The organism is Streptacidiphilus sp. MAP5-3 (genome assembly GCF_041262505.1).
GTDB lineage: Bacteria > Actinomycetota > Actinomycetes > Streptomycetales > Streptomycetaceae > Streptacidiphilus.
Window position 1 is genome coordinate 1 of the sequence record NZ_JBGCCL010000038.1, and the last position, 56970, is coordinate 56970.

50 protein-coding genes and 1 pseudogene (1 of these 51 only partly in view) are annotated in these 56970 nt (G+C 69.4%); 22 read left to right on the forward strand and 29 right to left on the reverse strand.

From position 1 onward, the window contains the following. Positions 1 to 186: 186 nt before the first annotated feature. Both ABH928_RS33255 and ABH928_RS33260 read left to right on the forward strand, forming a co-directional pair. Positions 187 to 1032 carry an SDR family oxidoreductase gene (locus ABH928_RS33255; RefSeq protein ID WP_370072423.1) on the forward strand — a complete coding sequence of 282 codons (846 nt, stop codon included), beginning with the start codon at positions 187 to 189 and terminating at the stop codon, positions 1030 to 1032. A 454-nt stretch (positions 1033 to 1486) separates the two neighbouring features. Then, positions 1487 to 1990: a hypothetical protein gene (locus tag ABH928_RS33260; RefSeq protein ID WP_370072424.1), complete on the forward strand. Its 504-nt coding sequence runs from the start codon at positions 1487 to 1489 to the stop codon at positions 1988 to 1990. Between the two features lie 199 nt (positions 1991 to 2189). Here ABH928_RS33260 and ABH928_RS33265 read toward each other — a convergent pair. Then, a pseudogene (locus ABH928_RS33265) lies at positions 2190 to 2470 on the reverse strand (transposase); the annotation flags it as partial. Positions 2471 to 2542: 72 nt separating this feature from the next. On the opposite strand from ABH928_RS33265, the gene ABH928_RS33270 reads away from it, so the two are divergent. Further along, positions 2543 to 2758 (forward strand): type IV toxin-antitoxin system AbiEi family antitoxin domain-containing protein, encoded by a 216-nt coding sequence (locus tag ABH928_RS33270; protein WP_370072478.1) that lies wholly within the window; start codon positions 2543 to 2545, stop codon positions 2756 to 2758. 202 nt (positions 2759 to 2960) lie between these two features. Here the strand turns inward: ABH928_RS33270 and ABH928_RS33275 are convergent, their stop codons facing one another. The 3 genes from ABH928_RS33275 to murG form a co-directional block, all read right to left on the reverse strand. Then, positions 2961 to 5105, reverse strand: coding sequence for an NPCBM/NEW2 domain-containing protein (locus ABH928_RS33275; RefSeq protein WP_370072425.1), 2145 nt, complete (start codon positions 5103 to 5105; stop codon positions 2961 to 2963). Positions 5106 to 5358: 253 nt separating this feature from the next. Further along, positions 5359 to 6408, reverse strand: a complete 1050-nt coding sequence (locus tag ABH928_RS33280; RefSeq protein ID WP_370072426.1) for a GDP-mannose 4,6-dehydratase — start codon at positions 6406 to 6408, stop codon at positions 5359 to 5361. Next, positions 6405 to 7580 (reverse strand): undecaprenyldiphospho-muramoylpentapeptide beta-N-acetylglucosaminyltransferase, encoded by a 1176-nt coding sequence (gene murG, locus ABH928_RS33285; RefSeq protein ID WP_370072427.1) that lies wholly within the window; start codon positions 7578 to 7580, stop codon positions 6405 to 6407. Before murG ends, ABH928_RS33280 begins: the two co-directional genes overlap by 4 nt. Positions 7581 to 7708: 128 nt before the next feature. Between murG and ABH928_RS33290 the strand changes: the two genes are divergently transcribed. Further along, entirely contained in the window at positions 7709 to 8389 is a 681-nt protein-coding gene (locus ABH928_RS33290) for a response regulator transcription factor (RefSeq protein ID WP_370072479.1), read from the forward strand. Beyond that, the gene (locus tag ABH928_RS33295; RefSeq protein WP_370072428.1) at positions 8386 to 9828 is read left to right on the forward strand and encodes an ATP-binding protein; all 1443 of its coding nucleotides are present in this window, start codon (positions 8386 to 8388) and stop codon (positions 9826 to 9828) included. The genes ABH928_RS33290 and ABH928_RS33295 overlap by 4 nt, the downstream gene beginning before the upstream one ends. Before the next feature lie 35 nt (positions 9829 to 9863). Here ABH928_RS33295 and ABH928_RS33300 read toward each other — a convergent pair whose 3' ends face one another. After that, positions 9864 to 10262, reverse strand: a complete 399-nt coding sequence (locus ABH928_RS33300) for a hypothetical protein (RefSeq protein WP_370072429.1) — start codon at positions 10260 to 10262, stop codon at positions 9864 to 9866. Positions 10263 to 10595: 333 nt separating this feature from the next. On the opposite strand from ABH928_RS33300, the gene ABH928_RS33305 reads away from it, so the two are divergent. Further along, entirely contained in the window at positions 10596 to 11867 is a 1272-nt protein-coding gene (locus ABH928_RS33305) for a helix-turn-helix domain-containing protein (protein WP_370072431.1), read from the forward strand. On the opposite strand, the gene cutA is transcribed toward ABH928_RS33305, so the two are convergent. The 3 genes from cutA to ABH928_RS33320 form a co-directional block, all read right to left on the reverse strand. Then, positions 11864 to 12187 carry a divalent-cation tolerance protein CutA gene (gene cutA / locus ABH928_RS33310; RefSeq protein WP_370072433.1) on the reverse strand — a complete coding sequence of 108 codons (324 nt, stop codon included), beginning with the start codon at positions 12185 to 12187 and terminating at the stop codon, positions 11864 to 11866. The genes ABH928_RS33305 and cutA overlap by 4 nt on opposite strands. A 208-nt stretch (positions 12188 to 12395) precedes the next feature. Beyond that, positions 12396 to 12560 (reverse strand): hypothetical protein, encoded by a 165-nt coding sequence (locus ABH928_RS33315; RefSeq protein WP_370072434.1) that lies wholly within the window; start codon positions 12558 to 12560, stop codon positions 12396 to 12398. A gap of 4 nt (positions 12561 to 12564) precedes the next feature. After that, the gene (locus tag ABH928_RS33320; RefSeq protein ID WP_370072435.1) at positions 12565 to 12789 is read right to left on the reverse strand and encodes a hypothetical protein; all 225 of its coding nucleotides are present in this window, start codon (positions 12787 to 12789) and stop codon (positions 12565 to 12567) included. Between the two features lie 278 nt (positions 12790 to 13067). Here ABH928_RS33320 and ABH928_RS33325 point away from each other — a divergent pair, with 278 nt between their 5' ends. From ABH928_RS33325 to ABH928_RS33335, 3 genes are all read left to right on the forward strand, one after another. Further along, positions 13068 to 13250 carry a hypothetical protein gene (locus ABH928_RS33325; RefSeq protein ID WP_370072436.1) on the forward strand — a complete coding sequence of 61 codons (183 nt, stop codon included), beginning with the start codon at positions 13068 to 13070 and terminating at the stop codon, positions 13248 to 13250. A 775-nt stretch (positions 13251 to 14025) separates the two neighbouring features. Beyond that, positions 14026 to 15168: a hypothetical protein gene (locus ABH928_RS33330; RefSeq protein ID WP_370072437.1), complete on the forward strand. Its 1143-nt coding sequence runs from the start codon at positions 14026 to 14028 to the stop codon at positions 15166 to 15168. A 515-nt stretch (positions 15169 to 15683) separates the two neighbouring features. Continuing rightward, a complete protein-coding gene (locus ABH928_RS33335; protein ID WP_370072438.1) occupies positions 15684 to 18647 on the forward strand; it encodes a PDZ domain-containing protein in 2964 nt (987 codons plus the stop codon). A gap of 131 nt (positions 18648 to 18778) precedes the next feature. On the opposite strand, the gene ABH928_RS33340 is transcribed toward ABH928_RS33335, so the two are convergent. Then, positions 18779 to 19795 carry a rod shape-determining protein gene (locus ABH928_RS33340; RefSeq protein ID WP_370072439.1) on the reverse strand — a complete coding sequence of 339 codons (1017 nt, stop codon included), beginning with the start codon at positions 19793 to 19795 and terminating at the stop codon, positions 18779 to 18781. Between the two features lie 789 nt (positions 19796 to 20584). On the opposite strand from ABH928_RS33340, the gene ABH928_RS33345 reads away from it, so the two are divergent. Then, entirely contained in the window at positions 20585 to 21667 is a 1083-nt protein-coding gene (locus tag ABH928_RS33345; RefSeq protein WP_370072440.1) for a phosphodiester glycosidase family protein, read from the forward strand. A gap of 30 nt (positions 21668 to 21697) precedes the next feature. On the opposite strand, the gene ABH928_RS33350 is transcribed toward ABH928_RS33345, so the two are convergent. After that, positions 21698 to 21937: a hypothetical protein gene (locus ABH928_RS33350; protein ID WP_370072441.1), complete on the reverse strand. Its 240-nt coding sequence runs from the start codon at positions 21935 to 21937 to the stop codon at positions 21698 to 21700. Positions 21938 to 22091: 154 nt separating this feature from the next. On the opposite strand from ABH928_RS33350, the gene ABH928_RS33355 reads away from it, so the two are divergent. Beyond that, a complete protein-coding gene (locus ABH928_RS33355) occupies positions 22092 to 22238 on the forward strand; it encodes a hypothetical protein (protein ID WP_370072442.1) in 147 nt (48 codons plus the stop codon). A gap of 57 nt (positions 22239 to 22295) precedes the next feature. Here ABH928_RS33355 and ABH928_RS33360 read toward each other — a convergent pair whose 3' ends face one another. Next, positions 22296 to 22439, reverse strand: coding sequence for a hypothetical protein (locus ABH928_RS33360; protein WP_370072443.1), 144 nt, complete (start codon positions 22437 to 22439; stop codon positions 22296 to 22298). 151 nt (positions 22440 to 22590) lie between these two features. Here ABH928_RS33360 and ABH928_RS33365 point away from each other — a divergent pair, with 151 nt between their 5' ends. Continuing rightward, positions 22591 to 22905, forward strand: a complete 315-nt coding sequence (locus ABH928_RS33365) for an antibiotic biosynthesis monooxygenase (RefSeq protein WP_370072444.1) — start codon at positions 22591 to 22593, stop codon at positions 22903 to 22905. A 208-nt stretch (positions 22906 to 23113) separates the two neighbouring features. On the opposite strand, the gene ABH928_RS33370 is transcribed toward ABH928_RS33365, so the two are convergent. Further along, on the reverse strand, positions 23114 to 23815 hold the full coding sequence (locus ABH928_RS33370; protein WP_370072446.1) for a YbhB/YbcL family Raf kinase inhibitor-like protein: 702 nt from the start codon (positions 23813 to 23815) through the stop codon (positions 23114 to 23116). Positions 23816 to 24006: 191 nt separating this feature from the next. After that, entirely contained in the window at positions 24007 to 24927 is a 921-nt protein-coding gene (locus tag ABH928_RS33375; protein ID WP_370072447.1) for a LysR family transcriptional regulator, read from the reverse strand. A 209-nt stretch (positions 24928 to 25136) separates the two neighbouring features. Here ABH928_RS33375 and ABH928_RS33380 point away from each other — a divergent pair, with 209 nt between their 5' ends. Both ABH928_RS33380 and ABH928_RS33385 read left to right on the forward strand, forming a co-directional pair. Beyond that, on the forward strand, positions 25137 to 25721 hold the full coding sequence (locus ABH928_RS33380) for a hypothetical protein (RefSeq protein WP_370072448.1): 585 nt from the start codon (positions 25137 to 25139) through the stop codon (positions 25719 to 25721). Then, positions 25718 to 26380 (forward strand): alpha/beta family hydrolase, encoded by a 663-nt coding sequence (locus tag ABH928_RS33385; RefSeq protein WP_370072449.1) that lies wholly within the window; start codon positions 25718 to 25720, stop codon positions 26378 to 26380. Before ABH928_RS33380 ends, ABH928_RS33385 begins: the two co-directional genes overlap by 4 nt. Positions 26381 to 26542: 162 nt before the next feature. Here ABH928_RS33385 and ABH928_RS33390 read toward each other — a convergent pair whose 3' ends face one another. After that, on the reverse strand, positions 26543 to 27208 hold the full coding sequence (locus ABH928_RS33390; RefSeq protein WP_370072450.1) for a nuclear transport factor 2 family protein: 666 nt from the start codon (positions 27206 to 27208) through the stop codon (positions 26543 to 26545). Positions 27209 to 27416: 208 nt separating this feature from the next. On the opposite strand from ABH928_RS33390, the gene ABH928_RS33395 reads away from it, so the two are divergent. Continuing rightward, entirely contained in the window at positions 27417 to 28049 is a 633-nt protein-coding gene (locus ABH928_RS33395; RefSeq protein WP_370072451.1) for a TetR/AcrR family transcriptional regulator, read from the forward strand. Positions 28050 to 28174: 125 nt separating this feature from the next. Here the strand turns inward: ABH928_RS33395 and ABH928_RS33400 are convergent, their stop codons facing one another. The 9 genes from ABH928_RS33400 to ABH928_RS33440 form a co-directional block, all read right to left on the reverse strand. Further along, positions 28175 to 28912: a class I SAM-dependent methyltransferase gene (locus tag ABH928_RS33400; RefSeq protein ID WP_370072452.1), complete on the reverse strand. Its 738-nt coding sequence runs from the start codon at positions 28910 to 28912 to the stop codon at positions 28175 to 28177. A gap of 508 nt (positions 28913 to 29420) precedes the next feature. Further along, complete coding sequence (locus ABH928_RS33405) at positions 29421 to 29708, reverse strand: hypothetical protein (RefSeq protein ID WP_370072453.1); 288 nt, start codon at positions 29706 to 29708, stop codon at positions 29421 to 29423. Then, a complete protein-coding gene (locus ABH928_RS33410; RefSeq protein WP_370072454.1) occupies positions 29705 to 30523 on the reverse strand; it encodes a phytanoyl-CoA dioxygenase family protein in 819 nt (272 codons plus the stop codon). Before ABH928_RS33410 ends, ABH928_RS33405 begins: the two co-directional genes overlap by 4 nt. Before the next feature lie 231 nt (positions 30524 to 30754). Continuing rightward, entirely contained in the window at positions 30755 to 31897 is a 1143-nt protein-coding gene (locus ABH928_RS33415) for an HTTM domain-containing protein (RefSeq protein ID WP_370072455.1), read from the reverse strand. Beyond that, complete coding sequence (locus ABH928_RS33420) at positions 31887 to 32645, reverse strand: DUF5819 family protein (protein ID WP_370072457.1); 759 nt, start codon at positions 32643 to 32645, stop codon at positions 31887 to 31889. The genes ABH928_RS33415 and ABH928_RS33420 overlap by 11 nt, the downstream gene beginning before the upstream one ends. Before the next feature lie 143 nt (positions 32646 to 32788). Beyond that, entirely contained in the window at positions 32789 to 33943 is a 1155-nt protein-coding gene (locus ABH928_RS33425; RefSeq protein ID WP_370072458.1) for an ice-binding family protein, read from the reverse strand. A 294-nt stretch (positions 33944 to 34237) separates the two neighbouring features. Continuing rightward, positions 34238 to 36343: an MFS transporter gene (locus ABH928_RS33430; RefSeq protein WP_370072459.1), complete on the reverse strand. Its 2106-nt coding sequence runs from the start codon at positions 36341 to 36343 to the stop codon at positions 34238 to 34240. Continuing rightward, on the reverse strand, positions 36344 to 40900 hold the full coding sequence (locus ABH928_RS33435) for an aminotransferase class I/II-fold pyridoxal phosphate-dependent enzyme (protein ID WP_370072460.1): 4557 nt from the start codon (positions 40898 to 40900) through the stop codon (positions 36344 to 36346). 462 nt (positions 40901 to 41362) lie between these two features. Further along, entirely contained in the window at positions 41363 to 41767 is a 405-nt protein-coding gene (locus tag ABH928_RS33440; RefSeq protein ID WP_370072461.1) for a MarR family winged helix-turn-helix transcriptional regulator, read from the reverse strand. Between the two features lie 80 nt (positions 41768 to 41847). On the opposite strand from ABH928_RS33440, the gene ABH928_RS33445 reads away from it, so the two are divergent. Both ABH928_RS33445 and ABH928_RS33450 read left to right on the forward strand, forming a co-directional pair. Then, on the forward strand, positions 41848 to 43047 hold the full coding sequence (locus ABH928_RS33445; protein ID WP_370072462.1) for an amidohydrolase family protein: 1200 nt from the start codon (positions 41848 to 41850) through the stop codon (positions 43045 to 43047). Positions 43048 to 43082: 35 nt separating this feature from the next. Continuing rightward, on the forward strand, positions 43083 to 44090 hold the full coding sequence (locus ABH928_RS33450; RefSeq protein WP_370072463.1) for an amidohydrolase family protein: 1008 nt from the start codon (positions 43083 to 43085) through the stop codon (positions 44088 to 44090). Positions 44091 to 44190: 100 nt separating this feature from the next. Here ABH928_RS33450 and ABH928_RS33455 read toward each other — a convergent pair whose 3' ends face one another. The 3 genes from ABH928_RS33455 to ABH928_RS33465 form a co-directional block, all read right to left on the reverse strand. Continuing rightward, on the reverse strand, positions 44191 to 44799 hold the full coding sequence (locus tag ABH928_RS33455; protein ID WP_370072480.1) for a hypothetical protein: 609 nt from the start codon (positions 44797 to 44799) through the stop codon (positions 44191 to 44193). A gap of 159 nt (positions 44800 to 44958) precedes the next feature. Then, a complete protein-coding gene (locus ABH928_RS33460; protein ID WP_370072464.1) occupies positions 44959 to 46185 on the reverse strand; it encodes an ROK family protein in 1227 nt (408 codons plus the stop codon). 209 nt (positions 46186 to 46394) lie between these two features. Further along, positions 46395 to 46685 carry a carbohydrate-binding protein gene (locus ABH928_RS33465; RefSeq protein ID WP_370072465.1) on the reverse strand — a complete coding sequence of 97 codons (291 nt, stop codon included), beginning with the start codon at positions 46683 to 46685 and terminating at the stop codon, positions 46395 to 46397. 218 nt (positions 46686 to 46903) lie between these two features. Here ABH928_RS33465 and ABH928_RS33470 point away from each other — a divergent pair, with 218 nt between their 5' ends. From ABH928_RS33470 to ABH928_RS33480, 3 genes are all read left to right on the forward strand, one after another. Then, positions 46904 to 47047: a hypothetical protein gene (locus ABH928_RS33470; RefSeq protein ID WP_370072466.1), complete on the forward strand. Its 144-nt coding sequence runs from the start codon at positions 46904 to 46906 to the stop codon at positions 47045 to 47047. 930 nt (positions 47048 to 47977) lie between these two features. Further along, positions 47978 to 48880 (forward strand): NADP-dependent oxidoreductase, encoded by a 903-nt coding sequence (locus ABH928_RS33475; RefSeq protein ID WP_370072467.1) that lies wholly within the window; start codon positions 47978 to 47980, stop codon positions 48878 to 48880. Positions 48881 to 49075: 195 nt separating this feature from the next. After that, the gene (locus ABH928_RS33480; RefSeq protein WP_370072468.1) at positions 49076 to 51985 is read left to right on the forward strand and encodes a SpoIIE family protein phosphatase; all 2910 of its coding nucleotides are present in this window, start codon (positions 49076 to 49078) and stop codon (positions 51983 to 51985) included. Between the two features lie 197 nt (positions 51986 to 52182). On the opposite strand, the gene ABH928_RS33485 is transcribed toward ABH928_RS33480, so the two are convergent. Further along, positions 52183 to 52578, reverse strand: coding sequence for a nuclear transport factor 2 family protein (locus tag ABH928_RS33485; protein WP_370072469.1), 396 nt, complete (start codon positions 52576 to 52578; stop codon positions 52183 to 52185). 403 nt (positions 52579 to 52981) lie between these two features. Between ABH928_RS33485 and alc the strand changes: the two genes are divergently transcribed. Together alc and ABH928_RS33495 are read left to right on the forward strand one after the other, a co-directional pair. Next, on the forward strand, positions 52982 to 54106 hold the full coding sequence (gene alc / locus ABH928_RS33490) for an allantoicase (RefSeq protein WP_370072470.1): 1125 nt from the start codon (positions 52982 to 52984) through the stop codon (positions 54104 to 54106). A gap of 220 nt (positions 54107 to 54326) precedes the next feature. Continuing rightward, positions 54327 to 55259 carry a LysR substrate-binding domain-containing protein gene (locus ABH928_RS33495; protein WP_370072471.1) on the forward strand — a complete coding sequence of 311 codons (933 nt, stop codon included), beginning with the start codon at positions 54327 to 54329 and terminating at the stop codon, positions 55257 to 55259. Positions 55260 to 55363: 104 nt separating this feature from the next. On the opposite strand, the gene ABH928_RS33500 is transcribed toward ABH928_RS33495, so the two are convergent. Beyond that, on the reverse strand, positions 55364 to 56506 hold the full coding sequence (locus ABH928_RS33500; RefSeq protein ID WP_370072473.1) for a hypothetical protein: 1143 nt from the start codon (positions 56504 to 56506) through the stop codon (positions 55364 to 55366). A 135-nt stretch (positions 56507 to 56641) separates the two neighbouring features. Further along, positions 56642 to 56970, reverse strand: the end of a protein-coding gene (locus ABH928_RS33505; protein ID WP_370072475.1) for a hypothetical protein. It continues 1333 nt past the right edge of the window; 329 of the gene's 1662 nt are visible here — the last part of the coding sequence; the start codon falls outside the window, past its right edge — the gene reads right to left on this strand; the stop codon is at positions 56642 to 56644.

A 56970-nucleotide genomic window follows, 5' to 3' on the forward strand; every position in this document is an offset into this window, starting at 1 on the left:
CGCGCGCGCGCCACCCCGCCCCCCCCCCCCCCCCCCCCGCCTCTGTGGTTTTGTTTTTAGTCCCCCCCCCGCCCGCCCCCCCCCCCCCCCCCCCCCGACGGAGGCGTGGCGGACAACGCCCGCGTTGACACCGCACATCAACACCACACCGGGCGCCGAGCCCGGTGCTTGAAAGGAAACCCCCTCATGAGCAAGGTCATTTTCATCACCGGCGCCGGGCGCGGTCTGGGCACGGACATCGCCCTCCAGGCACTGAAGGCGGGCCACCAGGTCGTCGCCACCGGCCGCCGCCCCGAGGAGGTCGAGAAGACCCTCGGCGGACCGCAGGACAACCTGCTGGTCGCCAAGCTGGACATCACCAGCCTGGACGACGCCCAGGGAGCCGCGCAGGCAGCCGTCGACCGCTTCGGCCGCATCGACGTCCTGGTCAACAACGCCGGGAACTTCTTCGCCGGCTACTTCGAGGAGATCACGCCCGAGCAGATGCGCCAGCAGTTCGAGACGAACCTCTTCGGCCCGATGAACGTCACCCGCGCGATCCTGCCGATCCTGCGCAAGCAGCGCGCCGGCCACATCATCACCCTCTCCTCCTCCGCCGGACTGATCGGCCAGGAGTTCTGCGTCGCCTACGCCGCCTCCAAGTTCGGCGTCGAGGGCTGGATGGAGTCCCTGCGCTACGACGTCGAGCCCTACGGCATCCGCACCACGGTCGTGGAACCCGGCTTCTTCCGCACCGAACTCCTGGTGGACGCCTCCACGACCTGGCCCGAGCCGACCATCGACGACTACGCCGAGCGCACCACCGCCACGATCACGGCCTGGAAGAGCATGAACGGCCGGCAGACCGGCGACCCCGTCAAGCTCGCCCAGGCCCTGCTGACCATCGCCAACCAGGACCAGCCCCCGCTGCGCTTCGTCGCCGGCGCCGACGCCATCGAAGGCGCCGAGGCCAAGTCCAGGGAACTCCTCGCCCAGGCGCAGGCATCCCGCGAACTTGGCGGCAACCTCGGCTACGACGACGAAACCGCCTGAGCACCCGTCACGGAACGGATGCGTCCTCGGCCGGGCCCTTCCCGGATCAGCGGATCCTGGGCAGGGCCTTGTCGGGGTGCGCGGCGGCGGCACATCGCACGGCGATGCCGGCACGGATGCCGAAGACGAGGGCGAGGTGGCGAATCGAACAGAGTGCTGTCGCATCTCGTGAACATCGCACACCGCCCCGTCTCACCGGGACTGACTCCTATCGCCTCGCCACCGGCCGAGCCCGGGCCGAGCAGCAACGCACCGCCAGCTGACGACCACACACCCGGCCCTTCCTCCACAGGTGCCGAATCCGCCGGCCGCAGGAACGGGTCAAGGTGGAGCGCCCGCCGGCGAAGCCGGTGGACGAACGACCCTGACCCGCGACGAGGACCGGCCACCATCACAGCACCGAGGAAGGGCCCCGGCCCGGCTCCGATCACCCTCGATCAGGCATTCTGGGCAGATGGATCTTTGCCCCTCGTGTGGTGAATCGCTTGCCGACCGTCCGTTGAACCAGATGCTGCCCGAAGACCGGGCCGGTGGCCTCGGCGGACGCGAGGTTCACCGTTGCCCGGGCTGCCGTCGACTCGCCTGGCGCCACGAGGGGGCGGAAGGGGCCTGGGTCGATGGCGGATCGGATCCGAGCCTGGACTATCTGTTCGATCTTGCTGACTGGAAACCGGAACTGTCCGAGCCCTGGGTGTTCACTCCCGTCGACAGGCGCACTGCGCTGGAGGTCGAGCTACGAGCAGAAGCCCCCAGTGGCCACCCGCTCTTCGACCAGCCCATCACCGCGATCGCGTACTGCCAGGGCTGCGACGACGTCGTGTTCACCGTGAAGGTCGAGAACGGCTGGTTCGCCCTCGTCCACCTGACCTGGCAGGGACGACGAGAGCCGCTGCCCTGGCCCAGGGTCCAGCGCATTACAACTCCGCTGGCGCAAGCCCTCCAGGCGCACACACACTGACAGAGGATCAAGCACTGGCGACCCACTGGTGGGGCCAATTCTCCCGGTCACACATCGCCGCGAAGCCCCCCGCCTGGGGCCAAAGGTCTCGGTCCCTTGGGGCCAAGAGAATCGTTCGAAGCCAGCCGACAGAACTCGCGGGTGGGTCCTCCGGGAACTCTGTGAGGGCATCTTGTGTGAGTAGTTTGCCCTTGATGCCCTAGTACGTACCTCGCCAGGTTGGTGTGGTCTCGTCCGTTATACGCTTGGCGAGGTTGAGGATCGAGGCGATGTGGATCATGGCTTCGGAGCTGGCCGGGAGGATCTCGTAGTCGCGGGCGAGGCGCCGTCTCAGCATGACCCAACCGAGACTCCGTTCGACTACCGACCTCCTTTTCACCACGTGAAATCTCGAGATGTCGGACTTGCGGTGGACGACTTCGACGTCGATGCCCAGGGTGGCTCCGTGCTCGACGACGGCGTTTTGAAGCCGGTGTCGACCACCTGGCCGGGCTCGCCGCGGCCCGCAAGGTCATCGACGGCCTCACTCCACCCGACCGGCAACCAGCTCCCTTGGCCACGGACACCGTCTACCAGCGCATCGTGACCGCCTTCAACGGGCACCCCGACCGGGTCTTCCGGGTCCGCGAGCTACACGAACGCCTCGGGCTGCCCACCGACGAGCCCACGATCAACGTCACCCGCTCCCGCCTGGGACGACTCGTCCGCCAGGGACTCCTCGACCAACCCGGACGCGGCCGCTACCAAAACGGACTTAACGTCCTCTGAAAATGGCACACCAGGCGATCTGCCTGCGACTACCCTGCTGCGACAGGGCAGCGGCGCAGGACTCTGACCGCCACGCGGAACACAGCGCCGCGCGGCGCGACTACAAGTCCTGACGATTGCTCCGGCACGACGTGGGCTCCGGGTGTCACTTCCGCCCGGAGCCCACAGCCGCAGTCGCGCAGAGAAGAGTGATCTCGTGATTCTAGGAGGCGCAGGTGATTTGAGCGTTGGCCCAGTCGGAGTGGTCGTAGTTGATGTTGTCGCCGACGTGGTTGACGACGAGTCGCAGGAACTGCGCGCCTGAGAGATCGGCGGTCAGCGTCTTGCCGGGTTCGCCTCCGGTCATCACTCCGCTGTCCGCGACCTGCTTGCCGTCGGCCCAGATCTGGAAGTCGACGGATCCGCTGTTGCCGACTTCGCTGTCGATGCCGACGGTGGTCGATACCGATGAGCACTTCTGGCCGATGTAGTACTCCAGCAGACTGTCGGCGTGGGTCCCGATCCCGGTGGGGTAGACGACGCCCCCGATCGTGAGGGGGTTGCCGCCGACGCTCTCGTTCTCGTGCAGCGTGCCCCAGCCGATGGTCTCCTGGAGCCAGGGGACGCCGGCGAGTTGGGTGGTTCCGGTCGGTGGCGGGGGCGGGATGACGACGTCGACCGTCTCGGTGGACGACCCGGTTGCATGGTGTTCGGTCATGGTGAGGCTGTATGAGCCTTGCGTCGCCGTTGCCGGCGCTGAGACCGTCCATGCGGTCTCGAACGTCGCGTTCGTGCCGAGAGTGGGTGTGCTGCTCGCCGAGTCCGCTGTGACCGACCAGCCGGCCGGTGCGGACAGCGACGCCCGGATGTCCCGGGCGGGAGCGCGACCGGTGTTGGTGACGGTGGTCTGGACCGTGCTGGCCCCTCCTGCGGTGACGACGGGGGTGGCTCCGGGGTAGGGCAGGGGGAGCTGGACTGCGGCGTTCACCGACGGCGGGTAGAGGTTCCACTGCGGGTTGGTCCTGACGCGGTACAGGGCGGTGCCATGCGCCGGGACCACCGCGGTGATCGTGTCGGCCGTCTCGGTCGTCCGATGCGTCCACAGATCGGTGAGAGTGTAGGCAGGGCCGGAGGCCATGCCTATCGCGGAGGCCGAGGTGGAAATGGACTGCTGTTCGTCACTGGTGTTGAAGAGAGCGACGATGCCGTCCCCGGTGGCTTCCTTCTTGGTGAAGACCTGTGAGGTGCTCGTGTCCGCGATGCGCTTGGCGTCGATGCCGTCCTGGTCGACGGCGATCACGTCGGTGTTCTTGAGGTATCCCAGGTCGGTCTGGTCGAGATGGGTCAGGTCGGTGCCGAGGATCAGCGGTGAGGCAGCCATCGCCCACAGGCTCAGCTGAGTCTGGCGTTCGTTGGGCGTGAGGCCGTCGTTGCTGCCGTTGCCGACCTCTGCGGAGTCGTAGTCGTTGAACGCACCGGGGCCGCCGTAGGGCTGCCAGTCCGCGACCTCGTCGAACCGGCTGGCCACGCTGTTCCAGGAGGTGAGCGGGTAACTGCTGCCGTTCGTGCCGCAGTAGCACTCGATGTCGCCGCCGGTCCGCCAGCCGTTGGCGTACTCCGCCCAGGTCGAGGCGTCGGAGACGGACAGGCTGTTGGAGAGCTCGAGGTGGATGGGACGCCCGGTCTGCCGCAGCGCCTTGGACCAGGCGGCGACATCCGGGACGTCCCAGGAACCGACGCCGTCGATCTTGAGGTAGTCCACGCCCCACGAGGCCATCTCGTCGGCCCATGAGTCGATGAACGCCTGGGCGCCGGGCTTGCTGTAGTCGATGCCGACCATGCCGCCGCAGTTGTAGTTGCTCTCCGAGGTGTTGGGCTCTGCGATGTCGTCGGCGTGGTAGGGGGTGCCTTCGATCGGGGTGTTCTCGGCGACGGCCTGTTTGGATATCCCGGGTGTGACGTACAGGCCGAACTTCAGGCCGTCCGTGTGGATATGGTCGGCGACAGCCTTGATCCCGTTCTCCGAGCCGGACGGCGGGAACTTGCTCGGATCGGTCACCCACCGGCCGTACTGGTCGACGTCCGGCCCCTGGCTGCCGGGGCACTGGTAGTAGAAGTCGTCGAGATTGACGTACTGGTAGCCCACCTTGGCGAGCCCGCTGGCCTTCATCGCGTCGGCGGCGGCGTCAAGCGCTGCCGCGGTCGGATGGCTCCGCAGAAAGCTCCAACTGCTCCACCCCATGGCGGGCTTGAGCCCGACGCCGTTGTCCTCGGCCTGCGCCGCGGTCGGGGCGGAGACGATCACCCCGGTGAAGAGTGTCAGTCCGGCTGTCAGCGCAGCCGCCATGGCGCGTATCGGTCTTCTCATCGTGCTCCTCCAGGGTCTGCCACCCTTGTAGAAACCGATCAAAGTTCAACAGCTCTGCGCAAGTTCAAACATCAATAGATGGGAGCCTAGGCACTGCTGTCCCTCCGGTCAACGACTCGTGCAGTCGCCTCGGAGCGGGTCCGGATGCACGGGTAGATCTGACGGGTCGGCAACTCCCGTATGCTTCCGGCGATTCGGTGTTCGCTCTGGTCCGGACTGAGCGTCATCTCCTCCGCGTGGAGCCGGGACTCCGTCAGACCGCGTAGCGTCGCGGGTCGAACAGGTGCAGATTGCCCGCGACCCAGGCAGAAGTCCGGGCCAGGCCCTCGGCGAGGGTCACCTCCGGCCGCCAGCCGGACCAGTCGTGGGCGCGGGAGTTGTCCGACAGCAGCCGGTGGACCTCGCTGCCGCTCGGGCGGAGGCGGGCCGGGTCGACGGTGATCTCGACGTCCGTACGGCCAGAGGCCTCGATCAGTGACCGGGCGAGGTCGCCGATGGAGATCTCCTGTCCGGTTCCCAGGTTGACGACCTCGCCCACGGCGCGGTCGCAGTCCGCCAGCGCCAGGAAGCCGGCAGCGGTGTCCGTGGCGTAGGTGAAGTCGCGGGTCGGAGTCAGCGAACCCATCCTCAGTTCCTTCGCTCCCGCGTGCAGTTGGGCCAGGATCGAGGGGATCACTGCGCGGGCGGACTGGCGTGGACCGTAGGTGTTGAAGGGCCTCACCACGGTCACCGGCAGCTCGAAGGCGTGGTGGAAGCTCAGCGCCATCATGTCCGCCGCGATCTTCGACGCCGAGTACGGCGACTGCGGCTGGAGCGGGTGGTCCTCACGGATCGGGGCGGTGCGCGCGGTGCCGTAGACCTCACTCGTGGAGGTGTGCAGCAGGCGCCGCACGCCGTGCCGGCGGCAGGCCTCCAACACGTGCTCGGTACCGACGACGTTGGTCTGCACGTAGGCGCCGGGCGAGTCGTAGCTGTAGGGGATGCCGATCAGCGCGGCGAGGTGGAAGACCGTGTCGCATCCCTCGACCGCGTCGCTGACCCGGCCTGCATCGCGCACGTCGCCCGCCAGCATCTCGACGCGGTCGTGGTCGAGGTACCCGGCCAGGTGGCCACGGTCGGCATACGGCTTGTAGTGGACGAACGCCCGCACCCGCGCGCCGCGGGCGACGAGCAGGTCGACCAGGGTCGAGCCGATGAAGCCCTCCGCTCCTGTCACCAGCACGGTCCGCCCGGCCCACCGGCCGCTCGGGCCCGTGCTCGTGCTCGTGTCGATCGTCTTGTCCGACAGGTCGGTGATGCTCATGCTGCGTGCTCCAGGGAGTGGGGGTACGGGGTCGGGCCGGGGATGCGGTCGGCGAGCCGCCGGACGTACTCGGCGAGCAGGTCGGCGGCGTCGGCATGGGTGCCGGGGTCCGCGGAGCCGCTCATCGCGGCGAGGCGGGTCGGGTCGGCGAGTAGCGGGTCGAGCAGCACCGCCAGCGCCTCCGCGGTGGTGTCGCCGTCGCGCAGGATGTGCGCCGCGCCCGCGTCGGCGAGCACCTTGGCGTTGTGGAACTGGTGGTCGCCGGGCGCGTGGGGGTAGGGGACCAGGATCGCCGGGACACCGGTCGTCGCCAGCTCGGCGACCGTCGCCGATCCGGCGCGGCAGACCACGACGTCCGCCACGGCGTAGGCGAGGTCCATCCGGTCCAGGTAGGGAACCGCCTGTGCGACGGCCGCGCCGCCCTCGCGCAGCAGGGCCGCGCGGGCCTGGTCCAGCTGCTGCGGCCCCGTCTTGACGAGCAGTCGGACGTCGGGCCGGTGACGCCAGCGCCGGGCGAGGTCCAGTGCGGCCTCGGTCAGTCGCTGCGCCCCCAGGCTTCCGCCGTTGAACAGCACCAGGCGTACGCCCGCCGGGACGCCCAGCTGCTGACGCGCCGAACCGCGCAGCGCCTGCCGGTCCATGCGGGCCAGCGGGCCGGACAGCGGCATGCCGACGGTGACCGCCCGCTCGCGACTCGCTCCGGGCAGATGGGCCCGGCTCTCCTCGAAGGCGAGCGCGACATGCGGCGTCAGCCGCGCTGCGAAGACGTTCGCTCGTCCTGGCACCGCGTTCGACTCGTGCACCAGGCTCGGCAGTCCGGCCAGTCGCGCGGCCAGCACCGCCGGAGCGGAGGCGTACCCGCCCATCCCGACCACTACCTGGGCGCCCTGGCGCTCGATCGCCCGTCGCGCCTGTCGGGCCGAGCGCAGCAGGTCGGCCGGCAGCAGGTACCGGCGGGCGCCGAGCGAACGGTCGAAGGGGATCATGTCCACGGTGTGCAGGCGGTAGCCGGCCTGCGGGATCAGCCGCGTCTCCAGGCCGCGCTCGGTCCCCACGAACGAGACCACCGCCGTGGGGTCGGCTCTCCTGAGCGCCTCCGCCAGGGCGAGCCCTGGGTAGATGTGTCCGCCGGTTCCTCCGGCGCCGATGACCACCGATACGGGAGTGTGCATGGCTCCACCGTGGTGACCTGGGCTAAGAGGGTTCTAAGAGCTTCGGTGCGGGCCCGTTCTACAGTGGTTTGCCCGATCTGCTTTGCCATGATGGTCTGCCCGAGGCCCAGGTGTGGAAGGAGAGCCGACTGGTGACACGGATCCTGGTGGTCGACGACGACCCCGAGGTACGCGCTGCTGTCGCGGACGGCCTCGCCGTCGAGGGGTACGACGTGCTCCTGGCGGTCGACGGCCACGACGCTCTCGCCAAGATCGCCGCCGATGAGCCGGCAGCGATCGTGCTCGACCTGATGATGCCCGTCCTGGACGGCCTCGCCGTCTGCCGCCGACTGCGCGCGATCGGCGACCGCACGCCCGTCCTCGTGCTCACCGCCCGTGACAGCGTCAGCGACCGCGTCGACGGACTGGACGCCGGCGCGGACGACTACCTCGTCAAGCCCTTCGCCCTCGACGAGCTGACGGCCCGCGTCCGCGCCCTGCTGCGCCGCACCGCGCCCGAGCTGCCGGACGAGGACCTGCACTACGCCGACCTGACGCTCGACCCGGCCGCCCGCACCGGACGCCGCGGCGACCGGCTGCTGGAGTTCAGCCGGACCGAGGCGGCGCTGCTGGAGCTCCTGCTGCAGCACCCCGAGCAGACGCTCACCCGGGAGACCCTGCTGGAGCGGGTCTGGGGCCGCGACTTCGGTCCGGACTCCAACTCCCTGGCCGTCTACATCGGTTACCTGCGGCGCAAGCTGGAGGCCGACGGCGAGCCGCGACTGGTGCAGACCGTGCACGGGCTCGGCTACCGCCTGGCCGCACAGTGAGCCAGCGTTCCGGGCGGACCCGGCTCACGGCCGTCCTCCGGCCGCCGAGGCTGCCCGCCCTCACCCTGCGCGCCCGGCTCGCCTGCACCGCCGCCCTCGCCGTCGCGGCCGTCGCCGTCGGCCTGACCTGGGCCGCCTTCATCCTCATCCGCTACGAGCTCACCCACCAACTGGAGTTGGACCTCACCCAGGCCGCCACCGTCGCCGTCCAGCAGCACAGCGGCGAGCCGCCCGGCGTGCTGTCAGGGCAGTGCCGCTACCTGGCTGCCCCTGCCTGCACGCAGGTGGTCCCGGGCGACTCCGCCCGCGACCCCCGTGCGCCCGCCGACGCGTACGTCCTGCAGGTCAGCCCCGCCGTCCGCGAGGTCGCGGCCGGGACACGTGCGCCGTACTACACCACGACCACCGTAGACGGGCAGCCCGCCCGGATGCTCGTCACCCGGTTCGGTTCCGGCGAGGCCCTCCAGGTCGCGCTGCGCTCCGACGGAGTCCAACGGGCCGTGGGTCAGTCAGCCGCCGTACTGGCCGCGACCGGCGCCGCGGGCGTGCTGGTCGCCGGGCTCCTCGGCTGGTGGGTCTCCCGGACCGGACTGCGCCCGGTCACCCGGCTGACCGCCACGGTCGAACGCATCACCACCACCCGCGACCCGCACCACCGCATCGCCTCCCACGCCGCTCCCCGGCAGCGCCCGGACGAGATCTCCCGCCTCGGCGACAGCTTCAACACCATGCTCGACGCCCTCGAAAACTCGGTCACCGCGCAGCGCCGCCTGGTCGCCGACGCCTCCCACGAACTGCGCACCCCGCTCACGGCGCTGCGCACCAACGCCGAACTCCTCGCCCGCGCCGACCGCCTGACCGACGCCCAGCGCGACCGCGCGGCCGGTGCACTCGGTCGTCAACTGCGTGAGCTCACCGGTATGGTCAACGACCTCGTCGAACTCGCCCGCGACGAAGAGCCGCAGGCGCTGCTGGAACCCGTCCGGGTGCTGCCCCTGGTCGAGCACGCCGTCGCCGCCGCGCGCGAGCACTGGCCCGGGCAGGAGTTCACCCTCACCCACAGTCCGGACGTCGCCGACGCGCTGGTCTCGGGCGTCCCCGCGCGGCTGTCCCGACTGCTGGCGAACCTGCTCGACAACGCGGCGAAATTCGGCGCCGGACGTGGCCCGGTCGAGGTCCGTGTCGCACGCGGCAACGCCGGCGACACGCTGGAGCTCTCCGTCCGCGACCACGGCCCGGGCATTTCCGACGACGACCTGCCGTACCTCTTCGACCGCTTCTACCGCGCGGGAGCCGCCCGCTCCCTCCCTGGCTCCGGTCTCGGCCTCGCCATGGCCCGTCAGATCGCCCGCGCCCACGGTGCGGACCTCACGGCCGAGTCCCTCCCCGGTGCGGCCGGCGGTGGCGCCTGCTTCCGCCTGACCGGCCTCGCCGGCTGATCCGGCAACCTTCCGTGGTAGTTCGGGCGGGAGACCTACCGCTTCGCGCCCCGCAGCCGGACCCGGCGCTCGTCATGGCAGGAGCAGTCGCAGCCCATCACTCGGCCGTTGATCCGGTACACATCGACCGGGCAGACGTGGTCGTCGGCAGTCGCGGCGTTGCACGTACCGAAGTGCGACCGTGCGGGCGGCGTCCACGTGCGCGCGCCCGGCATAGGCCGGTCGAACGGCACTGGGCACTCCGGGTACGCCGGACGCGGCCCGCTCACCGTCGGCCCCCGAACAGCTGCTCGCGGCTGTACCGGACCCCGCTCGGCCTCGGCGGCGGTCTCGAACCGCAGTGGCTGCCCCGGCTCGCCTTCGAGCGGCTTCCCGTCGACGATCAGCCGGTACATGCCGTCACGCGGCTCGAACTCCACGCTGCCGCCGCTCACGACGCCGCTCCCTCGGTGTGGCAGGTGCAGCCGCAGGCGACCGGCACCCAACCCAGACTGTGATGCCGGTAGCCAGGCGCCCGGCACTGCTGGTGCAGGTCAGGCCAGCGGTCGGCGCCAACCTTACAGGCAGGCGTCAGATAGCCACGCGGTAGAGGCCCGGCCGGTACCTCCGCCTGCTCCGTCAACTTCGCACTCACTCGCTGCTCCCAGCATCCGTTCCGGCCACACCCCTACACCGTTCAGCTTCGCGACCAGCGGTGACGGACAGTCAGGGCCACGGAAGGTGGCCAATCGCTGACGGGGGGCCAACAGGGGGCCAATATGGGAGCCATGGCGGAGACATTCGGCGACCTGTTACGTCGGCTGCGGGTACGCACCGGACGGTCCCAGACCGAACAGGCCGACGAACTGTGCAAGCTCATGGGTGACCCGCTCAAGAGCGTCACCCGCTCCGAGGTGTCCCGCTACGAACGCGGCAAGCGCGTTCCCCGCCCCCGCATGGTCCGTCTCTACGCCCAGTCATACGGCGTCCCCGAAGGCGAACTTCTGCGCGCCGCCGCGATTGCACGAACAGCGCGTTGCGCTTCTACGCTGGGGGAAGACGTCCCGAGCGTGGACGCCGTACCGGAGGATCCAGTGAGACGCCGCGAGTTCATGGGCGCCGCCGTCGTTGGTGTCGGCCTCGCCGCCGAGCCCTGGAGCCGCCTTTCCTTCGCCCTTGGTCGCAGCGGGCCAGCCGATTCAACGGTCTCCGCGGCGATGACCGAGCGGACCGCTGCCCTGTTCGCGGCCGAGGAACGCATGCCCGCCCGGGAGTTGTACCGGGGCCTGGCCGAGCACCTCGACCAGCTGACCGTTCTCCTGGGCGCGGGCGGACGACATCGGCGCGAGCTGCTCGTCACCGCCGGGGAGACGGCGGCGCTGGCCGGTTGGCTGGCCTTCGACATGGGCGACTTGACTGCCGCGCAGCACTACTACGGGGCAGCAGCGCAGGCCGGCCACGAAGCCGACCACTCGCCGCTCCTCGCCCTGGTCCTCGCGTACGGCAGCTACGCCGTCGACGACCCGGTCCGGGCCCGGGACATGCTCCGTGCCGCGCAGCAGCACGTACGGCAGCCCGGCTGCGCCACGGCACGCGCCTGGGTGTCCGCGCGGGAAGCCGAAGAGTCCGCGGCCATAGGCGACCGCGAAGGGGCGTTGCGTGCTCTGGAGCGCGCCCAGGCTGTGTACGACTACGCTCACCCGACGGTGGAGCAGCCGTGGGTGCGGTTCTTCTCCCGAGCCCGCCTGGACTCCATGACCGTCGCCGCGTATGCCCGCCTGGACCACCCGGACCTTGGGGAGGTCAGTGAGGCCGTGCTGCAGGCACTGCGCCCCGAGGACGCGAAGGTACGGGCGGTCATCCTCGGCGACGTCGCCCTCTCCTATGTTCAGCGCGGCGATCTGGACCGGGGCAGTCAGATCGCCCGCCAGGCGTTCGAGGTGACGATGCGCTCGGAAGCGACTCTCGGAAAGCAGCGCCTTTCGGTGGTCGCGCAGCAGCTGCCCGACCGGGGTTCCGGTGGGCGGCTGCGGGACGAACTGCGGGCGCTCCTGGGCTAGCGCGGGGCGGTCTCCGTGTCGAGCCAGGCGAGGTACTCGGCGCTGCCCTTCTCGATCGTCGCGGAGATGATCTCCGGGGTGTCATAGGTGTGCACCCGCTTGATCAGCGCTTCGAGCTCGTCGTACTTCGCCGCGGGAAGCTTGAACAGGATCCGCCACTCCTCGTCGTCCTGCACTGCACCGTCCCACCAGTACACGGAGCGGACCGGGCCGTCGATCTGCGCGCACGCTGCGGCGCGGGCCTCGACAGCTGCCTTGGCGAGCTCGGCCGCTCGCTCGGCACTGTCGGTCGTGGTCAGCACGGTCATGTGGTCGGCCATGGGTTCCCTCCCGAGGTCGGTGACGAACCGAGGCTACCTAAGGCCACTCAGCTGCCCTCCAGTTCATCGAGTTTGGCCAGCAAGGTCCGATGGGCGTTCCAAGCGCGCCTCGGTGTGAAAGGCCTTCGAGAAGAACTCGCTGAAGTAGAACACCTGGAGATTGCTACCAAGCCTGTCCATCAGTGCCAGTCGCTGATCTTCCGTGCGGTCAGAGATCCGGATTGCCCGGAGCGGCGCCAGCAGCCCGGATCAGATCGCGACGAAGATTGAGCGTGGTCCGGAAGGTCAGGGCGTAGCCGTACAGGTGATCGACGGTGTACTCGGTTGACCAGTCGATGCCCTGGCGCCATCGAGCGCGCTCGGCCCGGAGCACGGCCTTAACCGTGTGAGAGGCATCGTTTTTGGATGATCGTGGTCTGCAGCAAGGCGCAATACGACAACATCGCCAATAGCTCCCGCCCGCACTCCTCACGAGCTTGAAATGCGGCTTGAATCGTGCGGTTTCGGGCCTCAAGGCGCGGGCCAACCGTGAATGCCGTAACGGGCGCAACGATGACGGCCGTGACCGCGGCGGTGACGACGGTTGTCAGCATGTCGGACATGGGCGGCAGCTTCCCCGAGGCCACCGACAGCCGGTGGCGAACCCAGCGAATTCATCGCGCCGGGTGCAGGCCCTACATGGGCAGTCCAGGTCGTGCGGCTGCTGCCCGCCACGACCTGGCAGCGCGGACACAGCGGCCTCGCGTCGCCGGTGGTGCCGCGCTGATACCCCCAGCCACGACAGTCGGGGCACAAGTCACGGTCACGCGGAGGGCAGATGCAGGTGCTCATGCATCGTCAACGAGTTGACGTCCGACCGAATGCGCGCGGTCATCCCTTGATGACCCCTGCGACGAGGGCGTCCGTGGCGCAGTCGGCGGCTGCCCGCGAGGGCTGGTTGATGCTGCACCAGGCCTCGACCTGGGACAAGCAGTCCTGGGTAGATGCTGTTGCGGGTGTGCTGGTGCAGGTGGGCAGGGCGACCGCGCTGCTCGGCTGTGTCGGGATCGTTGAGGTGTCGTGATTTCCGTGAACGAGGGCGTACCCGATCACGATGACGGAAGCCACGCTGAAGGTCGTGAAGTACCGCGCCAGTCGGTTGGTGGCGAGTGTGTGCAAGAAGAGAAACACGTGGATCCCCCGATGAAGGCCCTGGGCCGGGCATGCGTCCGGTGATCATAAGGGGTCGTAACAGCTTCATCGTCCGCCGTCACTTGGACGAGATCGATCAGTTCAACGCCACGGTGGGTGTCGGCATGGGAGGAACTGGACTCTGGTGACGGCCGACTGCCTGCCGGATGGAGCTCAAGTCGCCGTGGTGGTCTGGTGCTCTCGGTGTGGAGCGGGCAGCGGGGTGTCTCAGGGCGTCCCTGAGAGCACAGCATTTGCCAGAGGGCGGTGGGAATGGGGTGGTGCATCGCGCTCACATGCTCTGACGTGTCAGTGGAGACGACAAGTCGGCAAGTTCACGACGGTGCGCAGGCCTCACTCGGGGTGCGTGGGCACCCCCGCCAGACTTGCTCGCGGGCGTGTCCACCCTGCCGCCACCCGGCTGATCCTTCCGCGTGCCGGTGATCGCTGATGGGTCGTCCCTGACTACGGTGTGCGCACGAAGTGTGGTGCTCAATCCCAAGGGTGTGCTCATGCGGTTCGTTGCCAGTCGTCTCCTTCCCGCCAGGGCCTTGATGGCGGTGTGCGGCACAGCGGCCGTGCTCGCTCCCTCCGTCGCGACCGGCCCTCTCGCCGCCGCCGTTGCCTCCCCCGCGGACGCTGCGGGCCGCGGAGGCATGGTCATCAACGTGACGACCGCGGAGGTCGGCGCGCCAGGGAATCGGGCGGTCGGCGTTGTCCCGTTCACGGACGCGGTCTACCGATCGTGCGCTGACGCGCCCCCGGGTTCGGCCGACTGCGTGACGGTCGGGGGCGTCGCCCGACCCTACGAGATCGGCAAGTTCGAGGTCACCGTCGAGCAGTGGGTGGCCTTCCTGAACACGGCCGACCCGAGCGGCAGCGATCCGCATGGGCTCTACGACGAGACGGAAAGTTCGTCCGCGTGGCCGAAGTACGGGCAGATCAACTTCTCCGGGAGCGCCCAGCCTGGCCGGCACTACTCGGTGGCCTATCCGCAGTGGGCCGACAAGCCATACGGGTTCGCGAACTTCCTGCGGGCTGCACGCTTCGTCAATTCGCTCTACAACGGGCGGGTGATCTCCAAGACGACCGCTCAGAGCGGCGACTTCCGGTACGTCAGCTACCGTGTCCAGCTGTCTGGGCGCACGGAGAACGGAATGTACGACCTGTCCGATCCGAACGCGGTCCGGACTCACAACACCGGGTTCGTCGTGCCGAGTCAGGACGAGTGGATCAAGGCGGCCTACTACGATCCCCGCGGTGGCGGCACCTTCAGCTACTGGAAGTATCCGACGAACCCGGGCGTCTTCGGTGACGGGGACGCAACCGCCCCTCAAACCACCGTCCTCAACCCGACGACAGGCGACGTCACCAACGCGTCGACCCAGCCGCTGGCTTCCTACCACGCCGATGGCAAGCCCGCGCCGAGCTGGTGCCCCGGGCAGGTGTCGCGCCAGGCGTGCGCAACGGTCAACCCGCTGGGGCTGGACCCGATCGCGTATGCAGCGCTCTACCAAGGAAGCCTCAGCTCGGTCGGCCAGGCGCTCACGCCCTCACCGTGGGGCACGTTCGACCAGGGCGGTAACGCCGTCGAATGGACCGACACGATCACGCCGCCCCCGTCCGGGGGGAGCTCGGCGCGGGTGTGGCGGAGGCTGCACGGCGGGATCTCCAACTCGTCGGCGTACCAGATGTGGCCCTCCGCGGTCGGACTGCAACCACAGGACAACGTCTTCTTCAACCACGCCTACCCGTGGCTGGGCATCCGGATCGGAGTGATCGGTGACCTGACGCCCTGCCAGCCGCAGTGAGCGATGTCCACCACGAGGATCGAGGTGCCTGCGTGACGTGCCCTCCGTGAGGTGCGGTCGGGTGCCGGCGGTGCCAGGCCCTGTCGTCAGCGGCCCTTGCCGCCGGGTGCCGTGGCACCAGGGGCGCTTGATCTGTCTGGGCTGCGGCTGGCTGTTGGCGGTTTGGTGTTTCGCCCGTCGGGTCAGCCGTGGCGGTCTGCTCGCCCCGCCTGGCTCCAGGCGGGGCTGTGACGAACAGGCCGTCCGCCTCCGCTCCGGCCCCGCTCCGCCTCCGCCGTGACGTCGGCGTCGCCGCATCGGACGGCGGCGGCCAGGAGGCGCGTGGGTGCCCTGTGCTCCAGCGCATACATCGGATGTTGCCGGTGGATCGTCGACCAGTCACAGTCGCCGAAGGAGCCAAGTCACCCGATGAATCGGGCTGATTCTTGCGCGGACCGTAGACCAAATGCTTTGAACCGTTATACACATCGGATGTATCGCCATCGCAGTGCTCGTTCAAGCACTAGGGAGATCCGATGTTCAGGCCCATGTGGGCGAAGGCTTTCGTCGCGGCAGCGGTGGTCGCCACCGGGATCGTGACACCGACGGTTGCCTCTGCGAGCCCATCGCCGAAGGTCATCTACGCGGCGGCGGGAGGCACGGGTCAGGCGTGCAGCCAGCGCCTGCCGTGCTCGCTGGCAGGCGCTCAGAAGCGCGAGCGTCAGGTTCTCGCCAGCGGCGAGGGCAAGCATGAGGACGTCGTCGTCGAGCTCTCCGGCGGCACCTACTATCTCGCGTCGCCGCTGCAGTTCGGCCCGCAGGATTCCGGCCAGAACGGTCACACCGTGACCTGGACCGCAGCCCCCGGGGCGGAGGTGACGATCAGTGGGGGCCGCCTGCTGCACCCGGACTGGCAGCCCGTCGACACCGGAAGCAAGATCATGGAGGCGACCGTTGCGAGGGGCCTGAGCGTCGATGGCCTCTTCGTCAACGGGCGGCGTCAGATCCTGGCACGCTATCCGAACTACGACCGCACGGCTTCTCGCCTCGGAGGATCGACGACGCTCGCAGACCTCAACCAGGAGTCGGCCAAGTGGGCGGACCCGTCGACCGCGCTGGTGCGCGGCATGCACTGCGGCGACTGGGGCAGCGTCTCGTTCACCGTCAGCGGACGCAGCAACAACGCCCTCGACCTGCACTACGTCGGGGACAACAACCGGGGCCAGGACTGCGGCCTGAGCGTCGGCAACGGACCTGGCAGCGTGGGCCCGGTCATGGTCGAGAACGTCAAGGAAGAACTGGACTCACCCGGCGAGTGGTACTACGACGGCACCAGCGGCCAGTTGCTGTACTACCCGCCAGCCGGCACCGACCTGACCACCGCGACCGTGGAAACCGCGGAACAGGATCAGCTGATCACGCTGACCGGCACGTCCGTCAAGCACCCGGTACAGAACATCACCTTCAACGGACTGCACTTCACCGACACGCACCGGACGCTGTTCGACAGCACCTTCCAAAGCGACGCCAAGGGTGACTGGGCGATCGTGCGCAAGGGCGCCGTCTACATGAAGAACGCCGCCGACATCACGGTGACCAACTCGTTCTTCGACCAACTCGGCGGCAACGGCGTCTTCATGGACGGCTACAACAGCGGCGACGTGATCAGCAACAACACGTTCGAGTCCGACGGCGCCACGGACGTGCAGATCGTCGGCTCTCCGGACGCGGTGCGCGACTACTCGGACAACTACCACGACTCGGTCCCCGTCGATGACACCGGCGCTGGGCCGAAGAGCGAGAACTACCCTCGCGACATCGTCGTGAAGAACAACCTCATGGAGAACATGGGGCAGTTCGAGCTGCAGTCGTCCGGAGTGAACATCTCCATGAGCATGGACGTCACCGTCGACGCAAACACCATCGACGGGAGCCCGCGCGCTTGCCTCAACATCGAGGACGGCACCTGGGGCGGGGACAGCATCGAGAACAACGACCTCTTCAACTGCGTCCAGCAGACCGGCGACAACGGATCGATCAACGTCTGGGGCCGTTCTCGGTTCTGGGCGAGCTCCGGCAACAACACCCTCGCCGCGGGCACCTCCTTCGAAGGAAGCACCGGTACTCAACTGACCGACAGCCAGGCCAAGGACCTGATGAAAGTCGACGTCGTCAAGCCGATCACCATCGCGCACAACCGCTTCTGGCACGACGGCGACTGGGCGATCGACCTGGACGACGGCTCCTCGAACTTCAACATCACGGACAACCTGCTTCTCAAGGGCGGCATCAAGCTCCGCGACGGCTTCGACCGAACCGTGCAGAACAACCTGCTCGTCAACGGGAGCATCTTCGAACAGGTCAGCCACAGCAACGACGGCGACGTCATCCAGCACAACATCACGCTCGGCGGCCAGGCCTACAGCAACGTCCTGAACAACCCCGTGACCGCCAAGTACACGGTCGACGACAACGTGTTCTGGAACGACGGGAACGTGGTCAACGTCAACCCGGACGGCCACGGCAACCAGTTGCTGTCCGCGGACGGCACGACCATCAACGCCCAGTCGTCCTGGGTGCAGGACGGCATGGACGTCCACTCCCTCGTCGCCGACCCGAAGTTCACCGCCGCCGACCCCGCGGCCACCTATGACTTCACCGTGGCCGCCGACTCGCCCGCGCTCGGCATCGGCTACAACAACTTCCCGATGACCGGCTTCGGTGCCACGGGCGCACCTCTGCCGCCCAAGGCCGTCCTCCCGTACGGACCCGGCTCCGGCGGCGGGACTCCGCCCCCGCCAAGCCTGATCACGCAGCCCGAGATGCTGATGGGAGCCACAGCCACCAACATCCCCTCGCTCGCCGTGCAGTCCTCCCTCGGGCTCACCAACGACTACGGGCTCTACCTGGCAGATGTTCCGGCCGGCTCCTACGCCGCCCAGAAGAGCCTGCAGACCGGCGACGACATCACAGCCATCAACGGCAACCAGGTCACCGATGACCGCAACACGTTCTGGCAGCCCTACAACAAGCTGGCGGCGGGCGCTCCGATCACGCTGACAGTGCGACGCGGGCAGAGCGACGTCACGGTCCAACTGGCCAAGACCACCCAGCCCGAGGAGCTGAACGACACCTCCGGAGTGGTCTACACCAACACCGGCCCCTCCGGAAGCGGCTGGGTCTGGCGCGGCAGCGCCACGGGAGGGGCCCAGTCCTACCTCAACGACATCTGGGCCACGCAGAACGCCGGCGACTCCTGGAGCCTCACCTTCAACGGCACCGGCCTCGACATCATCTCCGAGACGAACACCGACGAAGGAGACGTCAATCTGGCGATCGACGGCGCACCCTACAAGACGGTCAGCTTCGTCACGCCGTCTCGGGTGTACCAGGGGACCGTCGTCTCCATCTCCGGTCTTCAGCCCGGCGTGCACACCATCACCGGCACCATGGTCAACGGCAACTACATGATCGTGGACGCCTTCCTCACCCATCCGTGACCGTTCCTATCCAGTTGTCCCGAGGCCTGTCGGCCTCACCCCGCGGACGGGAAAATGAGGGCGGGTGCCCGTCCGGATGAGTTGGGCCGATCGCAGGACGTGGGTCCGGAAGCCCGGGTTCGAGCCGGGCTTCAGGACCGGAGTGCGAGTTCGAAGGCGCGTTCGGGGGACTGGGCCAGCAGCCCGAGCCCTGCGGCGGTGCGGGAGCCCGGCTCGTCCGCGACCCGGACTGGCACGCCGAGTGCCGTCTGCAAGCAGCGGTGCAGCCAGTGGCCGCGCGCCAGGCCGCCGGTCAGGACCAGTCCCTCCTCGGCGATGTGCGATCGCAGCTCGGTCGGGCAGCGGGTGAGCATCCTTCGGACGGCATCCGTCAGCTCGGCCAGGACGGGCAAGCACACGTGATGGATCTCCTCCCGGTGCACGTGCACGACCTGGTTGGTGTTGTCGCCCACGTTCCGCCCCCGGGCCTTCAACGGCGCTGGGGAGGGGGCCTCGTCACGGGCGTCTGCGCCGATCCGCAGCTGCTCGGCCGCGACCAGCACGAGAGCCACCTGGTGTTCTCGCCGGACCCAGCCTGCCACGGCCTGGTCGAGGAGGTCCCCGCCGACCGGCAGTGACATGGCGTCGACCATGCGACCGCGCGCGAACACGGCGAGTTCGCTGGTCCCCGCGCCGACATCGACGAGCATCCCGTCGCTCCCGTCCAGGAACGGCAGCGCACCGCCCAGCGCCGCAGCGACGGGGGAGGGGACGACCACGGCACGGGCGGCTCCCACCTGCACGATCGCCTGTTCCAGGGCCCGGACCTGCATCGTGGAGCAGTCGGCCGGAGCGGAGGTCACCACGAGCGGACGCCGCGCCCACCGCGACGACCGGGCGTGGTCGAGCGCATGCCGGGCCAGCATCCGGGCGGCCTCGAAATCGGTTACCCGCCCTGCCTCCACCGCGCGCCGGACGGCGAAGCCCTGCGGGGCGCGCCCGATCATGTTCTTCGCCCTGGTCCCCACCGCGCATGCGCGGCCCTCGAACTCATCGAGGGCGACGAGAGAGGGTTCGTCCAGCACTACTCCGCGCTTCGGATGCCAGGCGCGGATCCGCGACGTTCCCAGGTCGATGGCAGCCAGCGGGGTCGTCCAGCCACGTTGCACGAGCCTTCCTCTCCTCAGCGCACAGCCGCCGCTTCGAGTCGGGCCGCAACCGTCGCGGGCGCGCGTCCGGCCCGGTCAGGGCCAGGCACCAGCCTGCCCTGCCTTCACGTGCGCGCGCCAAGCAGGAACGCCGATCGGAGCAACCGTCGTCCGGGGCCGGGCCGGCCGCATCCGACCGCCGTCAGGCCTGGGCGGTGCGCGGGTCCTCCGTGGGGATGCGGGCGAAATCGGGCCGCTGCGGCCCCTGCCGGCTCGGCCCTGCCTTGCTGAGCCCGCGACGGTCCCGTCCTCACCCGGGGCCGCGCCCACCGGACGCTGACAGTAGGGGGAGCTGTGCGCCCCCTTGCGCGGCGGGTTCCCACGGGCGCGCTCCTACCGGCGGCGCACCCTCGCGCCGTCGAGGCGTCACTTGCCGGGCGGGCGCCGGGTTCGGGAGCCGACCGCGATCAATTCGCAGCCCCGGCCACTGTCCGCCCGCGCCCGTGCAGCCCGAGTGGCGTGGCGGTGCAGGGGCAGGTTGCATGGGTTCGGCGGAGGTGCCGGTGGCCGGCGACCGGGCGTCCGAAGGGACATCGTTCGAGGCAGGGGAGTCGAAGCGCCATGCAGGAGCAAGACGGTACGAGCGTGTCCAACCTCGACGACGAGGGGGTGAGCCGCGGCCCGCTGCCTCCGCCACGACGTTCGCCATGGTCCCGGTGGATACCCGGCCGCTCCATATCGCGCCGTCCGCTCACCCGCAGAAGGCGGATATGGCGGCGCGTCTGGCGGTCAGCGCTCGCGGTGGTCCTGGTGTGCGCCCTGTGGGTCGGCTACTCCGTGTACGGCGCGCTCGCCGCGCCGGGCACGGACAGCACGGCGGCCCGCCTGGCCGAGTGGGGCAGGGGACACGGGTTGAACTGGGCGATCAACTGGCTCGAAGTGCAGACGTACACGCCGCCGAAGGTCGGCGGAACCGTTCCACCGGACGCGCTGGCACGGATGCGCGCCGCGCAACAGCAGCAGGCGCTGGCAGGCAAGTCGGCGATCGCCCTGCACCCACCGGTCCGACCGCTTGTCGACCCACCGTTGCTGGGCGAGGGGGACTTCAGCACACTGGTCGAGGTCAACGGCCGAAGCGTGGTGCAGAGCGCCACGATGCGACCGGACACCCAGTACACCTCGTTCCCCGTGGGCGTGGTGTGGATGAAGCAGAGCGCCCTCTCCTTCGCGCTCCACCCCGGTTTCCAGGAACCGGGCGGACAATGGGCCGTACCCGACACAGTGCCGCCCGGGCAGCGCAGCGGCCTGGTCGCCACGTTCAACGGCGGCTTCAAGGTGTCCAACGGCGACTCGCACGGCGGGTTCCTCCTCAACGGCCAGACCGTGGGGTCCCTGCGCGACGGCGCCGCGTCCGAGGTCTTCTACAAGGACGGCTCACTGCGGGTCGGAGTGTGGGGGCAGGACGTGCGGATGACGCCCGACGTGGTCGGAGTCCGGCAGTGCCTGGTGCCACTGGTCGCCCACGGACAGGTCACGCAGCAGGTCTACGACGGCGGCACGGCGACGTGGGGGTTCACCGACCAGGGCATGCCGTTCGTGCCACGCTCCGGAGTGGGAATCGACAAGAACGGCGACATCGTCTACGTCGGCGGCAGGGTCCTGTCCGTGCAGACACTCGCGGTGCTGCTCCAGCGCGCGGGAGCCGTCACGGCCATGATGCTCGACATCAACCTCAGCTGGCCCTCCTTCATCTCCTACGACGGAACCCACGACACCGCGGACCCGACCCCGCACAATCTGGTCAACTTCGTTCGCCCGGCCGACCGTTACTACCAGCCCTCGAGCCGCGACTTCGTTGCTGTCTACGCCCGTGCCCAAAGCCGGAAGCCGTAGGCCGCGCGCGCAGGTCGGTCCGTGGCGGCCCTACTCCCAGACGTCGGGGCCGCCACCCTGCCACTCGACCATGCTCCTCGACTCGAGATCGAGCTCGTACAGGCCGGCGCGGCGACAGAACTCCGCCACATCGCCCAGGCTGTACGCGTCGCCGACGTGGGTCCCGAGGATGTCGACGCGGCGGAACGGACGCGGAGCACCCTGCGTGACGAGCGGGTGCACGACGACGTGCGCGTGATGGTGCTCGGTGAAGGGCGTTTCATCGGTCATGGCCCCAACCTGCCCCAGCCGGGGACCGGCGGCATCCGCGCTGCGCACGCTGGTCACGGTCCGTGCCCACCCGAACGGACGCGACAGAGCGCCACGGGCTTCCGCTGCTGTTGAGCTGAGCACGCACCCGATCCACCGAGCGAAGGAGTGCGCCATGAAGCAGAACGGGACCACCCCGCCGAACCCCGAGGCTGACGACGATCTCGACCTGTTCGATGATCTGGACGGCCCGGACGGAACGCAGCCTGTCTTCGACGACGAGTTCGGCGATCTCGACGCGCTCACCGACGAGTGGCCGTAGGCCGCGACCAGGACGAGAAGACGCCCCCGATGCAGACCCCATGTGCATCGGGGGCGGTCACACGCCCTGAGTGCGGCGGGCGATGGCGGCTTCGTCCCACACCGACGCGGGCTCCCCACGGCTGGTCTCGGTTTCGGCGACGTGCTCGCTGACGATCTCCGCATCGAGATCCGCGAGGGCTTCGGGCTCGGTGTCGTCCATGCCGGCGGACGGTACGCCGTCCGTGTTGCGCCGGGATGTCGTTGCCGGGTGCTGCGGCACAGCGCCGCGCGCGTCGGGCAGGTTGGGCGCGCGGGGCTTAGCGTGACGACAGAGAAGCGCTCATCGCGGAATCGTCGGCAAGGGGTTGATCATGACCGGGTGGGTACTGGCCGAGGTCAACGCGAAGGTCGCCGCTGAACACGAAGATCGCCTGATCGCCGCCTACCGCCGGGTGCTCGCCCGGCCGCTACCCGACGGCCTGATCCAGACCGAGCTACTGCGCGGCCCGGATGGATCCTGGCGTGTGCAGACCCTCTGGCGGGACAGGGCCGCTATGGACGCTGAGCGAGCGTCGTCCGAAGGGACGGCGGCGCCTCGCCTCTTCCACGAGATCGACGCCGCACCCGAGTTCGCGGTCTTCGAAGTGGTGGCTGAGTGGATCACCGCAGAGCCGGAGGGCCAGTAGTAACGACATGCGCGACAGAGGGGGCGCCCTCGCGGACGAGCTCCGCAAGAGCGGGCGGGTTGGATCGAGCAGGCCCGGCGTTACCCGGGCTTCGCGGAGTACGCGCGCCAGGCGGCGGGGGTCCGCACCATTCCCGTGCTCGAACTGCGGCGGGCCTAGAGGGGAGGGCCGGTAAGTCCGGCCCCCCGAGTGGCGACTTGACGGTATGTCACTTGATGGCGGTGGGGCACACGATCGTGGCGCGGGCGACGGTGTGGCTGTCGATCTCGAAGGTGAACAGGGCACCGCTGGTGGTTGCGCCGAGTCCGGTGCTGGACTCGTTCAGGGCGGTGACGGTGATGTAGTAGTCGTGGATGCCGGAGCCTGCGGGCGGGGCGCCGCCGATGTAGCGGGCCATGCCCGCGTCCCCGTCGAGCTGGATCGCTCCGGCCGGCAGGGTGGTGGAGGCCAGCGCGCCCGCATTCTGCGGCAGGGAGGTGGCGGTGGCCGGGATGTCCTCCACGATCCAGTGCCAGAAGCCGCTTCCGGTCGGCGCCTCCGGGTCGTACATCGAGACCACGAAGCTCTTGGTGGTCTTGGGGAAGCCGGACCAGGACAGTTCCGGGGAGACGTCCTTTCCGCCGGGCACTCCGAAGACCCCCGAGAGCTGCGCGAGCGGGAGCGGGTGCCTGTTGCGCACAGTGGCGCTGACCACCTTGAAGGACGGCACCTTCGGCAGGAACTCGTACGGGTTCGGAAGGCTGTGGTGGTGCGAGTGCTCCTGGGTCTGAGCCTGAGCCTGCGTCTCGGCCTGGGCCGAGGCGGAGGTGCTGCTGGCCGCGGCGCTGCCCGCACTGGCGTAGTAGGCGGTGCCCGCGCCGATCCCGAGTGCCGCGGTGATGAGAGCCACCCTCAGCTTGCTGACCTTCATTGGTGTGTTCCTTCCCAAGGATGCGCAAGGGCCGTCAGCTGACGGGGCCAACGCCATCAACTTGGTCGACTTTGCCCGCGTCTGCGGCTTGAGAAGGATCGTTCCTGACTCCATGTCATATGTCCAACAAGTGGATTGAATGCTCTCCATAACTTGAATGCATGGACAAGGTGACGCCCGGTGCAGGACCGCTACGCCGGCAGCGCTCCGAGTCGTTCGGTGATGTGGGTCGGGGTGACCAGGGTCTCGACGGAGATCGCGGAGACGAACGCCGCGGTGATCGGGTCCGGGCGTACCCGGGTGTAGACCGCGAGCGGGCGCAGCACGGGCGGGTCGGGGCGCAGGAGGATGCCGTCGAAGTGCGGGGGGACGATGTTGCCGGGCAGCAGGGCGAGGCCGATTCCGGCGTGGGCCAGGCTGAGTGCGGACGGGCTCTGTTCGGTGCGCACGGAGAGCTTGGGGGTGAAGCCGGCCTGTTCGCAGGCCCGGTTGAGGATGTCGGACAGGCCGCTGCGCGCGGTGTAGTGCACCCATTCCTCTTCGGCGAGGTCGGAGAACGGGACGCGTGCGCCGTCGGGGTAGGGGAGCTGGCCGGGGGCGGCGGCGACGACGAACTCCTCGTCGCCGATTATCCGGCAGGGTCCCTCCCAGCCGGGCGGGGTGGGGCCGACCGCGACATCGGCCTGGCCCGCCTCCATGGCCGCGACCAGTTCGTCGGCGTGGGGGAACTCGACGAGGTGGACCTGGAGTTCGGGGTAGCTGCGCCGCCAGGTGCGCAGTGCGCCGGGCAGGACTCCGGTGCTGATCGAGTAGAGGGTGCCTACGTGCAGTTCGCCGGTCTCCACTCCGGAGGCCCGGCGCGCGGCGCTGGAGGCGCGCTGCGCGTGGGCCAGGCTGGCCCGGGCGTGCGGCAGGGCGGTGCGGCCGGCCGGGGTGAGGCGGACCTTGCGCGGCAGGCGTTCGAGCAGCGGGCCGCCGAGTTCACGCTCCAGGGCTTGGATCTGGTGGGACAGGCCCGGCTGGCTCACGCAGAGCAGTTCGGCCGCGCGGGTGAAGGAGCCCTCGTCGACGACGGTGACGAAGTACTCGAGTTGGCGCAGGGAAATTGCCATGCACAAAATCTATCACTCTGAGAACTTCTATTTGTTGGACATATGGATCGGGGTCGCAGGAGGATAAAAGCCACGCCACCGGAGCGGTGGCGGGCGAGCTCTACTCCGACCCCTCCTCGCGCTGGGCCGGCTCCGAACGGCGCGACTCCACTTCGCGCACTTCACCCACCTCACCCACTTTGCCCACTGCGATCAATCGGCGGTGAACCATGTCCGACTCGCGCGTCCTGTGCTTGCACGGTTACCACGGCAGCGGAGCGATCCTGCGCGACCAGATGGAACCGCTCACCCGCTCGCTGCCCGCAAGCATCGAGTTCGTCCACGTGAACGCACCCTCTCTGGCCACCGGGGACTTCGGCTGGTGGCATGAGGGCTTCGACGGCTGGGAGCGCACCCGTGACTGGGTCGTCGACCTGGTCTGCGCCGGACCCCGGTTCGACGGGATCTTCGGCTTCAGCCAAGGCGCTGCCCTGGCCGGACTGCTCACCGCGGTCCAGGAGAGCGGGAGCGCCCCGCCCGAATTCCGCTTCGATTTCGCCGTCATGGTCGGCGGATTCACCAGCGACCGGCCGCAACACGCGGACCTGCTACGGCACAAGCTCACCACCCCCTCCGCACACGTGATCGGCCGCGGTGACGTGATCGTGCCCCGCAAGGACTCGCTGCGCCTGGCCGACCGGTTCGCCGACCCGCTGATCGTCGAACACCCCGGCGGCCACATCGTCCCCGGCCACCACGCGGCGGCCCGATCCATCGCCGACTTCATCGCCGCCCAGAAGGAAGCAGCGCCATGAGCAACCCAGCGAACCGCCGGGCGGCAACCGGACCGGCGATGGACCTCGTGCCCACCCCCGTCGGCACGGCGGGAATCACCTGGCACCGCGCACCGCGCCCGGTGCGCGCCGTGGCTCTGCTCGGGCACGGCACGGCCACCGGAGTGGAGGCAGCAGACCTGCAGGCACTCGCCGCCGTCCTGCCTGGCCACGGGATCAGCGTCGCCCTGATCACCCAGCCGTACCGGATGAACCGCACGCGCACCGGTTCTGACGAGGCCTCGCCCGACGCCGCGTGGAAGGCCGTGTGGCCGATGGCGGCGGACCTGGGCGTCCCGGTGATCTCCGGCGGCCGCAGCGCCGGATCACAAGTGGCGTGCCGCACCGCCGAACAGTTCGGCGCACACGCCGTACTCGCCCTCGCCTACCCGCTGCTGGGACCCGGCAGCCCCGCGGAACTGCTCGCCACCGGCCGACCCACCCTCATCCTCCAGGGCGAGCGCGACCCCTTCGGTCGCCCCGACCAGTTCCCGGCCCTGCCGTCCGACCTCGAACTCGTCGAGATCCCCGCCGCGAACCACACCTTTGACGTACCCGGCAGCAGTTCGCGACCGGCCACGATGCGCCTGATCACCGACGAGACACTGCGCTGGATCGAGCGGCAGCTGGCCCGGACCTGAGCAGGTCACAGGTGCTTCGTGAAGAAGGCGTCGACTTTCGCGACGGCCAGGCCGACGTACGCCCGCGCAACCCGCACGGCGGCGACCCCGCTCGGACTCGTCCGGAGCGGGGTCGCCGTGCCTTCCCGGCCCACGGCCGGACGTTCCTGACTCAGCGCCGACTCAGCCCTTGGCGACCGCCCCGGCCCAGTCGAAGTTCACGCCCATCTGGTTGTACATGTCCGAGTAGCCGACGAAGCAGTCGAACTTCGTGATCTTGCCGTCGTGCAGGTACCAGAAGTCGGCCGTCGGCGCGTCGATCCGCGCGCCGTTCGGCTTGAGGGTGCCCGCCGGGGTCTGCAGCGGCCCCTCGAACGTGCCCTGGATGGCGAGTTCGAGGCTGACCACGTCGCCGCTCACGGTGATGCTCTTCAGGTCACGGTGGACGTCGGGGAAGATCGCGGCCATGCCGGTCAGCACGTCACCGAGCGCCTGGCCCTGGTAGGTCTTGCCGGCGACCACGTCGTTGAAGACGCCGTCCTTGGTGAAGCTGTTGATGAACGCGTTGACGTCCAGGCTCTTGCCCTCCGCGTCGTGGTACGCGCCCAGCACGACGGCGAGATTGGCTACCTCATGCCCCGTCAGGTGGCGGTTCGTCAGCGGCAGCGCCGCCAGCCGGCTCGGGCTCAGGGCCGCGGATGCCTGCGAGCTGCTGCTGGTGGTGCCGGCGTGCGTGCTGCTTCCGCCGACGGGGCTCGCGGCCTGCGAAGGCGCGACGGCGATGGCGAGGCTGCCCAGGCTCGCGACCGCGGTGGTGGCGATGATCGTCTTCCATCCCAGCGACTTCATGTCGTACTCCTCCAGGTGGGATCCCGGGATGCGGGATCGCGCGCTCTACAAATCAATCGATTGCTTGAACTGTATGGAGGGCGACCAGAGTTGTCAATCCAATGCTTGATTAAGTGACTTGCGGGCGCCGTGCTCTGGGATGCGCTGGGCCGGGGGTGCCGCCTGACGCTGCTTGACTCAAAATCAAGCAACTGTTTGAATTCTGTCCATGGCGACAGAACGGACAGATCAACGCCGTGAGGCCGGCCAGCGGACGCGGGATCGCCTGCTGGCCGCTGCGGTGGAGTTGCTCGCGCAGCGCGGACAGGAGGGGGTGACCCTCCGCGAGATCACCGACCACGCCGGAGCCAACGTCGCTGCGGTGAGCTACCACTTCGGGTCGCTGAAGGCGCTGTGCGATGCGGCGATAGAGCACGCGCTGGAGCAGTATCTGGACGCGCAGATCGACGCGGTCGCCTCGCTCGACAGCGCGTCGGGCGTCGAGGAGCTGGCCGCGGCGTTCGCCGGGCCGATGATGCGCGCGCTGGCGGCCGGGGGGCGGGACCTGGCGGTCATGCGGACGGTGGCGCGCGTCGGGATCGATCCCCCTGAGAGCTGGGATCGGCTCACTGCGAAGTTCCAGCAGTCCCGGCGGGACATCGCCCGGCAGCTCTCAGCGACCCTGCCTGGCGTCGGCGCACAGGAGTTGGACTTCCGCATCCGATGCGCGGCAGGCCTGCTGAACTGGCTCGCGCTGGCGCCCGTCGGCGCCGAACTGGCCGCCGAGCCCGCGGAGCAGACCGAGCAGTGGCTGGTCTCCATGTTGGCCGGGGCGTTCCGCGGTTCCCCGAACGCCGGCTGACCCCCGCCCAGGAGACAGCCGGCGCGGCGAGCCCTGACTCCTGGCCCGTGCCGCTCCGGCTTGCTCGATCATCTCGGTCAGGACGTCAGGACGTCAGGACGTCAGGACGTCAGGACGTCAGGACCTCAGGCGCGGCAACGCAGCATCGTCAGCGGGGGGTTGGCGGTGTACTCCTCCCAGAACTCCTCGCCGAACTCGCGTACCCCGGCCGCGGTGATCTCCAGCGGGACCCAGGTGAGGTTGCTGAATCCGGCTGCCTGCAGGCACGTTTCGAAGACCTCGCGGGAGGGCGGGTTCGCGAGGAACGAGATCGGCGGGTCGAGCAGTGCGGTGATCTTCACGCGCGGGCCGATCTCGCTCTCCTCCCCGTCCCGTTCGCAGAGGAAGCCGTACTTGGCCAGGGACGACCCGAAGCGGTAGTCCGGGGCCTGGGTGAAGATGAAGAACTCGGCTCCGTCCACCAGGCTGCGGCGGATGTTGCGACACATGCGCTCGATGGTCGCTACGTCCTCGGCGTAGTTGAACAGCTGGACCGCCACCGCGATGTCGAAGGGCTTCTCGAAGGCGCGCAACTCGCCCACGTCGCCGACCTCGTACTGCACGCCCAGCGGCTCGCTCTCCTCGAACTTCCGGGCAGCGGAGACCATCTCGCCGGAGATGTCCACGCCGAGCACCCGGGATGCGCCGCGTCGCTTGAACTCCCGGCTGTAGAAGCCGGTTCCCGAGGCCAGATCGAGGATCGACCTGCCCGTCACGTCGCCGACGAGAGCCAGGAAGCCCGGCACCTCCCCGTAGCGGGTGAGGGGGAGCGTCTTGAAGCCCTCGAACGCCTCGCCGATCCCGTCGTACAGCTGACTGCTCATTCTTCTTGTTCCCCCTCGTCCATGGCCTCGGCCTTCGGGGCAGGCCGAGACGTTTGGCGGGAAGTCTTCCGTTCGTCAGCGGAGCGTCGCATCGGCGGAAGCCACAAACATGCCGTGGCCGCTGGGTGGTGCGGTCGTCGGGTTCGCTGCTGATGGCTGGTGAGATCGTCGGAAGCGTCGGAAGCGTCCGGAGTGTCGGTGGGACGACGGTGCGCGGTTCGGTCGACGGTTGAAGCGCGGCGATCTGGGCACAAGCCCTGCACGACCTCAGGTGACCTGGGAGGTGAGGGAGATGACGGGTATCCGAGTGGTCAGACGACCTGCGCCGAAGCGCCCGCAGCCCCCGCTCGATCTGCGGACCCCGTCGGGCCGTCCGCTTCCCTACTGACGCGCGGACCGACCCCTGACGCCCGGACCGACCGCACGGTCCCGGCTGTCAGGATCGGCCGCCAGGACCTGTCGGACGCTCAGTTGAGCGGGTCGAGCAGTCCTGCCGTCTCGGCGTGGCTCAGCGGGCCGTACGGGCCTGTGAGTCGTCGTCGAGCTTCTCGAAGAGGAACTCGTGCTTGAGGAACGAGGTGTCGTACTCATGCCCGGGGTACGGGGGGATGAGTTGAGCTGCCTGGAGGAGTCGCCAGCCGTCCAGCAGAGCGTCGAGTCCGGTCTCGTACGGCGGTTCGTCGCTGTCCCCGGTCGTGGGCCGGGTCCGTCCGGTGCCGTCGTAGAGCGACCAGCCGACGACCCGTGCGTCCAGCGCGGAGGTGCCCAGGTAGAGGGCCAGGACCTGCTGTCTCATGCGTTGCTCCCGAGTGACGGACGGTTGGTCACGCGGGTGACCCAGTGGTCGATGTCGAAGGTTGCGTCGCCGGTCAGGGCGCGCCACAGGCGGACCCGGTTGTAGATTTCCAGGCGTCCGGCGGCCCCCTCGTACCAGGGCAACAAGGCGCTGAGTTCAGCTGCGACGGCCGGGTCGGCGAGGTCGTCGGTGTTCCACAGCCGAACCTGTGGCACGGTCGGATTGAACCGGATCTTGAACATGTACCGGCGGGTGTCGCTGTCGTTGCGGCGTCCTCCGTGCCACAGGCCGTGGTGCAGCAGGACCACTGTGCCTGCGGGACAGGTCAGCCGGGTCTGGCCGCGCAGGTTCTGGTAGCGCCCGGTGTCGCTCTCGTTGGTGCGGCGCAGATGACTGCCCGGCACGGTCAGGGTTCCGCCCATGTCGGCGGTCACCTCATGGGGGTAGTACATGAGTTGGACGTCGAAGGCGTCGGGACGCACGTCGATGATGGCGTCGCCGTGCAGCGGTTGGGCTTCGCCCCCCTGCGGCTCGCGGACGTGGACGGCGTGGTGGTCGACGGTCGGCTCAGGGCCGACCAGGCTGCGCAAGGCCCCAGCAACCGGGGGCAGTTCGACCAGGCTGCGGGCGAATGACCCTTCGGGGAACGCCGTTGACAGCGGGGTGCCGTAGGGCACTCCGGGGATCCCGGCATTCAGGACCTCGATCGCCCGAGCGTTCATCTCCGGCGGCACGACCGCGTCCATGCGCAGATATCCCTGCGCTGCGAAACGTGCCACCTGGACAGAGGTCAGCAGGTGTTGACTGGTTGTCATGCGGCAACCGTAGGTGCGACAAACTCCGATGTCGTGGGATGTAGTCACCACGTACTGGTAGTTTTTCACCATGGAGCATGCGGCGATCCAGCTGGACGATTCTAGGACGCAGCCATCGAGACACCCATGCTCTCCGCCCTGCTGCGCCGGGCACTGGTGGCCTCGCGAGGTGCGCCCAGCGAGGCCACCGCCGCGGTCAGGAAGCGGACGGTCGTCCAGTGGGCTGATCCTTCAGCCGGCCGATCCGGTCTGCGGCGGCACGAGTGAAACCTCTGCCCTGGGCATCGTCCCTGGTCTGTTGCCGTTGCCGGTTGTTCGCGGCAGGATGCGCCGACACGCCTCTCCCAAGCGCGTCCAGAAGCGGTCGGGTAGGAACACGGCATCCGCGATGATCATTGCTCCGGAGAAGATCGGGAGTCCCAGGAGCACCGCGATGCCCACGTGCATACACAAGAGCAAGGCGAGCACGGGGTACTTGAGCCTGCCGAACAGGACGAACGGGAACGCTACTTGCAGCAGCACGGTCATGTAGCTCGCGACGGCGATCATCATCGGATGGCTGTCCACCAGGAGCGACAGCGCGGGCCATGGCCGGAACAGATCCAGGTTCAGGACGTAGTGGAGGGCGGTTCCGTTCCCCCAGAGGCCGCCCTGTACCTTGTACAGCCCTGCGGATCCGTAGAGGAAGCAGACTTGGGCCGCGATGACGAACATGCCGCAGTTGTGCAGCACCGTGGTCAAGAACTGCCGTGAGTACCGGAGTTGGCTCAGCACGTCGTGCCCTGCGAGGTTTCCTGCCGATCGCAGGGTCCTGCCCGTGGCGGCTCGGTTCCGGGTCCTGCGCGCGTCGAGGGACCAGCGTCGGCCACACGCGGTGAACGGCAAATACAGGGCCATCAGCACGATGAGGTTGTCTCCTCCGTCCGTCATGAAGATGGCCCGCGCGTGGAAGGAGGCGACCACGACCGCGAACAGGACGGACACCGCCCGGGTGCGCCAGCCGAGCATGAACAGAGCGGAGGTGACCAGAGCCAGCGCGTAGCAGGCCTCGAAGTACGCCCGACTGTCGGACAGGGTCAGGATGCTGGCCCAGCCGGTCTGGTGAAACAGCTCGGTGGCCAGCGCGGGCGTCCAGGGCGAACCGGGCCCCCAGATTTCGTTGCGGTGCGGGAACTCCCGCAGCAGGAGCGCGAGGTAGAGCATCCCGTACCCGATGCGGAGCACGGCCGCCGCGTAGAGGGAGACCGGCTTCTCGGTCACGAGGGTGCGCAGCGATCCGAGGCGATCGAGCAGCCGCTGAGCCGGTGCGCCCGCGGCTCGCGGGGTCGTGTGGCGTGATGTGGGGGCCAGGCGTGGTGCCTGCTCAGTTTCCATCGGATGTCACCTTCCACCAGGGCAGGTACCTGATCTGAGCCGCTGTGTTCGGACCGGGGCCGCCGGATGCGGCGGAGATCGGCCGTGTGATCACCCGCAACTCGATCTGCTCGAATGTGCCGTTCCGGTGGGCGGAAACGCGATCCACCGCGATGTTGCGCAGGTATTTCTGCAGCATCAGGGCGCGTTCCGAGTTCGGCTGGTCATCGTTTCCGTGCGAGGCCACATAGGCGTCCCAGGCGCGGCGCAGCATGTTCTGGGAGGTGTGGCTCGGGAAGACGTTGTGGGTGATGGCGGAATCGTCGACGGCGGTCAGGTCGAACCAGTCACTGACCTGGCGGGTTCCGCTGGTGGAAACGTGGAAGGTTCTCGCGGAGATCTGCTCGGTGACCGATTGCGGATCCGGGGCGAAGAGCCGCCAGTTCTGCTCGAACAGCGGATAGATCCAGGCGTTGATCTGCGGACTGTAGCGCTGCGACACCTCGTTCGAAGGGGCGACGTACAGAAACACCATCAGCACGTGGACGAAAGCCACCACCAGACAAACAACCGCAGCGATACCCAGGCCTGTCCGCATCGGGCGCGGCAGGTCGGAAAATCCCGGGGGCACGCTGGATTCCCCAGGAGAGGGCCGCATCTGCGGCCCGGTGCTTTCAGTGACCGCGTCGTGGACCGGCCCGCAGCACGGGTCTTCCGCATCCTGCGGCCCAACGGCGCCAGACGCAGTACCGCGCCCAGTCGTTCCCATCCTCGTTGCTCCCCTCGCAGACAGACCGCTGCGAACTTCGAATGCCTGTTGGGTACCGGGCCTCAAGCGGCACACGCAGATCGCCGTGTGCCGCTTGAGGTCACTTCACCGAGCGGGCGACCACCCGGCGGTGATGGTCATGGTCACGGGCACGGAGGCGGCGGGCACGGGACCGGCGGACACGGGACCGGCGGGCACGGAACGGGCGGGCAGCCGCCCCCACCGGTCGTGCCACCTGTCGTGCCGCCGGTGGTTCCGCCGGTTGTGCCGCCGGTGTTCCCGCCGGTCGTACCACCGGTGTTGCCGCCGGTCGTTCCACCGGTGTTGCCGCCGGTGTTCCCGCCGGTCGTTCCACCGGTGTTGCCGCCGGTGTTCCCGCCGGTCGTTCCACCGGTGTTGCCGCCGGTGTTGCCGCCGGTCGTTCCACCGGTGTTGCCGCCCGTGGTGCCGCCGGTGTTCCCGCCGGTCGTGCCGCCCGTCGTACCACCGGTGGTCCCGCCCGTGGTTCCGCCGGTCGTTCCGCCGGTGTTCCCGCCGGTCGTGCCGCCCGTGGTGCCGCCGGCACAGGTCTCGCGGGTGATGTGGTTGGTGTCCAGCGTCACGGACCCGTTCTGGGCCAGAGCCCGACCGTCGATGCTCGTCCCCGTGGTCACGGTGATCGACGTGAGGGCCAGGATGTTGCCCACGAAGGTGGAGTTGGTGCCGAGAGTGGCCGAACTTCCGATCTGCCAGAAGACGTTGCAGGGTGAAGCGCCGTCGATCAGGCGCACGTGGCTGGCGGACGCCGTCGTCAAGGTCGATCCGACTTGGAACACCCAGACGGCGTTGGAGTTTCCATGTGCGTCCAGAGTGAGCGTTCCGGTGAGTCCGATCGAGGAGGAGGCGTTGTAGACGCCCGGGTCCAGCGTCAGACCGCCGAGGTCTCCAGGCGAGGTGAGGGTGGCGTCCTTGGCCTGGCTGGCGGCATCGTTGTAGGCCGTGGTCAGGTCAGTCTGGGCCTGAAGGGCGACCGCGTCCGCGGGGTGGATGGTTCCGTTCACCGTACCGGGAGGGAATCCGCTGATTGCAGTGCCGGGACTCACCCCGAGATCTCCGGTGATCACGGAAGAGCCGGTATTGCTGACCGACTGGCCGCCCAGTACCGCGAAACTGCTCGCCGTGCCCAGGGGAACAGGTGACGCGAGGGCGTGTGCCCGCGCCGGCGTCAATGCCACGGCGGCGCCGGCGGTCAGTACCACCGCCGCGATCCAACCGGACAATGTCCGCCAGTAAGGCGAACCAGAGATGTTCAGTGTCATCTAAGCCCAATCTCTCGTAGAAACACATGACGGGCAGTTGGTGCTCTACACAATCGAGCCGAGAAGGCTTCCGATGCGGAGCCGTCGGTAGGAACCAACAGGTCCTGAGGCCCTGTTCGGCGATCGCTTAGCAAGAGAGTGGACTGCCGGAGTCCGGCACGCGACGTTAGGACACGAGTCATCCCGGTGAAGTTGGGTAAAGAATTGGCACATGCGAAAAAGAATTACCATAAAATCACAGTGATGTGATTGAAGGTCGCCCACCGAAATGATCTTCCTGACGCGGCGTCCGCATCAGGCAGATCGGCATGGTTCCGGGCGGTGTGCAGCGCGGGTCGCATGGAGCAGCACCATGCCGGTGTCGCCGTAGTCCGGCAGTGTGGGGTCGGTGTCGATGCGGGTGACGTGGAGCTGGTCGGTGTGCGGTTGGAACACGCTGCGGACGGCGTCCGCGTCGATGGGGCAACCCGGCCAGGCCGGCCCCGAACCGATGCGGTAACGCGGCATGTTCTCCATGAACGCGGCGACCAGGAGGCCGCCAGGCCGCACGGCGCGGATGAAGGTGCGGCAGAGCGTGGTGAACTCCTCGATGTCCTCGGTGACGCTCTCGGCCACGAAGTTCATGGAGGCGAGGTCGTAGGTTCCCTCGGGGACGTCCCGGATGTCGCCGTGCAGGCTGTGGACCCGTGACAGTGCCTCAACCAGGGTGGTGGGCAGGGCTGGTTGCAGCTCGCGGCACAGGGTGTAGAACGTCTGCCAGCTCGGGTCGGGGCCGCCGATGAGCTGCCGGGTCAGGTAGTCCACGCCTGCAGCGCTCGACTCGACGGCGTTGATGCGGCGGCTGGCTCCGGCGGCGAGCATCAGGGGGTAGAGGTTGGGGCCGGCTCCGAACTCCAGGGACCGGCTGACGGAGCCGGGGGCCAGCCGCCGGTAGAAGGCCGAGTGGTGCCGTATGACCTGGGCGTCGCAGGCGTGCAGCTCGCGGTAGTTCTCGGCGAGGTAGTCCTGCACCGGCCACAGGTCCCAGTCCACGTCGTCGTTGCGTAGCGGCCCGCGCGGGTGGTTCAGGGTCGGGTTCACGGGTGTGCCTCCTGCCGTTGTTGTGGGGTCCGCCTGCGGGCAGCCCGGGGCGTGCGGGTTGTGCGGGTTCGGGTCGCGTTCCACGGCGCGCATGCCTGGCAGGAAGAGGAAGGCCAGGGTGAGCGCGGAGCCGATGGCGCCCGCGCCGACGAGCGTCCGGCGGGCGCCGATGGCTTCGGCGACAGGCGCGGTGAGCGCGTAGGACAGTGGCACGAGGGAGATCGAGACGAACCAGTCGACGCCGGAGACCCGGCCCAGGAGCCGGGCCGGTACCAGTCGCTGCTTGGCGGTGCCCCAGGCGATGATCCCGGCGGTCTCGAAGCCGTTGACGACCGCGCAGGCCAGGGCGAGTTGCCAGGTGTCGGTGGCCAGGCCGTAACCGGCCACCGCGAGGGTGGCTATGGTCCAGGTGCCGTACATGAAGGTGATGAAGCGGCGGGGCAGGCCGGTCTGCCCGATGAGCAGGGCGGTCAGGACAGCGGTCGCGCCGCCGCAGGCCAGCACCACTCCGAGCTCCGTCGCGGAGCCGTGCAGCAACTGCTTGACCACGTACGGCAGCAGGACTTCGGTGGGGCCGAAGAAGAGCAGGTACGCCAGCGCCGCGGAGACCAGGGTCCCCCAGAGCCAGGTCTGGGAGCGGACGTAGCCGACGCCGGCGCGGAAGTCCGCCCACATCGACGGCTTCCGTTCCGACGCGGGAGGCGGCAACGGCCGGATCCGCAGCACGCAACCGATCGAGACGGCGAAGGTCAGTGCGTCGAAAGCGAAGGCGCCGCCGGTACCCGCGACGGCGATGAGCAGGCCTCCGACAGCCGTCCCGCCGATCTGCAGCGTCGCGGTGCGCACGAACTGGTCGAGAGCATTGGCCTCGACCAACTGGTCTGCAGGCACCAGGCTGGGCACGATCGCCTCGAAGGCGGGCGGGAAGAACCCGCTGGCGCCCCCGTACACCGCGGCCACCGCGATCAGCTGCCACAGGCGCAGTTCTCCGGTGACCGCGAGCGCGGCCAGCACGGTCAGGCACGCACCGCGAACCAGGTCGCTGGCGACCATGACCGCCCGCCGGTCCAGCCGGTCGCTGGCGACACCGCCCAGGAGCACAAGGGCGAGTTGAGGGACGGCCAGGGCCACACCCACCGCCGACATCCCGCTCGGCGAACCGGTCAACGTGTACGCCTGCCAGGCGAGCGCGACCAGGAGCACGCCGTCGCCGAGCAGCGAGGTGCTCATGCCGAGCCACAGGATCCGGAAGTCACGATGGGCCAGCGGTGCCAGGAGCTGCACCCGTCGGATGCGGCCGGTCTCGTCGACGGTGCGCACTCAGACCCGCGGTTGCAGCTCGAACCGCTCGACCAGCGCTGTCAGGGTCGCGTTGAGACGCTCGACCTCCTCGTCGGTGTTGGCGGCTGTGATCTGTATCCGGAACCCGACCCGGTCGTGCGGAACCAGTGGGTAGGCCGCGAGGGTCACGTAGGCGCCCCGGTCCCACAGGAAGGAGGCGACCGCCTCCAGATCGGCGCTGTCACGCAGGGGGATCTCGATGATGGGCAGTCCGCTGGTGTTCGGGGTGCGGACACCGAGCGCGGCCAGGTGGTCCAGAACGGAGGCGGACATGCGCCAGATGTCGGCGCGCAGTGCATCGCCCCGGTCGGCGTTGACGTCGAAACCCGCGAGGGTGGTGGCGAGTGAGGCCGTGGGCGAGGGACCTGAGTACAGGTAGGGGGCGGCGGCGACCTTGAGATGGTCCTTGAGCCAGGTGGGCAGAGCGATGAAGGCGAGCAGCGACGAGTAGGCCTTGGAGAACCCGCCCACCAGGATGATTCCGTCGTAGGCTTCGTCGAAGTAACGGACGATGCTGTTGCCCCGGCTACCGTACGGGCACGGCTCGTCGGGGGTGCGTTCGCCGATGATGCCGAAGCCGTGCGCGTCGTCGACGTAGAGCAGCGCGTCGTTGAGGCGGCACAGACGGGCGAGTAGGGGCAGGTCGGGGAGGTTGCCTGACATGCTGTTGGCTCCGTCGATGCACACCAGGCGGCTGTGTGCGGCCGGAGCCGAGCGCAGCCGTGATTCGAGGTCGTCCAGGTCGTCCACGTGGCACCGGTGTACCGTCGCGCCCTGACCGCGGGCGATCATGCAGCCGTCGTAGACGGTCCGGTGGGCGGCCGAGTCGACGAAGATGCTGCCGACGCCGGCGATCGCGGGAATCACGGACGCGTGGATCAGGGTGATGGTCGGGAGTACCAGGGTGTCCGGCGCGCCGAGCAGGTCGGTCAGCCTTTCCTCGATCTGCGGGTAGAGCCGGGGGCTGCCGAGCAGTCGGGACCAGCTCGGGTGGGTGCCCCAGCGTCGGACCAAGGGATCGATCGAGTCCATGATCTCGGGGTCCAGGTCGAAGCCGAGGTAGTTGCACGAGGCGAAGTCGGTGAGCCAGTGGTCGCCGACCCTGATCTGGCGGCCGCGTACCTCGTCGATGACGGCGTCGCACATGGGGCTGCTCTGGCGCAGACGTTCCAGGTCGCCCCAGCGTGTGTCACGGCGCAGCAGGCCCACCGGCTTCGGCAGATCGGACATGTCCTGTTCCTTCTTCGCGTGAGAGGGCCTGACGACCGCACTGGGCGGGCGACCTGAGATCGGGTCTGGACGGGCCGGCCCTCGACCTGCCGGGTGCGCGTCCCGCGGTCCCCCCGTCGCTTTCGGGCCGGCCGAGCGGTCTCCCGATGCTGCGGCGGTCGCCATGGGGCGGCTCTCGCTCTGCTGCCGTAGCAGGTGCTCGCCGACCTCCGCACTCACTGGTGGCGAGAACAGGAAGCCCTGTCCGAACTCGCAGCCCATGTCTGCCAGCCTGGCCTGCTGCCTGGCGTCCTCGATGCCTTCGGCGATCACCTTCATACCCAGCGTCCTGGCGATCTGGATGATGCCCTCCACCAGCGCGACCTGCTGCTCGTCGACGAGCAAACCGTCGACGAACGACTTGTCGACCTTGAGGAGGTCGATGGGGTAGTCCCGCAGGTAGCCGAGCGACGAGAAGCCGGTACCGAAGTCATCGATGGCGATCCGCACGCCCAGGCCCTTCAGTGTCCTCATGTCGGCCCGGACCTGGTCGCTCTGACGCATCAGCACCGTCTCGGTCAGTTCCAGCACCAGGGAGCCGGGAGCCAGGCCCGACCGGTCCAGGGCGTGGCGTACCTCGCCCACGAACCGGGGGTCGCGGAACTGTCGCGCCGACACGTTCACGTTGATGTCCAGCGGGACCGGCCGGGGCACCGCGTGCTGCCAGTGCGCTGCATCGGCGGTGGCTCGCTCCAGGATCCAGGCGCCGAGCGGCATGATCTGTCCGGTCTCCTCGGCCAGCGCGATGAAGTGCTCGGGCAGCACCAGGCCCAGCCTCGCGTGGGGCCACCTGGCCAGCGCCTCGAAGCCGGTGATCGCGCCGCTGGCCATCTCCACGATGGGCTGGTGGAGCAGCGTGAACTCCTCTTCGGCGATCGCGTTGTCGAGACTGGCCCGCAGTTCCTGACGCTCGACCATGCCGCTGTGGAGGGTCGGCTGGTAACGCCGCCACTGCCGTTTGCCGCCCGCCTTGGCGGCGTAGAGGGCCAGGTCCGCGTGGCCCAGCAGTTCCTCCCCGTCGGAGCTGTCCAGTGCTGTGGCGATTCCCACGCTCGCCGACACGCTGATGGTCTCGCCGTGGATCCGGAACGGCTGGGCGAGGGCGGCCACGATGTGGTCGGCGACCTCGTCCACGTCCGCGGGCGCGTCGACGCCCTCGATGAGCACCGCGAACTCGTCACCGCCCAGCCGCGCCGCCATGTCCCCTGCCCGCAACGTGCCGGTGAGCCGTCGCGCGGCGGCGGCGAGGAGTTGGTCGCCGACGGTGTGGCCCAGCGTGTCGTTGACGACCTTGAAGTCGTCCAGATCGATGAACAGCGCGCTGACCAGGCCGCGGTCCCGCCCCCGGCCTCGGGGTGCGAGTGCGTGCTCGATCCGGTTCAGCAGCAGGATCCGGTTGGGCAGGCCGGTCAGCGAGTCGTGGAAGGCCCGGTGGGTCAGTTCGCGTTCGAGCTTCCGTTGGTCGGTCACGTCCCGCAGGGTCAGGACCAGTCCGCGCACGGTGCGGTCGTGCCGCAGGTTGCTGCACCTGACCTCCATCTCGACCCGGCTGTGGTCCTGTCGCAGGAACTGCCAGTCCTCGCGTAGCTCCTGCTCCCGGTTGCTCTCCCTCATCCGTGCCAGTGCGCCGGCCGCGCGGGCGGCATCGTCGGGGTGGACCAGGTCGGCGAGCCTCCTGACCTCGTTCGAGGGCCCGGGGCCGAACATCGCCTCGGCCGACGGACTGGCGTAGCGCACGGTGTTGTCGTCGTCGAGGATCAGGATCACGTCGGAGGCATTGTGGATCAGCGCCCGGAAGTACGCCTCGCTGTCGCGGCGGACGATCTCCTTGGACAGACGGATCCGTTCCACGGCCAGGGCGACCTGCGAGGCGAGGGTCTCCAGGATGCTTCGGAACTCCTCGAGTTGCCGCTGCGGGCCGGCAACGACCAGGGCGCCGAAGAGCGCTTCACCCGTGGGACGTTCCTCGAGGATCAAGGGGCACACCAAAGCGGTCGGCGGATCGCCCCCGACGCCGGCCACGCCACCCGCGCCACTCGCCAACTCGTCCACACCCACCAACTGCGACCTGCCGTCCTGCAACGACCGCAGCCAGTCGCCGGCCAGCAGTTGCACCCGCGTGATCCGCCACCGCGGGGGCGGGGTCTGCGTGCCGCGCACCGGCCGTAGCCCCGCGGCGTCCCCGAGCGCCAACAGGGCCTCGTGCCGTGAGTCCGGCCACAGCAACGTCCCTGCCGCAACCCGGACCAGGCCCGCGATCTCCTCCACGCTGACCGCCGCCACCAGGGAGGCAGCCGACACGCGCAGCGCCCGCTCACGCAGCACCGCCCGTCGATGGGAGGAGACCATGCCCGACAACCGGGCGAGCACCAGGAGGAACAGGACGGCGGAGAAGACCGCGATGACGCCCGCGTCGCGGACGGACCCCCGGCCGGCCTCGTACAGCAGCATGCCGGGCGCGATCAGCGAGGCCAGTGCGAGCAGGCCGAGCCGACGACCGGCGATCCCCGCTCCCCGGTGAGGCACCGGTTCGGTCAGACCCACCATGGAGGGGGCCAGCGCCGAGAGTCCCCAAGCCGTGTAGAACACCACCCAGCCCAGATCCATCGGCGTGCCCACCTGCCAGGCGCCGTTGACCTGGTACCACCCGTACAGGACATCGGAGAACAGGATCCCGACGGTGCCGATGGTGAGCAGTTGGACGGCACGCGTGCGGGTACTGCCGGCCACGAGCAGCCGAGCGAGCATCGCCAGCATCAGCACGTCACCCAGCGGGTAGGCGATCGAGATCGCCTTGGCCAGCCACGTCGTTCCGGACGCCTGCGTGTTGGGTTGGATCAGATAGATCCACGACAGCAGCGCCAGACCGGAGGTGAGGGTCAGCGCGTCCAGCAGGCTGCCCCAGTCGCGTTGATCGACCGCGCGGTAGCGGATGAACAGGAACAACCCGGCGGCGAACAGCGGATACGTGGTGAGGTAGAACGCGTCGGCGAGCGAAGGGAACGGATTCGGCTCACCGGTCACGCTCCGCAGGACGTTGTACGTCGTGTCACCGGCGGTGAAGGCGAAGTTCGCGCCGGCCAGCAGGAACCAGGGCAGTCGGTGCGAGGGCCGATTAAGCCGAATCCCCACCAGGATCGCGGCCACGCCGCTGAACCCGATGACCGCCCAGGTCACCGTGTGCCAGCCTGGTTCCAGCAGATAGCAGACCGTGGCCACGGCGACGCAGACCAGGTAACCGGCTACCAGGAGCCGCAGTCGTGCCATGCAAACCGTCCTCCTTCGCGTCCACGCGCGGACCATCGGCGCGCGGAGCACGGTGGTAGGAAGTGCAGCAACGGCGAACCCGGGCCTGCGCCCCTGGGGGCTTTCGCAGTCCGTGGCAGGCAGCGGTGTCTCAGCAGGCGGCGATCGGGCCGCTAAGGCTCTCGTCCGGGGGTGTCTCGGCCCAGTCAGCTGTGGCGACCGTGTCCTGGCGTCCGGCGAGGGCACGACCGCACACGTCAGCGATCTCCTGCAGTGATCGGATGAGAGGCAGCCTCCACTTCAGTAGACAACACCCTGAGCAGGAGGGCACGCCAGAACCAACCACCGCCGGCGCCACTTCGAGCACCGCCCCGGGCGTCCCACTGATCGGTCAGGTCCTCGAGAGCACTTCGGCAGAACGCTGAAGGACCGTCTGGTGACCTGCCCGCACGGCGGTGGCCGTATCGCCCATCGGGCGGCTCGTCAGGCCAGCCGCTCAAGCAGGTCGCGCAGCTCGCGGACCTCGTCCCCGTTGAAGCCGGACAGGGCCGTGCGCATGGTCTGCGCCACAGCGCGGTCGCACAGCCCCAACATCTGCATGCCTTCCGCAGTGGTCCGGTGCAGGATGGCCTTTCCATGGCCGCTGCGCCGCTCGACCAGCCCCCGGTGCTCCAGTCGCGCAACCGCGGCCCCTGCGGACTGGTCGGACTGCCCGGTCAGCAGTGCGAGCGCATGGGTGGACGAGTCGGGTTGCGCGGCGACCGCGTTGAGCATGCCCCACTGCGGCAGCGTCATCTCCCACTGGGCGAGTTCCGCCTCACAGCTGGTCTGCTTGCGCAGTTGGGCGCGCCGCAGCAGCACCGCGATCTCGATCATTTCGTCATCCACGTCCACGATCCTATCCAGCATCCACCAACTCATATATCCTAACTCGTATATACGAACCCATGGATGAAGGTGTGGTCAGCATGAGCGAGTTCGTCATCGCCGGCGCGCAGGTCTTCAACGGTGAGCGGCGGCTGGGGCCGGTGGACGTGCATGTCGCGGACGGGGTGATCACGGCCGTCGGGGGACCCGGCAGGTCGGGCGCCGAGGTGGTGGACGCGAGGGGGGCGACGCTGCTGCCGGGCCTGATCGACGCACACACCCACAGCGACGAGGCCGCCCTGCGCCAGGCGTTGACGTTCGGCGTCACGACCGAGCTGGACCTGACCTCGATGCCCGAGACAATGATCCCGCTGCGCCGCACGACGGCCGGTTCACTCGACTTGGCCGACGTGCGCAGCGCGTCCGTCGGTCTCACGCCGGAAGGCGGCCATCCGCACCAGTTGCGCAAGGGGCTTGACGGCGTTTGGCCCACTGCCTCGTCCGTCGCCGAGGTACCCGGCTTTGTCGCGGACCGGGTCGCCGAGGGGGCCGACTACCTCAAGGTCATGATCGAGGACGGGCACGTCCTGGGGGCCCGTGTGCCGGTCCTCGCGCAGGACGTCCTGCTCGCCGCCGTCCGGGAGGCGCACGCCAACGGACTCAAGGTCCTCGCCCATGCGCTCACCCTCGACGCCACCCGACGGGCCGTCGATGCGGGCGTGGACGGGCTCACCCACCTGTTCGTCGACGCCCCGTACACCCCGCAGATCATCGCGCGCATCGCCGAGGCCGGTGTCTTCGTCATCCCGACGCTCAGCGTCCTGGCCTCGATCACCGGGCAGGGCGCATCGGCCGAACTGGCCGCAGATCCACGCGTGCGGCCGAAGGTGCCCCAGGTGTGGCTGGAGAGCCTCGCCGAGACCTGGCACACCCTCCCGCAGCACAACTTCCAGTACGCGCTCGCCTCCGTGGCGGCGCTCCACGCGGCGGGCGTCGACGTCCTGGCCGGCACCGACGCGGCGCACCTGGGTGCCCCCGGCACGGCGCACGGCGCCAGCCTGCACGGCGAACTCCGTCTCCTGGTCCGCGCGGGCCTCACCCCGCTCCAGACCTTGCGCGCCGCGACGGCCCTTGCCGCCGAGCACTTCGACCTGCCCGACCGCGGCCGCATCGAACCGGGAAAGCGCGCCGATCTGCTGCTCGTCGACGGGGATCCCACCGCGGACATGGGCGACACACTCTCGGTCCGTGCCGTCTGGCGCCAAGGCGTCCCCCTGGCCGTCGAGTCCGCGCGGGCCTGAACAGCTGTCACCACCCGAAACGACGGAGGTGCGAGATGCACGGCGACGAACTGATCGACGTCCACGCCCACTTCACCACCGACAGGTACATTCGCGCCGCGAAAGCCCGCGGCCGGCGGGAGCCTGACGGCATGCCGGAGGCCTACTGGCCGCAGTGGGACGCGAATACCCGCCTGGCGCTGATGGACGAAGCGGGCATCGCCCGCGCGATCCTGTCGGTCTCCTCGCCCGATGTCCACTTCGGCGATGACAAGGAAGCCCGGGCGCTGGCCCACGAGGTCAACGAGACCGGCGCCCGAATCACCCAGGAACATCCAGGTCGCTTCGGGTACTTCGCGTCCCTGCCACTCCCGGACATCGACGGCGCCCTCACCGAGATCCCGCACGCCTTCGAGGACCTGCACGCCTTCGAGGACCTGCACGCCGACGGCGTCATCCTGATGACCAACAGTGCCGGGCTCTACCTCGGCGACAAGCGGATGCGCCCGGTGCTCAGTGAACTGGACCAACGCGGTTCCATAGCGTTCCTGCACCCCACGAGTTGCGCCGGACACGAGGCCCTGGCCCTGGGCTATCCACGCCCGATGATCGAGTTCCTCTTCGACGCGGCCCGCAGCGTGGTCGACCTCATCCTCAGCGGCGCAGCGCAGCGCTACCCGCGCATCCGCTTCATCGTCCCGCACGCCGGAGGCGTCCTCCCGCTGCTCGCCGACCGCCTGGAGCTGTTCCGCGCGATCGCCGGCGACGCCGACGGCCCAACTGTCGCTCCGGCGCTCGCCCGCTTCTACTACGACCTCGCCGGCACCCCCACTGACCGGCAGCTGAACGCCTTGACCAGCGTCGCCGGGCCTGACCACCTGCTCTACGGAAGTGACTACGCCTGGACCCGTTACGAACAGGTACTTCGCGCAATCGAGGCACTGGACGCGGTTGCGCCGCCTTTCGGACAGTCCTGGCGGCGCCGCACCACCCGCAACGCACACCGCCTCCTGGGGACGCACCGACGTGATGCCAAGGAATCGAGCGCTGTTCCGGAACGATGACGCAGAGTCTGAGAGCCGGGACGTGCTTGGGTTTGTGTTCCCGGGGGAGTGCGGTGGCGCAATCGGAGGGGCTGCCGTCGGCAGACTGCTCGCGCTGCGCTCAGCCGGCCGCCGCTGATGCCGAGGGGGCCGGGCCCGGCGTGGGTCGCAGGCCGGCGATCGCCAGTTCGATCAGCCGCTCGGCCTGGGCGAGGCCTTCCGCGTCCGGGGCGACGCGCCACATGAAGCCCATCAGGAGCAGGACGTCGGCGGCGTCGAGGTCGGGCCGTAGGCTCGCGGAGTCGCCGCAGGCGCGCAGGAGTTGCTCAACAGCGGAGACCACCGGTGCGTAGGTCTCGTTGACCGCGTCCTGCGCGGCGGCCGTGTGCAGCGCCTCGCCGAGACCGTGCTTGAGCCGGCCGTCACGTTGACGTTGCTGAGGCTCATCACCACCGAGAAGACGATCGGGAAGAGCGTCACCGCGGCCACGACGATCAGGGCCGGGGTGGTGAAGGCCCAGCCCAGGCGGGCGTAGCGGCGTTCCAGGATGGAGCCGCGCCTGCCGGCGCGCGCCCTGGGTGCGCGGCGTGGAGCGACAACGGTGGTGCCGGCCTGGCCGGGTGGGCCCGGGGCCTGGAGTTGATCGGTGGTCACGGGAGGGGAACCTGCCTTGCCGGACGGAGAAGTGGAGCGTGGACGAGGAGCCGGCCGCAGGAGCGTCGTCGGTGATGTCGGGCCCCTGCGGCCGGAATCCTGGGTTGGTTACAGGCCGCCACCGGACCGCAGGTAAGTAGTGACCGCAGGAGTGACCGCAGGGACGTCAGCTGACGAACGAATCCGGGGGACGGGGGTGCGTGGCGCAAGAGTTGGCTGACCCCTTCCCGCAAAGTCAGGTCAACGTGGCCTGGATGACCAGGCAGGCCGCTCCGCGCGCCCACAGGTCGTCGGTGACCGGGTCGACCTGGAGGATGCACTCGCGCGCCGCGCTGGAGAACGCGTGCCTTTCCAAGGCGGCTGTCATCGCCGGGCCGAACAGGTCGTGGGCGGCCACGCCCTCGCCCGCGAGGATGACCTTTTCGAGGTTGAGCAGGTTCAGCAGCCCGGCCAGGCCCCTCCCGAGAGCCTCGCCGGCGGCCGCGAAGGCATCCCTGGCGGCCTGTGCCGCCTCGTCCTCTGCCGGGTCCGCGCCGGTGGCCGGGGCGCGCCGCGCCAACTCCATCGCGGCGTCGATGTCGGCGCACTGCCCGCCGCCGTGCTCGCGCAGGTGGCGCAGGACCGCGCCGGAGGAGGCCAGCGACTCCAGGCACCCGCGCGCCCCGCAGGAGCAGACCGGGCCGTCGGGGTCGAGCGGCAGGTGGCCGAACTCGCCGGCCATCCCGTTGGCCCCGGCGTAGAGCGTGCCGCCCAGCAGCAGGCCGCAGCCGACCCCGGGACCGACCGTGACGACGGCGAAGTCGTTCACGTCCCGGCCCTCGCCGAACCACTGCTCGGCGACCACCAGCGCGTTGACGTCGTTGTTGACGGCCACCGGCAGGCCGGTCGCGGCCACCAGGGGCCCCGCGACGTCGACGTGTCGCCAGTCCAGCAGCGCCGAGTAGCGGCACAGCCCGACCCGGGAGTCGACGTGGCCACTGACGCCCACCCCGAGTCCGAGCATCCGCTCCGCGGCGCCCGGCACCTGTCCGGTCAGTTCGGCCACCAGCTCCGCTGCCGCACCTAGTGCGGTGGGCGGCGTGTGGTCGGCGATCGGGCGCACCGCGCGGGCCAGCACCTGGGCGGCCATGTCGGTGAGCACAGCGGCCACGTGGGTCGGCGCGATCTTGATGCCGATGGCCAGGTGCCGCTCGGTGTTGACGTGCAGCAGGCGCTTGGGGCGGCCCAGCGTGGTCTCCTCGGGTGGTGTCTCGCGCAGGTACCCCTCCTCGATCAGTGGGGTCAGCACGCGGGTGACGGTGGAGGGGGACAGCTCCAACTGCGTGGCCAGAGCGGTGCGCGACATCGGCCCGCTGGTCAGCACGCGGGCGAAGATCTCGGCCCGCGTGGGGGTGTCGGTCAGGTCGGTGACCCGGGCCCGAGGCGCGGTCACGGGCACGGAGGGCCGACGGGCGAAGCTCATGAACGCCCTCCCCGTCGGCACGGGTTCGTGCCCCCCGCAAGCGGGGCGTCCGCTCGCCATCCCATTCTTCTCCTCCGAACTGTCGTCGCGGGCTGGTGCCTGCGGCCCGTGGTTGCGCTTGGTTCCACTGCTCCGGGCCCGACGGTCAGGGTTCGGGCCCGGAGGCGGCGGGCTCCGGCTGGGGTGGCACTGCCCCGGCCGGGAGTCTTTCAGGTGTTGAGCTGGATGTAGTTAAGGTTGACGGCGCCGCTGTCCGCCACGGTGCGGGCCACGGTGATCAGGTTGGTGCCCGCAACCAGGCCGATGGAGGCGTTGACGGTGCCCCAGGTGGCCCAACTGCTGCCCAGGTTCGGGAACGAGACGGTCGCGGGGGCGCTGATCGTGGTGCGGGCGGCGTCCTGCGCTCCGACGGTCAGGGTCGAGGCGGCGCCGGTCGCGTTCGCATAGCGGTAGGAGATGCTGTAGCTGCCCGCAGTGGCGGCGTGGACGGCGAAGGTCACCTTCGCGCCGGCTTCGGCGGCTTCCAGTTTGTCGACGAAGCCCGGAGATCCACTGCAGTGCGGTCGTGTAGTTCGTCGAGCCGTGGGCGACGCCGACCGTGCCGGCGTTCTGGTCCCAGCCGGACTCGTACCAGGCCCAGAAGTCGGTGCGCAGGTAGGCGACGCCCAGGCTCTTGAAGTAGTTCACATAGCCCTGGACGAACTCCTTGGCGCCGGGCTTGGTCACATCGACCCAGTACTCCTGGTGGTTGGAGTTGAACCAGTCACCGCTGGTCACGATCGACGAGACCGGGATGTCGGTGCCCACCACCGTCTTGGTCGGGTCGTTCACCGCGGATGTGGTCACCCACAGCGGGTTGTAGTAGACGCCGAGCTTCAGGCCCTTGCCGGAAAGGTAGTCGGCCCAGTAGGCCCAGTCGTGCGTCCAGGAGTCGGAGTAGCTGAGGACGTAGCCGTTCCCGTTCGTCTTCTGGGTGTAGTCCACCCAGCCGTCCGTGCAGCACATGGTGTAGCCGTAGGACGCGAAGTTTCCCGCCACCCAGTCGATGTTCTGCTGCCACACCGACTCCGTCAGGGTTCCGTGCGCCAGGGTCCAGCTGTACGGGGTCCAGTACAGCGGCCCCGGACCGGAGCGGGTGAACACGCTGTTCCGGCTCGTCACCGGCAGTGTGGGCGACGCCGACGCGGCCAGCGCCGCCTGCAGCGACACCGGCGCCGCGGCCGCGCGCCCGGCGCCGCGCAGACCGGCGACGGCCAGCCCTCCGCCCACCAGAGTCGCGTCCGAGCCCCGCAGCAGACCCCTGCGCGAGATCCCCATCCCTGCCTCCCTGTACTCCGCCGCGCACACCGTCGTCCGCGACCCAGCCGTCCCTGCTCCCAAGTCCGCGCGCGAACGGGCCGCGGGCCTGCCGGAGTGGCGACAGAGCCCGGCCGTGTTGCGCTCCGGTGACCAGAGTGTCTTCCCGGAACTTTTCTTGCGTCAAGAAAAGAACTGCGGCCGTTATCCAGCAGAGATCCGAGACCCTGTCCAACGGGCCGAAAACGGACCCTTCAACGGCGAGGAAACCGCAGACCTCGCTCATCGGTGGCTCTCGAAACGTTCCTGGAGTGGCCGGTCGGGGGCGGTGTCCGGGCCGGTACAGCGTGGGTGTGGGTGCGGGTGTGGGTGCTGTGGCGCGGTCGGGGTGTCGGAGTGAGGGGGCGGGGTTCGGGACGTACGGTGTTCGAGGGAACAGCGCCCGGGGTCTGGCGCGTAGCGGGCGCGACAGCCCAGGGCGGGATCGGAGCCGTTGATGAAGGCCGCACGCTTCAGTCGGTTCGGGGGCCCGGAGGTCCTCGAGATCGTGGATCTGCCCGACCCGCGTCCGGGTCCCGGCCAGGTCCGGATCGAGGTACGCGCGGCCGGCGTCAATGCGAGTGACTGGAAGAAGCGCAGGGGCCTGATGGACGCGGGGCTTCCGCAGACGCTGGGCTATGAGGCGGCGGGTGTCGTCGATGAGGTGGGTGAGGGCGCCTCGGCGGTGGCCGTCGGCGATCGCTTGTTCGGCTTCTGTCCTGACGGAGCGGCACAGGCCGAGCTGGCCGTGTTGTCCTTCTACGCGCCGATCCCGCCGTCGCTCGACTTCGCCGGCGCTGCCACGCTGCCGGCCGCCGTGGAGACGGCCATGCGCGCGATCGACCAGCTCGGCGTCAAGGACGGCAGCACGCTGCTTGTCAATGGCGCGTCCGGGAGCGTGGGCAGCGCCGCAGTTCAGTTTGCGGTGGCGCGGGGCGCCCGCGTCATCGGTACCGCCAGTCCGGCGAACCACGCCTACCTGAGTTCCTTGGGAGCCGAACCCGTCGCCTACGGCGAGGGCCTGGTCGAGCGGGTCCGCGCGCTCGCCCCGGGCGGCGTGGATCTGGCGCTCGATGTCGCCGGGAACGGCGTGCTGCCCGAGCTCGTCGGGCTCACCGGCGGCCCGGAGCACGTCCTGACGGTCGCCGACTTCGCCGGCGCGCGGGAGCACGGGGTGAGGTTCAGCCGCGGGGACGACGGCCGCGCCGTCCATGCGCTCGCCGAGATCGGCGAGTTGATCGAGGCCGGGCACTTCGCGCTCCCGGTCGCGCACACCTTCCCGCTCGCCGAGATCGCGCAGGCACACCGGGTCAGCGAGGACGGCCACCTGCGAGGGAAGCTCGTTCTGCTGGTCGGCTGATGCGGCCGTGGTTGGCACGCTTTGTGCTGCTCCGGCCGCTGTGGCGCGGTGCGATCGACGGCTGGGCCGAATCGGGCGCGCTGGAGCAGGTGCCGGCGGAGGAGGTGATGGCCGCAGGGGACGGTGACAGCGTCAGTATCGGGCGACGTGTCCGGCGCAGAGTGGTGTTCGGGCGGGGAGGGGTAAGAATGACTTATGTGCAGGTTTGGCCTGTTCGCGACGCGCGGTGGTCTCTCCCGGCCCTCGACGCGCCCGGTGGTCGGGCGGCGCCGGGGCGAGCGGCGGGAGCACGCGGATCCTGCTTCGGGGCAAGCGGGCGGAGACCGTGACTCGCGTCGGACCGATGCCCGGCCGTCGAGGTCTGCGCCGGCCTCGGTCTTCGGCCTGCGCAGCGTCGCCGGTCAGGCGTTCGTCTGGCAACTGGTGGTCCTGCTGCTCCTCGCGGCGATCGCGATCGTCGCCCTGGTGCTCAAGACCACGAACGACGCCCAGAACGACGCCCGCCACAAGGCGCTCGCCGTAGCGGCGGGCTTCGCGCACGGACCCGGCCTGGTGCAGGCCCTGCAGTCGCCCGATCCCACGGCGGTGCTGGAGCCGCTCACCCTGGCGGCGCAGAAGGGCTCCGGCGTGGACTTCGTCGACGTGCTCAGCGTGGACGGGATCCGGTACACGGACCCGCTCCCGAGCCTGATCGGCCAGCGCGCCCAGGGTGACATCGGCCGGGCGGCAGCCGGGCAGTCGTTCACCGAGATCTTCAAGGGATTCCCGCAGACCGCGGTCCGTGCGCTCGTCCCGATCGAGGACGCGCACGGCAAGGTGGTCGGACTGGTCGCCACCGGCGTGCAGACCACGGATGTCACCGCCACGGTGAACCGCCAGCTGCCGGTCCTCTTCGGTGCCGCGGCCGGCGCGGTGGTGCTCGCCGCGGGCGGTGCGGTGCTGGTGAGCAGGCACCTGCGCCGCCAGACGCACGGCCTGGGGCCGGTCGAGATGACCCGGATGTACGAGCACCACGATGCCGTGCTGCACTCGGTCCGGGAGGGTGTGCTGATCCTCGACGCCGACCAGCGGCTGGTGCTGGCCAACGACGAGGCCCAGCACCTGCTCGGCCTCCGCCCCGACGCGGAGGGTCTTCCGCTGGACCAACTGGGCCTGGAGCCGGGCATCGCCGGGCTGCTGGCCTCCGGACGGACCGTCACCGACGAGGTGCAGCCCGTCGGAGGACGCCTCCTGGCCGTCAACCTCCGGCCCACCGCCGTCCACAGCGGCCCCGCCGGTTTCGTGGCGACGCTCCGGGACACCACCGAGCTGCTCGCGGTGGCCGACCGGGCCGACGAGGCCCGGGAGCGGTTGACCCTGCTGTACGACGCGGCCACACGCATCGGCACCACGCTGGATGTCACCACCACCGCGCAGGAGCTGGCGGACGTGGCGGTGCCCCGGCTCGCCGACCTCGTCAGCGTCAACCTGCTGGAGGACCTGCTGAGCGGCAACGACCCCGCACCGGGGCCGCTCACCGGTGCTGCGCTGCGAAGGATGGCCAACCGCTCCGTACGCGAGGGAGCGCCGGAGGCCGTGGTCCAGGTCGGTGAGGTCGCCAACTACACCGACGACTCGCCCCAGGCCCGCTGCCTGGCGACCGGCCGGTCCGACCTGTACCAGGCGGAGGACCCGGCCGTCGGCGCGTGGCTCGCGCAGGACCCCGCCCGTTCCGCGATGTCCCGCACGTACGGGCTCCACTCGTGGATGGAGGTGCCGGTGATCGCCCGTGGCACCACCCTGGGCGTGGTCGACTTCGTCCGCTCCCAGCGCCCCGAACCGTTCCAGGCCGATGACCTGCGCGTGGCCGAGGAACTGGTCGCCAGGGCTGCGGTCTGTCTGGACAACGCGCGTCGGTTCACCCGTGAGCACACGACAGCCATGGCCTTGCAGCACAGCCTGCTGCCGCGGCGGCTGCCGGAGCAGTCCGCGGTGGACGCGGCCTTCCGGTACCTGCCGGCCGATCCCCGGCTCGGCGTGGGCGGCGACTGGTTCGACGTGATCCCGCTGTCCGGCGCGCGCGTGGCCCTCGTCGTCGGCGACGTGGTCGGGCACGGTATCCAGGCCTCCGCGACCATGGGTCAACTGCGTTCCGCCGTGCGGACTCTCGCCGACGCCGACCTCGCGCCGGACGAACTCCTCACCCAGCTCGACGATCTCGTCCTCGGGATGGCCGCTGACTCCGGGACGGACGGGGCGGGCGGGGCCGGCGGGACGGAGGGGACGAATGCGGCGGATCCCGCTGCCGTCGCAGACGTCGGTGCCACCTGCCTGTACGCCGTCTACGACCCGGTCTCGGGGCGTTGCTGTCTGGCCCGCGCCGGCCACCCCGCCCCGGTGGTGGTCCACCCGGACGGCACCACGGGCCTGCTGGAACTGCCCGCCGCGCCGCCGCTCGGAGTCGGTGGGTTTCCCTTCGAGGCGGTCGAGACGGAACTGCCCGAGGGCAGCCTGCTCGCCCTCTACACCGACGGCCTGGTCGAGACCCGCCGACGTCCGATGGACACCGGGCTCGAAGAACTCCGGCGTGCGCTGACCACCCCGGACAGCCCGCTCGAAACGCTGTGCGACCAGATCGTGGAAACGCTGCTGCCGGACGGCCCCGCCGATGACGACGCCGCCCTGCTGCTGGCCCGGGTCCGGCGCCTGGACCCCCGCCGGATCGCGACCTGGGAGGTGCCCGCCGACCCGGCGGCGGTCGCCGGAGTCCGTGCGGACGCCGTGCGCCGCCTGTCGGCGTGGGGCGTGGAGGAGGACGCGTTCGTCACCGAACTGATCATCAGCGAACTCGTCACCAACGCCGTCAAATACGGCCGCGCGCCCATCCAGCTGCGGCTGATCCTCGCGCCGCCGCTCAGGGGACCGGCGGGCGCCCCGGTCCGCACACTGATCTGCGAGGTCTCCGACAGCAGCGGCACCGCACCCCACCTGCGCCGGGCCCGCGTGTTCGACGAGGGAGGCCGTGGCCTGCTGCTCGTCGCCCAGCTCACCCAGCGCTGGGGTACCCGGCAGACCGTGAACGGCAAGATCATCTGGTGCGAACAGTCACTTCCCAACGAGATGTGACGACCCTTCAGGAACGGGGATGGCGTCGGCGGTCGTGATGGCCTGGTGCCCGGCGGCTGTAGAGATGCGCTGAAGCAGGCAGCCGCTGCGGCGGACCGCGGCATCACGGATCCGTGGGAGATCAGCGGCTGAACCAGCGAGCACAGCGCGACAGGCCGGGCCGGCTCCGAGACAGGGGAGCAGCCCGGCCCAGTGGCTCAGGACCAGAACTCGTTCGTGGCGTCGAGGTCCTCGACGCATTCGTCAAGGTCGGTGACCTTGTCTCCTACGATCCGGAAGACGATCCCGTCCATCTGGTCGAGTTTCCGGCCCGCGCGTTCGGCGGAGGTTCGTGTCACGGATACCACGTGTCCTCGTCCGTCGACGAGCAGATTCTGGAGCTCTACGTGCAGCGTGCCGTTGGTCTCGGCGGCCAGTTGTCCGTAGTAGTGAAGTACCGCGGTGATGCCTTTGTGGTCGCCGGAGAGCGGGTGGGTGCCGGGGACGTGGTGTGTGACGTCGGATGTGAGCAGGCTTGCGAGCGTGTCCATGTCGCCTAGTGAGAACGCCACGTAGCCCCGGCGGATCAGTGCGGCGTGCGGATGTTCAGCCATGGCGTTCGCCGCCTTCCATGCGTTGCCGGTGTGGCTGATGCTTCTCAGCCTGCCATCGGCATTCTGTGTCCGCCATAGGGGCCGCTTGGGCTACTACGGTCGGCTCCGTAGCGGCACACCCGAACTGATAAGGCGAGTACGGGCCCCCGGTGCAGGGCCTGTCCGGCCGGGCACTCGGAATCTTGCATTCCCTCTGGTCAGCCGTCCGGTCGCGGGCGTCGAGTGCTGCCGCCCGGCCGCCCGCGGGCGGCGACTGTGTAGCCCGACTGAAAATAACCGAAGGATTTACGCGATGGACCAGGGCGGTGCCCAGGTTCGAGCCTTGGGGTGCGGGCAGCGGACCGCCGCCCGGACGGGGCGGCGGGGGAGCCTGCCCTGTTTCACGAGCCCCTGAGGAGATCGCATGCCGCACGTCACGTCCTTCACCGGCGACGCCAAGCCGTACCGCGAGGGCGCCGAGCCGTACGCCGACTACCGGCGGGCCGAGACGCTGCCCTTCGACCAGCTGGTAGACCTCGCGGATCGACGCCTGGGCGGTGCGGTCGTCGCGGCCAACGACGAGTTCTTCGCCGAGCGCGAGAACCTGCTGGTCCCCGTGCCCGCCGTGTTCGCCCCGGAGCGGTTCGGGCACAAGGGCAAGATCATGGACGGCTGGGAGACCCGCCGTCGCCGCGGGGTGGACGAGGAGACCCCGCACCCCGAGGCGGACGACCACGACTGGGCGCTGATCCGGCTGGGCGTGCCCGGCGTGGTCCGGGGCCTGGTCGTGGACACCGCGCACTTCCGCGGCAACTACCCCCAGGCGGTCAGCGTCCAGGCGACCACCGCCCCGGCCTCCGCCTCGGCGAAGGAGCTGCTCGCGGACGACGTCGAGTGGATCGAGATCGTCCCGCGCACCGAGATCGGCGGGCATGCGGCCAACGCCTTCAGCGTCGACGTCGAGCGGCGCTTCACCCACCTGCGCCTCAACCAGCACCCCGACGGCGGCGTCGCCCGGCTGCGGGTCTACGGCGAGGTGGCGCCCGACCCGGAGTGGCTGGACGCGCTCGGCGCCTTCGACCTGGTCGCGCTGGAGAACGGCGGCGCGGTCGAGGACGCCTCCGACCGCTTCTACTCGCCGCCGACCAACACCATCCTGCCGGGCCGTTCCCGGAAGATGGACGACGGCTGGGAGACGCGGCGGCGTCGTGACAAGGGCAACGACTGGGTCCGCTACCGCCTCACCGGCCAGGCGGTGATCCGTGCCGTCGAGATCGACACCACCTACCTGAAGGGCAACGCGGCGGGCTGGGCCGCCCTGTTCGTCCAGGACCAGAGCTCCGGCACCGGGGAGTGGACCCAGATCCTGCCCCGCACCCGGCTGCTGCCTGACACGGTGCACCGGTTCCTGGTCGACACGCCGCCGTCGACCCACGTCCGGATCGACATCTTCCCGGACGGCGGCATATCCAGGCTGCGGCTCTTCGGCTCGCTGACCGCCGACGGCGCGAAGGCGCTCGCCGAGCGCACCGCCGAACTGTCGGGCTGACGGACGGTCAAGTCTCCGGCACAGCCGGCACAACCACAGAGCACCACCCGCGCCGCCTTCGTGGCGCCGGGGTCGGCCGGGCACCCGCCCGGTCCGCCCCGGCCCCACGGAGGCGGCGCTTCCTTGTCCGCGCCGCTCTCGACCGGCCGGCCGTCCGGTCGAATGACCGCCCGTCGGACGGTTGTTGCTGTACGACCGAGTCATCCGTAGCCTCGGCTGAATGATCGAATGGGATCTACGGAAGTTCCGTGTGCTGACCGAGCTGAAGCGCCAGGGCACGGTCACCGCCACGGCTCAGGCGCTCTCCCTCACCCCCTCGGCGGTGTCGCAGACCCTCAACAGCCTGAGTCGGCAGATCGGCGCGCCGATCGTCGAGCCGGACGGGCGGCGGGTGCGCCTGACCGAGGTGGCCCATCTGCTGCTCCGTCACGGTGACGCCGTGTTCGCCCAGTTGGAGGCCGCCGAAGCCGAGATCGAGGCGTACCTGGGCGGTGAGGAGGGGCTGGTCCGGATCGGCTCGTTCGCCACCGGCGTGGAGGCACTGGTGATGCCGGCGTTGGACCTGCTCCGGCAGTCCCGCCCCACCTTCCAGGCCTCCGTGCACGAAGCCGAGGCGGCCGAGGTCTACACACTGCTGGAGCGCGGCGAGATAGACGTGGCGCTGTCATTGGCCGCGCACACCGACGGCGCCGTGGCCAGCGGGCGGCTGGTCACCTTCCCGCTGCTGGCGGACCCGATGGACGTCGCGCTGCCGGCGGGGCACCACCTCGCGGGGCAGGCCGGGCTGCATCTGGCCGACCTGGCGGAGGAGGCCTGGGTCTTCGGCGCGTCGGGCCCGTGGCGGGACATCACCCTGGCGGCCTGCGCCGAGGTGTGCTTCGCCCCCGTCGCCGCGCACACCGCCTCGGACTGGGGCGCGATCCTGGCGATCGTGCAGGCGGGGATGGGCGTGGCGCTGGTGCCCCGTCTGGTGGACGCCCGGCGTCCTGGCGTGCGGATCCGAGTCCTGACGGAGGATCAACCCCGCCGCCACGTCATAGGGGCGGTGCGCAAGGGGTCCGAGACCGCCCCGCGCCTGAAGGTGGTCGTACGGAGTCTTCAGCGCGTCGCTGAGGACCGTCGCCGCTACAACCCGTCCGTGCAGACGTACTGAAACTGCGCTTACGAAAAGCTCGATGGACGTACCACCGGCCCGGCCGGTCAACTGGTTGTGCGGCGACGATCCCGCCTGCCGCACAACCAGTTGACCCGAGGCGATCACGGGATGATGACGGCCAGGCGCTGCACTCCCGTTCCGTAGTTGATGTAGAGCAGGGCGGTGGTCTCGGTTGCGCTGGATGGGACGGTGACGTTCAGGGTGTCCGGCCCCCACGAGGCGCCAGACGCCAGCGCGGGGATATCCCAGTACTCAAAGTTGCCGACCGTGATGCTCTGCGTCGCGGTGGTGTCGGCCAGTGACGTCGCAGTGCTGGTCGAGCTGCCGTTGTTGTTCACGGTGAACGGCACTGTGGTCATCGCGCCACGGGGAATCACGCAGCTGTTCGGAGGACTCGCGCTGACCGTCAGCGGGCCGTGACTCGAGGTTCCGGTGAGCGCGCCCATCTCGGCTGAGAACGCTCCCAGGAAGCCGCAGCCGCTGGAGTCGGTGGGCATGTTGCCCCACAGGATGGCTCCCTGGGTTTGCGCTTCGAGCGTCTTGAACTCGCTGTCCCAGTCCGTGCCGCTCAGCCAGGCGTTGCCGGAGGTGCCGCTGGTGTCCCACTGTCCCCAGACGTATGGGTAGATCGGCAGACTGGAGCTGATCGCGCGGTCGTTGGAGACAGCAGCACTCAGCTCCGAGGACCAGTCCGAGGTGGTGGCCCAGCGGTTGTACATCGACGGTGCGAAGAAGTCGAAGTAGCCGCTGGCATAGAGTTGGGCGGTGTAGGAGCTGTACGTGTTACCCCAGTCGTACGAGTACATCCCGATCGGGGCGGACGGCTCTGCAGCGTGCGCCCACGTGATCAGCTGCTTCCAGAGGTCGACCTCCTGTTGGGCCTGAGCAGTTGATGAAGCGTCGACCGGAACGATCTGCTCGAAGTCGAGGGCTATCGGTCCTGTCGCCCCCGATTTGTCGGCACTGACGTCCGCCTGCACCTTCGCGTCGAAGGTGCTCTGCGTGGGCACGTTGCTGCAGCCGGTGGTGGAGCAGGACAGGCTCCACGCGTCGTAGACCGTTGTCGAATCTGTCACGCCGAACTGCTCGACGTTGGCGTTCGGTGCATCCTCGTGGGTGTCGTTGAACATGGTGAACGACGCTGCGTGCGCCTTCGTGGCGCCTGCCCCGATCACCAAGGGGGCCAGGGCGAGCAGGACGGTGGCCAGTGGTGCAATGAATCTGCGGACCAATTGTGCTGGCATTTCGACTCCTTTGCCGTGCAGGGGTGGTACTGCCGAATTCCTCCTTCAGACGTGGCGCCGGGGCGTCCTATTGCCTGGGAGCGCCGAGGCGTGGGTGCGATCCGGCACGGCCCCGCCGGACCGGGGCGCGGGTGGCTACTTGTTCGCTGCGGCGTAGGCCTGGCTGAACTCGGCCGCCATCTGGTCGATGCTGCACTGCGCCTTGAGCTGGGCGACGGTGCTGCTCCACGAGGAGAGGGGCTGGCGGCCGGTCACGATGTCGACGACGGCCGGACCGAGCAGGGGTGGCAGGGTGGCGTACTTGGCGTTGTAGGTTGCCGATCCCGAGAGGTAGGGGCGGGTGGGGTCTCCCACGGTGATCGGAAGCAGAGTGCTCCAGGTGTCGTACTGGCGCTGGGTGTCCTGGGTGGCCCCGGGGTAGAACATCGGCTGCGGCTGCTGTGCCAGGTACTTGATGGGCAGGT

Coding starts and splice junctions, on each gene's coding strand:
- ABH928_RS33475 (WP_370072467.1), top strand. CDS start 47,978: ATGAAGGCCGCACGCTTCAGTCGGTTCGGGGGCCCGGAGGTCCTCGAG.
- murG (WP_370072427.1), bottom strand. CDS start 7,580: ATGCACACTCCCGTATCGGTGGTCATCGGCGCCGGAGGAACCGGCGGA.
- ABH928_RS33405 (WP_370072453.1), bottom strand. CDS start 29,708: ATGAGACAGCAGGTCCTGGCCCTCTACCTGGGCACCTCCGCGCTGGAC.
- ABH928_RS33305 (WP_370072431.1), top strand. CDS start 10,596: ATGGCGGAGACATTCGGCGACCTGTTACGTCGGCTGCGGGTACGCACC.
- ABH928_RS33460 (WP_370072464.1), bottom strand. CDS start 46,185: ATGAGCTTCGCCCGTCGGCCCTCCGTGCCCGTGACCGCGCCTCGGGCC.
- ABH928_RS33260 (WP_370072424.1), top strand. CDS start 1,487: ATGGATCTTTGCCCCTCGTGTGGTGAATCGCTTGCCGACCGTCCGTTG.
- ABH928_RS33385 (WP_370072449.1), top strand. CDS start 25,718: ATGAGCAACCCAGCGAACCGCCGGGCGGCAACCGGACCGGCGATGGAC.
- ABH928_RS33355 (WP_370072442.1), top strand. CDS start 22,092: ATGAAGCAGAACGGGACCACCCCGCCGAACCCCGAGGCTGACGACGAT.
- ABH928_RS33500 (WP_370072473.1), bottom strand. CDS start 56,506: ATGCCAGCACAATTGGTCCGCAGATTCATTGCACCACTGGCCACCGTC.
- ABH928_RS33410 (WP_370072454.1), bottom strand. CDS start 30,523: ATGACAACCAGTCAACACCTGCTGACCTCTGTCCAGGTGGCACGTTTC.
- ABH928_RS33325 (WP_370072436.1), top strand. CDS start 13,068: ATGACCCCTGCGACGAGGGCGTCCGTGGCGCAGTCGGCGGCTGCCCGC.
- ABH928_RS33365 (WP_370072444.1), top strand. CDS start 22,591: ATGACCGGGTGGGTACTGGCCGAGGTCAACGCGAAGGTCGCCGCTGAA.
- ABH928_RS33485 (WP_370072469.1), bottom strand. CDS start 52,578: ATGGCTGAACATCCGCACGCCGCACTGATCCGCCGGGGCTACGTGGCG.
- alc (WP_370072470.1), top strand. CDS start 52,982: ATGCCGCACGTCACGTCCTTCACCGGCGACGCCAAGCCGTACCGCGAG.
- ABH928_RS33435 (WP_370072460.1), bottom strand. CDS start 40,900: ATGGCACGACTGCGGCTCCTGGTAGCCGGTTACCTGGTCTGCGTCGCC.
- ABH928_RS33370 (WP_370072446.1), bottom strand. CDS start 23,815: ATGAAGGTCAGCAAGCTGAGGGTGGCTCTCATCACCGCGGCACTCGGG.
- ABH928_RS33420 (WP_370072457.1), bottom strand. CDS start 32,645: ATGGGAACGACTGGGCGCGGTACTGCGTCTGGCGCCGTTGGGCCGCAG.
- ABH928_RS33400 (WP_370072452.1), bottom strand. CDS start 28,912: ATGAGCAGTCAGCTGTACGACGGGATCGGCGAGGCGTTCGAGGGCTTC.
- ABH928_RS33335 (WP_370072438.1), top strand. CDS start 15,684: ATGTTCAGGCCCATGTGGGCGAAGGCTTTCGTCGCGGCAGCGGTGGTC.
- ABH928_RS33450 (WP_370072463.1), top strand. CDS start 43,083: ATGCACGGCGACGAACTGATCGACGTCCACGCCCACTTCACCACCGAC.
- ABH928_RS33280 (WP_370072426.1), bottom strand. CDS start 6,408: ATGAGCATCACCGACCTGTCGGACAAGACGATCGACACGAGCACGAGC.
- ABH928_RS33380 (WP_370072448.1), top strand. CDS start 25,137: ATGTCCGACTCGCGCGTCCTGTGCTTGCACGGTTACCACGGCAGCGGA.
- ABH928_RS33375 (WP_370072447.1), bottom strand. CDS start 24,927: ATGGCAATTTCCCTGCGCCAACTCGAGTACTTCGTCACCGTCGTCGAC.
- ABH928_RS33320 (WP_370072435.1), bottom strand. CDS start 12,789: ATGTCCGACATGCTGACAACCGTCGTCACCGCCGCGGTCACGGCCGTC.
- ABH928_RS33255 (WP_370072423.1), top strand. CDS start 187: ATGAGCAAGGTCATTTTCATCACCGGCGCCGGGCGCGGTCTGGGCACG.
- ABH928_RS33495 (WP_370072471.1), top strand. CDS start 54,327: ATGATCGAATGGGATCTACGGAAGTTCCGTGTGCTGACCGAGCTGAAG.
- ABH928_RS33480 (WP_370072468.1), top strand. CDS start 49,076: ATGTGCAGGTTTGGCCTGTTCGCGACGCGCGGTGGTCTCTCCCGGCCC.
- ABH928_RS33275 (WP_370072425.1), bottom strand. CDS start 5,105: ATGAGAAGACCGATACGCGCCATGGCGGCTGCGCTGACAGCCGGACTG.
- ABH928_RS33425 (WP_370072458.1), bottom strand. CDS start 33,943: ATGACACTGAACATCTCTGGTTCGCCTTACTGGCGGACATTGTCCGGT.
- ABH928_RS33350 (WP_370072441.1), bottom strand. CDS start 21,937: ATGACCGATGAAACGCCCTTCACCGAGCACCATCACGCGCACGTCGTC.
- ABH928_RS33445 (WP_370072462.1), top strand. CDS start 41,848: ATGAGCGAGTTCGTCATCGCCGGCGCGCAGGTCTTCAACGGTGAGCGG.
- cutA (WP_370072433.1), bottom strand. CDS start 12,187: ATGGCCGACCACATGACCGTGCTGACCACGACCGACAGTGCCGAGCGA.
- ABH928_RS33360 (WP_370072443.1), bottom strand. CDS start 22,439: ATGGACGACACCGAGCCCGAAGCCCTCGCGGATCTCGATGCGGAGATC.
- ABH928_RS33390 (WP_370072450.1), bottom strand. CDS start 27,208: ATGAAGTCGCTGGGATGGAAGACGATCATCGCCACCACCGCGGTCGCG.
- ABH928_RS33395 (WP_370072451.1), top strand. CDS start 27,417: ATGGCGACAGAACGGACAGATCAACGCCGTGAGGCCGGCCAGCGGACG.
- ABH928_RS33415 (WP_370072455.1), bottom strand. CDS start 31,897: ATGGAAACTGAGCAGGCACCACGCCTGGCCCCCACATCACGCCACACG.